The organism is Limnohabitans sp. Rim11 (assembly GCF_001269365.1).
GTDB lineage: Bacteria > Pseudomonadota > Gammaproteobacteria > Burkholderiales > Burkholderiaceae_C > Limnohabitans_A.
In genome coordinates this window covers 53,477-107,076 of the sequence record NZ_CXOM01000005.1, presented here as the reverse complement: position 1 = coordinate 107,076, position 53,600 = coordinate 53,477, and the positions used below count along the sequence as shown (strand labels likewise).

General features: G+C 53.9%; 65 protein-coding genes and 1 tRNA gene (2 of these 66 running past the window's edge). 16 read left to right on the top strand and 50 right to left on the bottom strand.

Annotated features, from left to right (window positions below; genetic code table 11):
* The 7 genes from trpC to rpe all read right to left on the bottom strand — a co-directional run.
* A protein-coding gene (gene trpC / locus AMM03_RS13155; protein WP_090132317.1) for an indole-3-glycerol phosphate synthase TrpC crosses the window boundary here: on the bottom strand, positions 1-704 show its 5' portion. The gene continues 85 nt to the left of window position 1, outside the view; only the first 704 of its 789 coding nucleotides appear in the window; the start codon lies at positions 702-704; its stop codon lies beyond the left edge, outside the window.
* Positions 701-1,738 carry an anthranilate phosphoribosyltransferase gene (gene trpD / locus AMM03_RS13150; RefSeq protein ID WP_090132345.1) on the bottom strand — a complete coding sequence of 346 codons (1,038 nt, stop codon included), beginning with the start codon at positions 1,736-1,738 and terminating at the stop codon, positions 701-703. The genes trpC and trpD overlap by 4 nt, the downstream gene beginning before the upstream one ends.
* Before the next feature lie 73 nt (positions 1,739-1,811).
* The gene (gene ltaE, locus AMM03_RS13145; RefSeq protein ID WP_090132315.1) at positions 1,812-2,873 is read right to left on the bottom strand and encodes a low-specificity L-threonine aldolase; all 1,062 of its coding nucleotides are present in this window, start codon (positions 2,871-2,873) and stop codon (positions 1,812-1,814) included.
* A 1-nt stretch (position 2,874) separates the two neighbouring features.
* Positions 2,875-3,453: an anthranilate synthase component II gene (locus tag AMM03_RS13140; protein WP_090132313.1), complete on the bottom strand. Its 579-nt coding sequence runs from the start codon at positions 3,451-3,453 to the stop codon at positions 2,875-2,877.
* A gap of 5 nt (positions 3,454-3,458) precedes the next feature.
* The gene (gene trpE, locus AMM03_RS13135; protein ID WP_090132311.1) at positions 3,459-4,958 is read right to left on the bottom strand and encodes an anthranilate synthase component I; all 1,500 of its coding nucleotides are present in this window, start codon (positions 4,956-4,958) and stop codon (positions 3,459-3,461) included.
* Positions 4,959-5,173: 215 nt separating this feature from the next.
* Positions 5,174-5,845, bottom strand: a complete 672-nt coding sequence (locus AMM03_RS13130; protein ID WP_090132343.1) for a phosphoglycolate phosphatase — start codon at positions 5,843-5,845, stop codon at positions 5,174-5,176.
* Between the two features lie 10 nt (positions 5,846-5,855).
* Positions 5,856-6,539 (bottom strand): ribulose-phosphate 3-epimerase, encoded by a 684-nt coding sequence (gene rpe / locus AMM03_RS13125; RefSeq protein ID WP_090132309.1) that lies wholly within the window; start codon positions 6,537-6,539, stop codon positions 5,856-5,858.
* Positions 6,540-6,618: 79 nt separating this feature from the next.
* Between rpe and thiL the strand changes: the two genes are divergently transcribed.
* The 3 genes from thiL to AMM03_RS13110 are packed head-to-tail and all read left to right on the top strand — an operon-like array spanning position 6,619 to position 8,594.
* Entirely contained in the window at positions 6,619-7,584 is a 966-nt protein-coding gene (thiL, locus tag AMM03_RS13120) for a thiamine-phosphate kinase (RefSeq protein WP_090132307.1), read from the top strand.
* Positions 7,585-7,593: 9 nt separating this feature from the next.
* Positions 7,594-8,085 carry a phosphatidylglycerophosphatase A family protein gene (locus AMM03_RS13115; RefSeq protein ID WP_228764702.1) on the top strand — a complete coding sequence of 164 codons (492 nt, stop codon included), beginning with the start codon at positions 7,594-7,596 and terminating at the stop codon, positions 8,083-8,085.
* The gene (locus AMM03_RS13110; protein WP_090132340.1) at positions 8,085-8,594 is read left to right on the top strand and encodes a CinA family protein; all 510 of its coding nucleotides are present in this window, start codon (positions 8,085-8,087) and stop codon (positions 8,592-8,594) included. The genes AMM03_RS13115 and AMM03_RS13110 overlap by 1 nt, the downstream gene beginning before the upstream one ends.
* Before the next feature lie 116 nt (positions 8,595-8,710).
* Here the strand turns inward: AMM03_RS13110 and AMM03_RS13105 are convergent.
* From AMM03_RS13105 to glpK, 19 genes are all read right to left on the bottom strand, one after another.
* Positions 8,711-8,787: transfer RNA gene (locus AMM03_RS13105), tRNA-Met, on the bottom strand.
* An 87-nt stretch (positions 8,788-8,874) separates the two neighbouring features.
* The gene (rplQ, locus tag AMM03_RS13100) at positions 8,875-9,261 is read right to left on the bottom strand and encodes a 50S ribosomal protein L17 (RefSeq protein WP_090132306.1); all 387 of its coding nucleotides are present in this window, start codon (positions 9,259-9,261) and stop codon (positions 8,875-8,877) included.
* Positions 9,262-9,417: 156 nt separating this feature from the next.
* The gene (rpoA, locus tag AMM03_RS13095; RefSeq protein WP_090132304.1) at positions 9,418-10,410 is read right to left on the bottom strand and encodes a DNA-directed RNA polymerase subunit alpha; all 993 of its coding nucleotides are present in this window, start codon (positions 10,408-10,410) and stop codon (positions 9,418-9,420) included.
* A gap of 103 nt (positions 10,411-10,513) precedes the next feature.
* Complete coding sequence (rpsD, locus tag AMM03_RS13090; RefSeq protein WP_090132338.1) at positions 10,514-11,137, bottom strand: 30S ribosomal protein S4; 624 nt, start codon at positions 11,135-11,137, stop codon at positions 10,514-10,516.
* Positions 11,138-11,218: 81 nt separating this feature from the next.
* Positions 11,219-11,623, bottom strand: coding sequence for a 30S ribosomal protein S11 (gene rpsK, locus AMM03_RS13085; protein WP_055359588.1), 405 nt, complete (start codon positions 11,621-11,623; stop codon positions 11,219-11,221).
* 19 nt (positions 11,624-11,642) lie between these two features.
* A complete protein-coding gene (gene rpsM, locus AMM03_RS13080; RefSeq protein WP_028820149.1) occupies positions 11,643-12,008 on the bottom strand; it encodes a 30S ribosomal protein S13 in 366 nt (121 codons plus the stop codon).
* 25 nt (positions 12,009-12,033) lie between these two features.
* A complete protein-coding gene (rpmJ, locus tag AMM03_RS13075) occupies positions 12,034-12,147 on the bottom strand; it encodes a 50S ribosomal protein L36 (RefSeq protein WP_028820150.1) in 114 nt (37 codons plus the stop codon).
* A gap of 37 nt (positions 12,148-12,184) precedes the next feature.
* Positions 12,185-13,507 (bottom strand): preprotein translocase subunit SecY, encoded by a 1,323-nt coding sequence (gene secY / locus AMM03_RS13070; RefSeq protein ID WP_090132302.1) that lies wholly within the window; start codon positions 13,505-13,507, stop codon positions 12,185-12,187.
* Positions 13,508-13,543: 36 nt separating this feature from the next.
* Positions 13,544-13,975, bottom strand: a complete 432-nt coding sequence (gene rplO, locus AMM03_RS13065; RefSeq protein ID WP_055359586.1) for a 50S ribosomal protein L15 — start codon at positions 13,973-13,975, stop codon at positions 13,544-13,546.
* A gap of 10 nt (positions 13,976-13,985) precedes the next feature.
* Positions 13,986-14,168 (bottom strand): 50S ribosomal protein L30, encoded by a 183-nt coding sequence (gene rpmD / locus AMM03_RS13060; RefSeq protein WP_090132300.1) that lies wholly within the window; start codon positions 14,166-14,168, stop codon positions 13,986-13,988.
* Between the two features lie 17 nt (positions 14,169-14,185).
* Positions 14,186-14,704 carry a 30S ribosomal protein S5 gene (gene rpsE, locus AMM03_RS13055; protein ID WP_090132299.1) on the bottom strand — a complete coding sequence of 173 codons (519 nt, stop codon included), beginning with the start codon at positions 14,702-14,704 and terminating at the stop codon, positions 14,186-14,188.
* Between the two features lie 18 nt (positions 14,705-14,722).
* Complete coding sequence (gene rplR, locus AMM03_RS13050) at positions 14,723-15,088, bottom strand: 50S ribosomal protein L18 (protein WP_090132297.1); 366 nt, start codon at positions 15,086-15,088, stop codon at positions 14,723-14,725.
* Between the two features lie 11 nt (positions 15,089-15,099).
* Positions 15,100-15,633, bottom strand: a complete 534-nt coding sequence (gene rplF, locus AMM03_RS13045) for a 50S ribosomal protein L6 (protein WP_090132296.1) — start codon at positions 15,631-15,633, stop codon at positions 15,100-15,102.
* A gap of 19 nt (positions 15,634-15,652) precedes the next feature.
* Positions 15,653-16,048: a 30S ribosomal protein S8 gene (rpsH, locus tag AMM03_RS13040; RefSeq protein ID WP_090132294.1), complete on the bottom strand. Its 396-nt coding sequence runs from the start codon at positions 16,046-16,048 to the stop codon at positions 15,653-15,655.
* A gap of 19 nt (positions 16,049-16,067) precedes the next feature.
* On the bottom strand, positions 16,068-16,373 hold the full coding sequence (gene rpsN, locus AMM03_RS13035; protein ID WP_090132292.1) for a 30S ribosomal protein S14: 306 nt from the start codon (positions 16,371-16,373) through the stop codon (positions 16,068-16,070).
* An 8-nt stretch (positions 16,374-16,381) separates the two neighbouring features.
* Positions 16,382-16,921, bottom strand: coding sequence for a 50S ribosomal protein L5 (rplE, locus tag AMM03_RS13030; RefSeq protein WP_055359579.1), 540 nt, complete (start codon positions 16,919-16,921; stop codon positions 16,382-16,384).
* Between the two features lie 2 nt (positions 16,922-16,923).
* Positions 16,924-17,244 carry a 50S ribosomal protein L24 gene (gene rplX / locus AMM03_RS13025; RefSeq protein ID WP_090132290.1) on the bottom strand — a complete coding sequence of 107 codons (321 nt, stop codon included), beginning with the start codon at positions 17,242-17,244 and terminating at the stop codon, positions 16,924-16,926.
* A gap of 9 nt (positions 17,245-17,253) precedes the next feature.
* Complete coding sequence (gene rplN / locus AMM03_RS13020; RefSeq protein ID WP_053172537.1) at positions 17,254-17,622, bottom strand: 50S ribosomal protein L14; 369 nt, start codon at positions 17,620-17,622, stop codon at positions 17,254-17,256.
* Between the two features lie 475 nt (positions 17,623-18,097).
* Complete coding sequence (gene glpK, locus AMM03_RS13015) at positions 18,098-19,582, bottom strand: glycerol kinase GlpK (protein WP_090132288.1); 1,485 nt, start codon at positions 19,580-19,582, stop codon at positions 18,098-18,100.
* A 117-nt stretch (positions 19,583-19,699) separates the two neighbouring features.
* Between glpK and proC the strand changes: the two genes are divergently transcribed.
* Positions 19,700-20,551 (top strand): pyrroline-5-carboxylate reductase, encoded by an 852-nt coding sequence (gene proC, locus AMM03_RS13010; protein ID WP_090132285.1) that lies wholly within the window; start codon positions 19,700-19,702, stop codon positions 20,549-20,551.
* 8 nt (positions 20,552-20,559) lie between these two features.
* On the opposite strand, the gene ubiA is transcribed toward proC, so the two are convergent.
* From ubiA to AMM03_RS12990, 4 genes are all read right to left on the bottom strand, one after another.
* A complete protein-coding gene (ubiA, locus tag AMM03_RS13005; RefSeq protein WP_090132283.1) occupies positions 20,560-21,420 on the bottom strand; it encodes a 4-hydroxybenzoate octaprenyltransferase in 861 nt (286 codons plus the stop codon).
* Between the two features lie 37 nt (positions 21,421-21,457).
* Positions 21,458-22,423 (bottom strand): hydrogen peroxide-inducible genes activator, encoded by a 966-nt coding sequence (locus AMM03_RS13000; protein ID WP_090132281.1) that lies wholly within the window; start codon positions 22,421-22,423, stop codon positions 21,458-21,460.
* Positions 22,424-22,432: 9 nt separating this feature from the next.
* Positions 22,433-24,511 (bottom strand): ATP-dependent DNA helicase RecG, encoded by a 2,079-nt coding sequence (gene recG / locus AMM03_RS12995; RefSeq protein ID WP_090132278.1) that lies wholly within the window; start codon positions 24,509-24,511, stop codon positions 22,433-22,435.
* A 75-nt stretch (positions 24,512-24,586) separates the two neighbouring features.
* Positions 24,587-25,000 carry a hypothetical protein gene (locus AMM03_RS12990; protein ID WP_090132276.1) on the bottom strand — a complete coding sequence of 138 codons (414 nt, stop codon included), beginning with the start codon at positions 24,998-25,000 and terminating at the stop codon, positions 24,587-24,589.
* Positions 25,001-25,184: 184 nt separating this feature from the next.
* Between AMM03_RS12990 and queA the strand changes: the two genes are divergently transcribed.
* Positions 25,185-26,330 (top strand): tRNA preQ1(34) S-adenosylmethionine ribosyltransferase-isomerase QueA, encoded by a 1,146-nt coding sequence (gene queA / locus AMM03_RS12985; RefSeq protein WP_090132274.1) that lies wholly within the window; start codon positions 25,185-25,187, stop codon positions 26,328-26,330.
* Positions 26,317-27,489, top strand: coding sequence for a tRNA guanosine(34) transglycosylase Tgt (gene tgt / locus AMM03_RS12980; protein WP_090132272.1), 1,173 nt, complete (start codon positions 26,317-26,319; stop codon positions 27,487-27,489). The genes queA and tgt overlap by 14 nt, the downstream gene beginning before the upstream one ends.
* Positions 27,490-27,536: 47 nt before the next feature.
* Here the strand turns inward: tgt and AMM03_RS12975 are convergent, their stop codons facing one another.
* Complete coding sequence (locus AMM03_RS12975) at positions 27,537-28,787, bottom strand: FIST signal transduction protein (RefSeq protein ID WP_090132270.1); 1,251 nt, start codon at positions 28,785-28,787, stop codon at positions 27,537-27,539.
* A gap of 5 nt (positions 28,788-28,792) precedes the next feature.
* Positions 28,793-29,455 (bottom strand): PhaM family polyhydroxyalkanoate granule multifunctional regulatory protein, encoded by a 663-nt coding sequence (locus tag AMM03_RS12970; RefSeq protein ID WP_090132268.1) that lies wholly within the window; start codon positions 29,453-29,455, stop codon positions 28,793-28,795.
* A gap of 120 nt (positions 29,456-29,575) precedes the next feature.
* Between AMM03_RS12970 and AMM03_RS12965 the strand changes: the two genes are divergently transcribed.
* Positions 29,576-30,226, top strand: a complete 651-nt coding sequence (locus AMM03_RS12965; protein WP_090132267.1) for a glutathione S-transferase family protein — start codon at positions 29,576-29,578, stop codon at positions 30,224-30,226.
* A gap of 22 nt (positions 30,227-30,248) precedes the next feature.
* Here AMM03_RS12965 and AMM03_RS12960 read toward each other — a convergent pair whose 3' ends face one another.
* Together AMM03_RS12960 and AMM03_RS12955 are read right to left on the bottom strand one after the other, a co-directional pair.
* On the bottom strand, positions 30,249-31,067 hold the full coding sequence (locus AMM03_RS12960) for an enoyl-CoA hydratase/isomerase family protein (protein WP_194942895.1): 819 nt from the start codon (positions 31,065-31,067) through the stop codon (positions 30,249-30,251).
* Positions 31,068-31,078: 11 nt separating this feature from the next.
* A complete protein-coding gene (locus AMM03_RS12955) occupies positions 31,079-32,104 on the bottom strand; it encodes a fumarylacetoacetate hydrolase family protein (RefSeq protein WP_090132265.1) in 1,026 nt (341 codons plus the stop codon).
* Between the two features lie 373 nt (positions 32,105-32,477).
* On the opposite strand from AMM03_RS12955, the gene AMM03_RS12950 reads away from it, so the two are divergent.
* Positions 32,478-33,293, top strand: coding sequence for a DUF3108 domain-containing protein (locus AMM03_RS12950; protein WP_194942894.1), 816 nt, complete (start codon positions 32,478-32,480; stop codon positions 33,291-33,293).
* A gap of 85 nt (positions 33,294-33,378) precedes the next feature.
* Positions 33,379-33,660 carry a BTH_I0359 family protein gene (locus tag AMM03_RS12945; RefSeq protein ID WP_090132262.1) on the top strand — a complete coding sequence of 94 codons (282 nt, stop codon included), beginning with the start codon at positions 33,379-33,381 and terminating at the stop codon, positions 33,658-33,660.
* On the opposite strand, the gene AMM03_RS12940 is transcribed toward AMM03_RS12945, so the two are convergent.
* On the bottom strand, positions 33,654-34,703 hold the full coding sequence (locus tag AMM03_RS12940) for an AbrB family transcriptional regulator (protein ID WP_369793714.1): 1,050 nt from the start codon (positions 34,701-34,703) through the stop codon (positions 33,654-33,656). The two genes, AMM03_RS12945 and AMM03_RS12940, sit on opposite strands and share 7 nt — an antisense overlap.
* 157 nt (positions 34,704-34,860) lie before the next feature.
* On the opposite strand from AMM03_RS12940, the gene purU reads away from it, so the two are divergent.
* Together purU and AMM03_RS12930 are read left to right on the top strand one after the other, a co-directional pair.
* Positions 34,861-35,709, top strand: a complete 849-nt coding sequence (gene purU / locus AMM03_RS12935) for a formyltetrahydrofolate deformylase (RefSeq protein ID WP_090132259.1) — start codon at positions 34,861-34,863, stop codon at positions 35,707-35,709.
* A gap of 44 nt (positions 35,710-35,753) precedes the next feature.
* Entirely contained in the window at positions 35,754-37,247 is a 1,494-nt protein-coding gene (locus AMM03_RS12930; RefSeq protein ID WP_090132258.1) for an FAD-linked oxidase C-terminal domain-containing protein, read from the top strand.
* 42 nt (positions 37,248-37,289) lie between these two features.
* On the opposite strand, the gene AMM03_RS12925 is transcribed toward AMM03_RS12930, so the two are convergent.
* On the bottom strand, positions 37,290-37,976 hold the full coding sequence (locus AMM03_RS12925) for a YggS family pyridoxal phosphate-dependent enzyme (RefSeq protein WP_090132256.1): 687 nt from the start codon (positions 37,974-37,976) through the stop codon (positions 37,290-37,292).
* Between the two features lie 40 nt (positions 37,977-38,016).
* On the opposite strand from AMM03_RS12925, the gene AMM03_RS12920 reads away from it, so the two are divergent.
* Positions 38,017-39,099: a type IV pilus twitching motility protein PilT gene (locus AMM03_RS12920; RefSeq protein WP_090132254.1), complete on the top strand. Its 1,083-nt coding sequence runs from the start codon at positions 38,017-38,019 to the stop codon at positions 39,097-39,099.
* 27 nt (positions 39,100-39,126) lie between these two features.
* On the top strand, positions 39,127-40,041 hold the full coding sequence (locus AMM03_RS12915; protein WP_194942893.1) for an NAD(P)-dependent oxidoreductase: 915 nt from the start codon (positions 39,127-39,129) through the stop codon (positions 40,039-40,041).
* A gap of 81 nt (positions 40,042-40,122) precedes the next feature.
* Here AMM03_RS12915 and AMM03_RS12910 read toward each other — a convergent pair whose 3' ends face one another.
* The 3 genes from AMM03_RS12910 to AMM03_RS12900 all read right to left on the bottom strand — a co-directional run bounded on the left by AMM03_RS12910 (position 40,123) and on the right by AMM03_RS12900 (position 41,881).
* Entirely contained in the window at positions 40,123-40,773 is a 651-nt protein-coding gene (locus tag AMM03_RS12910; RefSeq protein ID WP_090132250.1) for a BON domain-containing protein, read from the bottom strand.
* A gap of 72 nt (positions 40,774-40,845) precedes the next feature.
* Entirely contained in the window at positions 40,846-41,427 is a 582-nt protein-coding gene (locus tag AMM03_RS12905) for an SIS domain-containing protein (protein ID WP_090132248.1), read from the bottom strand.
* Between the two features lie 43 nt (positions 41,428-41,470).
* A complete protein-coding gene (locus AMM03_RS12900; RefSeq protein ID WP_090132246.1) occupies positions 41,471-41,881 on the bottom strand; it encodes a YraN family protein in 411 nt (136 codons plus the stop codon).
* Between the two features lie 107 nt (positions 41,882-41,988).
* Between AMM03_RS12900 and rsmI the strand changes: the two genes are divergently transcribed.
* Positions 41,989-42,930: a 16S rRNA (cytidine(1402)-2'-O)-methyltransferase gene (gene rsmI, locus AMM03_RS12895; RefSeq protein ID WP_090132334.1), complete on the top strand. Its 942-nt coding sequence runs from the start codon at positions 41,989-41,991 to the stop codon at positions 42,928-42,930.
* 53 nt (positions 42,931-42,983) lie between these two features.
* Here the strand turns inward: rsmI and AMM03_RS12890 are convergent, their stop codons facing one another.
* Genes AMM03_RS12890 through hpaR form a run of 11 tightly spaced genes read right to left on the bottom strand, consistent with a single transcriptional unit; the run spans position 42,984 to position 52,222 of the window.
* On the bottom strand, positions 42,984-43,889 hold the full coding sequence (locus AMM03_RS12890; RefSeq protein ID WP_090132245.1) for a DMT family transporter: 906 nt from the start codon (positions 43,887-43,889) through the stop codon (positions 42,984-42,986).
* Positions 43,890-43,893: 4 nt separating this feature from the next.
* Complete coding sequence (locus tag AMM03_RS12885; RefSeq protein WP_090132243.1) at positions 43,894-44,895, bottom strand: 2-dehydropantoate 2-reductase; 1,002 nt, start codon at positions 44,893-44,895, stop codon at positions 43,894-43,896.
* Positions 44,892-45,701, bottom strand: a complete 810-nt coding sequence (locus AMM03_RS12880; protein WP_090132242.1) for a class II aldolase/adducin family protein — start codon at positions 45,699-45,701, stop codon at positions 44,892-44,894. The genes AMM03_RS12885 and AMM03_RS12880 overlap by 4 nt, the downstream gene beginning before the upstream one ends.
* A 2-nt stretch (positions 45,702-45,703) precedes the next feature.
* Positions 45,704-46,519, bottom strand: coding sequence for an aldolase/citrate lyase family protein (locus tag AMM03_RS12875; RefSeq protein WP_090132240.1), 816 nt, complete (start codon positions 46,517-46,519; stop codon positions 45,704-45,706).
* A 10-nt stretch (positions 46,520-46,529) separates the two neighbouring features.
* On the bottom strand, positions 46,530-47,345 hold the full coding sequence (gene hpaH, locus AMM03_RS12870) for a 2-oxo-hept-4-ene-1,7-dioate hydratase (RefSeq protein ID WP_090132239.1): 816 nt from the start codon (positions 47,343-47,345) through the stop codon (positions 46,530-46,532).
* Between the two features lie 9 nt (positions 47,346-47,354).
* Positions 47,355-47,810, bottom strand: a complete 456-nt coding sequence (locus AMM03_RS12865; protein WP_090132237.1) for a 5-carboxymethyl-2-hydroxymuconate Delta-isomerase — start codon at positions 47,808-47,810, stop codon at positions 47,355-47,357.
* Between the two features lie 21 nt (positions 47,811-47,831).
* On the bottom strand, positions 47,832-48,779 hold the full coding sequence (hpaD, locus tag AMM03_RS12860; RefSeq protein ID WP_090132236.1) for a 3,4-dihydroxyphenylacetate 2,3-dioxygenase: 948 nt from the start codon (positions 48,777-48,779) through the stop codon (positions 47,832-47,834).
* Between the two features lie 2 nt (positions 48,780-48,781).
* The gene (gene hpaE, locus AMM03_RS12855; protein ID WP_090132234.1) at positions 48,782-50,251 is read right to left on the bottom strand and encodes a 5-carboxymethyl-2-hydroxymuconate semialdehyde dehydrogenase; all 1,470 of its coding nucleotides are present in this window, start codon (positions 50,249-50,251) and stop codon (positions 48,782-48,784) included.
* 53 nt (positions 50,252-50,304) lie between these two features.
* Positions 50,305-51,078: a fumarylacetoacetate hydrolase family protein gene (locus AMM03_RS12850; RefSeq protein WP_090132233.1), complete on the bottom strand. Its 774-nt coding sequence runs from the start codon at positions 51,076-51,078 to the stop codon at positions 50,305-50,307.
* Positions 51,075-51,740, bottom strand: coding sequence for a fumarylacetoacetate hydrolase family protein (locus tag AMM03_RS12845; RefSeq protein WP_369793713.1), 666 nt, complete (start codon positions 51,738-51,740; stop codon positions 51,075-51,077). Before AMM03_RS12845 ends, AMM03_RS12850 begins: the two co-directional genes overlap by 4 nt.
* Positions 51,737-52,222 carry a homoprotocatechuate degradation operon regulator HpaR gene (gene hpaR, locus AMM03_RS12840; protein ID WP_090132231.1) on the bottom strand — a complete coding sequence of 162 codons (486 nt, stop codon included), beginning with the start codon at positions 52,220-52,222 and terminating at the stop codon, positions 51,737-51,739. The genes AMM03_RS12845 and hpaR overlap by 4 nt, the downstream gene beginning before the upstream one ends.
* A gap of 128 nt (positions 52,223-52,350) precedes the next feature.
* Here hpaR and AMM03_RS12835 point away from each other — a divergent pair, with 128 nt between their 5' ends.
* Both AMM03_RS12835 and radA read left to right on the top strand, forming a co-directional pair.
* Complete coding sequence (locus tag AMM03_RS12835; RefSeq protein WP_090132229.1) at positions 52,351-53,424, top strand: NAD(P)H-dependent flavin oxidoreductase; 1,074 nt, start codon at positions 52,351-52,353, stop codon at positions 53,422-53,424.
* A gap of 47 nt (positions 53,425-53,471) precedes the next feature.
* Positions 53,472-53,600: the 5' end (the start) of a DNA repair protein RadA gene (radA, locus tag AMM03_RS12830; RefSeq protein WP_090132227.1), read on the top strand. Its footprint extends 1,257 nt past the window's final position; only the first 129 of its 1,386 coding nucleotides appear in the window; the start codon lies at positions 53,472-53,474; the stop codon falls past the right edge of the window.

The window sequence follows — 53,600 nt, the reverse complement described above, 5'->3', positions numbered from 1 at the left end:
TCGCGCATTTTTTGAACATCGGCAGGTGCCAAGATGCCACTTTCTGTGACCAAGATGCGATCTGCGGGCACATCCTTCAACATGCCAAGGGTGGTGTCCAAAGAAACTTCGAAGGTGCGAAGGTTGCGATTGTTGATGCCCACCAAAGGCGTCTTGAGTTTGAGTGCTCGGTTTAATTCTTCAGCATCGTGAACTTCTACCAAGACCGCCATGTCCAAACCGCGCGCAATGGCTTCGAGGTCTTTCATTTGCGCGTCGTCCAAGCAAGCCGCAATGAGCAAGATGCAGTCGGCGCCCATGGCCCGCGCTTCATACACCTGGTAGGCATCCACCATAAAGTCTTTGCGCAACACGGGCAAATCGCAACTGGCCCTGGCCTGCTTTAGGTAGTCGACACTGCCTTGAAAAAACTGCACATCGGTCAGCACCGACAAACAAGCAGCGCCATGTTCTGCATAACTTTGCGCAATGTCGGCAGGAATGAAATCGGCGCGCAACACACCCTTAGAAGGGCTGGCCTTTTTAATTTCTGCAATCACAGCCGCTTGGCCCTGATTGATCTTCTGTTGAATCGCCCCCACAAAATCACGCGTGAGGACGCGGCTTTCTGCATCGGCACGCACTGCCGCCAAAGATTTCTTTTGTGAAGCCAAAGCAATCTCTTCGTGCTTGACTGCCACAATTTTTTTCAAAATATCGCTCATGCGGCACCCCCTGCTTTTTGGGTAAAGGTCACAAACTGCTCAAGCTTTTGCTTGGCCGCGCCCGACTCGATGGCTTGCCTTGCCAGCGCAATGCCTTCTTTGATGGTGGGGGCCACATTGGCTGCGTACAAAGCGGCGCCCGCATTCAAAATGACAATGTCACGCGCAGCGCCTGCTTGGTTGTCCAGTACGCCCCGCAACACCGCTTGCGACTCTTCGGGTGTTTCAACACGCAAGGCACGGTTGCTGACCATGGCCATGCCATAGTCTTCTGGGTGAATTTCGTATTCAGTGATGTGGCCGTCTTTAAGCTCACCCACCAAGGTGGCAGCGCCCAAGCTCACCTCGTCCATGCCATCGCGGCCATACACCACCAACGCATGTTCGGCACCCAAGCGCTGCAAAGCACGAATTTGAATACCGACCAGGTCGGGATGAAACACGCCCATCAAAATATTGGGCGCGCCAGCGGGGTTGGTCAAAGGGCCCAAGATGTTGAAGATGGTTCTCACGCCCAACTCTTTGCGAACAGGCGCGACATTCTTCATGGCTGGGTGATGGTTGGGGGCAAACATAAATCCAATGCCCACATCTTGCACGCACTTGGCAATGTGTTCAGGTGACAAGTTGATGTTGGCGCCTAGGCTTTCGAGCACATCGGCACTGCCCGATTTGCTGCTGACACTGCGGCCACCATGCTTGGCTGTTTTGGCGCCAGCGGCGGCGGCGACAAACATGGCGCAAGTAGAAATATTGAAGGTGTGCGAACCATCGCCGCCGGTGCCCACAATGTCGACCAAGTGGCGCGTGTCTGGAATGACCACTTTGGTAGAGAACTCGCGCATCACTTGCGCCGCCGCAGTGATTTCACCAATGGTTTCTTTTTTGACGCGCAAACCCGTAATGAAGGCGGCTGTCATGACGGGCGACATTTCGCCGTTCATGATCATGCGCATGATCTTGAGCATCTCATCGTGAAAAATTTCACGGTGTTCAATGGTTCTTTGCAGGGCTTCGTGTGGCGTGATGGGCATGGCGTTCTCTGGTTTTGAATTCATAAAATGATGGAATGCAACTGAGTGCGACTAAATGCGGTAGCTTGCGTTTTCAAGCGTTAAAAAATTGGCGGACCGTCGCAATGGTGCGATCAATAGCTGCACGGTCCACATCCAAGTGCGTGACCAAACGCAAACGGTAAAAGCCCGTGATGTCGATGCCTGCTTGCTTTAAATATTTTTGAAGTGCAGGGCCTTTGTCTTTGGACTCGCCCACCAAATCAATGAACAAAATATTGGTTTCAGGTGATTCAAATTGCAAGCCGGGGATGCCGCTCAATCCTTGGGCCAAGTGTTGCATCAACTGATGATCTTCAGCCATGCGCAACACATGGTGGTCTAAAGCATAGGTCGCTGCTGCGGCCATGAAACCGGCTTGACGCCAACCGCCTCCCGCCATTTTGCGCAGTCGATGTGCCTTGGCAATCAGCTCTTTGGAGCCACACAAGGCTGAGCCCATGGGGGTGCCCAAGCCTTTGCTGAAGCACACTGACACACTGTCAAAACATTGTGCAATGCGCTTGGCTTCATCGTAAGGGGATGTGCCCGAAGCGTTCGCTTGCGCCACTGCTGCATTGAAAAGTCGTGCACCGTCCAAGTGTCGTCCTAAACCTTTTTGCAAAGCAAAAGCGCTGAATTCATCGAGATAACTTTGGGGCAAGACCTTGCCGCCCCATGTATTTTCTAATGCGATGAGTTTGGTTTTGGCAAAGTGCGCGTCGTCGGGTTTGATGGCGGCTTCAATCTCGGCCAAGTCCAAACTGCCATTGGCCTGCTGTGTCAGCGGTTGCGGTTGGACGCTGCCAAACACGGCGGCACCGCCACCTTCCCATCGATAGCAATGTGCCATTTGACCTACGATGTATTCATCGCCGCGCTGACAATGCGCCAGCAAGCCACAGAAATTACTTTGAGTTCCCGTGGTCATGAACAACGCGGCCTCAAAACCCAGCATGTTGGCAAGTTTTTCTTGCAGCGCATTCACGCTGGGGTCTTCGCCAAACACGTCGTCGCCCACCGCGGCTTGCGCCATCGCTTCGCGCATACCGGGTGTTGGACGCGTGACGGTGTCACTGCGCAAATCAATTCGAGGTAATGATGTGAGCGCGCTCATGTCAGGAGATCTCCAAGAAATTTCGAAGCATGGCATGGCCATGCTCTGTCAAGATGGACTCAGGATGAAACTGCACGCCTTCAATGGGCAGGTGCTTGTGACGCACGCCCATGATCTCGCCGTCTTCGGTCCAGGCCGTGACTTCTAAATCGGCTGGGCAACTGCTGCGCTCAATGGCCAAAGAGTGATAGCGATTGACAGTGAATTTTTCTGGCAAGTTTCTGAACACGCCCACTTGCTTGGTTTGAATGACGCTGGTTTTGCCGTGCATCAGTTCTTGTGCACGAATGATCTTGCCGCCAAACGCCGCACCTATGCTTTGGTGCCCCAAACAAACACCCAAGATAGGCAACTTGCCCGCAAAGTGTTGAATGGCAGCCACCGAGATGCCAGCCTCTGCAGGCGAGCATGGTCCGGGTGAAATGACCAAGCGATCGGGGTTTCTTTGCGCAATGTCTTCAATTGTGATTTCGTCATTTCGAAACACTTCAATGTCAGCTCCCAACTCACCAAAGTATTGAACGATGTTGTAGGTGAAAGAGTCGTAGTTGTCGACCATCAACAATTTGATTTTTTTCATGTTGATTACTCCAAGCCTTCTTCCACCAACTCACTGGCACGCAACAAGGCGCGCGCTTTGTGTTCGGTTTCGCGCCATTCCATTTCGGGTACAGAGTCGGCCACCACACCGGCTGCAGCTTGAACGTAGAGAGTTTGGTCTTTGATGATGGCCGTGCGAATGGCAATGGCCACATCCATGTCGCCGGCATAACTCAAATAGCCACAGGCGCCGCCATACAAGCCCCGCTTGGTGGGCTCTAAGCGGTCGATCAATTCCATGGCGTGAACTTTGGGCGCGCCCGTGAGTGTGCCCGCAGGAAAGGTGGCCTTGAGCACATCCATGTTGGTCATGCCTTCATTCAAAATGCCTTCCACGTTGCTCACAATGTGCATCACATGGCTGTAGCGCTCGACCACAAAAGCCTCTGTGACTTTGACCGAACCAATTTTGGCTATGCGACCAATGTCGTTGCGCGCCAGGTCAATGAGCATGACGTGTTCGGCGCGCTCTTTGGGATCGTTGACCAATTCAAGTTCGGCCGCTTTGTCTTTTTCGGGTGTGGCGCCGCGCGGGCGAGTGCCTGCCAAAGGCCGAATGGTGACCTTGACGCCCTCTTCTGTTTTTTCTTGCCGCACCAAAATTTCGGGGCTGGCACCGACCACATGAAAATCTCCAAAGTTGTAGAAGTACATGTAGGGGCTAGGGTTGAGGGAGCGAAGCGCACGGTACAAAGAGAGTGGGCTTTCGGTGTAGCGTTTTTTAATGCGCTGCCCCACTTGCACTTGCATGAAGTCGCCCGCTGCAATCAATTCTTTGGCCTCTTCAACCGCCTTCAAATAATCTTCTTTTTTGAAGTCGCGCTCTGCCGGGTAAGTTTGCGTTGAGCTGACCACAGGTGCACTGACTGAATATTTGAGTTGCTCTTTCAACTCGCGCAGTCGCTTCTTGGCTTTGGCATAGGCCTCTGGCATGCCAGGGTCGGCATACACAATGAGGTACAACTTGCCAGACAAGTTGTCGATCACGGCCAACTCTTCACATTGCAACAACAAAATATCGGGCGTGCCCAGCGAATCGGGCGGGCAAGTTTTCTCAAGTTTTTTCTCGATGTAACGCACGGCGTCATAACCAAAGTAGCCGGCCAAGCCACCGCAAAAACGGGGCAAGCCTGGGCGCAGCGCCACTTTGAATCGCTGTTGATATTGCTCAATGAAATCGAGGGGATTGCCAGCGGCACTTTCAACCACCACACCATCGGTTACCACCTCGGTGCGCGCTTCGTCGCCAAAACCGCGGGCTTGCAACAAGGTGCGTGCTGGCAGGCCAATGAAGCTGTATCGACCAAAACGCTCGCCGCCCACCACAGACTCGAGCAAGAAGCTGTACTTGCCACCATCTTTGTGGTGGGCCAGTTTGAGGTAAAGCGAAAGGGGTGTTTCTAAATCGGCAAACGCTTCCAACATGAGTGGAATGCGGTTGTAGCCTTGTTGCGTCAGGCTTTTGAATTCAAGTTCTGTGATCACGATCTGGGGCTCCGTTGGGTGTGTTGAAAGTCAACACCGTTCATTCATTTGCTCAAGGGGTCCTTGAACACTTCGGTGGCAGGCGCAAGCACTGCCGGTTCTAGGCAAATTAAGCTGGCTGACGCCAAGACCAAGCTCCCCGGCGCAAAGTGGCCGGCAGTTGAGCTGCGAAGAATGAATGAAAAAAGATCATGAGGCTGCCAGTGTAACAAAGCTTAAAGCAGAATTTCAGCCAGCGAATCCAAATGATGGTCGGCCGGCACCTCTCTAATGGGCTGCCCATGGTTGTAGCCGTGGCTTAAGAGGACCAATTTGCAACCCGCCGCGTGGGCCGCTTGGGCATCGTTGCTCGAGTCGCCAATCATCAGCACTTGGCCGGGCTCAAAGCCCAAAAATTCACAGGTTTTGAGCAAAGGCAAAGGGTCGGGCTTTTTCCTCTCGAAGGAATCGCCGCCAAAAACCACTTGGAAGAACTCACTCAAGCCCTTTTGCTGCAGCAGCTTTTGGGCCAAGTCTCGGGGCTTGTTGGTCAGGCATGCCATGGGCAAGCCTAGGGCCGCCAAGCCTTGAAGCCCCGCCATGACCCCTGGATAAACCACGCTGGCTTGGCCATTCACCCGCTGGTAATGGGTTTGGTAAATGTGCCACGCCTGTTTCAGTTCTGCCTCTGAAGGAGGCTCTGCCCTTGGGTCTTTCAATGACTTCTGGCGTTTGAGCACAGATTCAATGAGGTGCTCTGAGCCCTTGCCCACCATGCCTTCTAAATGCAGACGGTCAAGGTCAGGCAGGCCCAAATCATGGAGCATGAGGGCCACCACGGCCGCAAAGTCGCCCATGGTGTCGACCAAAGTGCCATCGAGGTCAATCATGCAGGCCTCAACCTGCATGCCCCTCAAGTTAGCCAAGGCTCAGTTCCTTGCGCATGGCTTGAATGACCGCCGCGTAATCGGGTTTGCCAAAAATAGCGCTGCCCGCCACAAAAGTGTCTGCGCCGGCATCGGCCACTCGGCGAATGTTATCAACCTTGATGCCGCCATCGACCTCCAGGCGAATGTCTTTGCCAGACGCCTCAATCCATTTGCGCGCTTGCTCTACTTTGCGCAGCGCGCTGTCAATGAAGCCTTGACCGCCAAAGCCAGGGTTGACCGACATGATGAGGATCAAGTCGATGTCTTCGATGACCCACTCCAGGACATCGAGTGACTCGGCGGGGTTGAACACTACGCCTGCTTTGCAACCCTTGGACTTGATGGCTTGTACGCTGCGGTGCACATGCGTAGAGGCGTCTGGGTGAAAGCTAATGAGGTCGGCGCCGGCATCGGCAAAGGCTGCCGCCAAAGCATCAACCGGCTGCACCATCAGGTGCACATCGATGGGCACCGCTTTGCCATCGGCGGTTTTGGCATGCGGCTTGAGAGCCTGACAAATCATGGGGCCAAAGGTGAGGTTGGGTACGTAATGGTTGTCCATCACGTCGTAGTGAATCCAGTCTGCGCCGGCGGCAATGACATTGCGAACTTCTTCACCCAAGCGGGCAAAGTCGGCAGACAAAAGTGAGGGGGCGATGCGGTAGGTAGTCATGTCCGAATTGTCGCATTTTGCGTTGCGTTTTGTAGGGCCTGATGCGTTGCATTTTGGACTTGAGGTTATGCTCGGGTTTATGGGCGAATTTGACCTGATCGAAACCTTTTTCAAACGCCCCGCGCGCCATGCAACGCTCGGGGTGGGAGACGATTGCGCGCTCTTACCTGTCAGGGCCGGCCAACAACTGGCCATTTCCAGTGACATGCTGGTGGAAGGCAGACACTTTTTGTCCACCGTCAACCCGCGTTGGTTGGGCTACAAAGCCTTGGCCGTTAACTTGAGCGATTTGGCGGCATGTGGCGCCGAGCCCAAAGCCTTCATGTTGGCTTTGGCTTTGCCAGAGGTCAACGCTGCCTGGTTGTCTGAATTTTCTAAGGGCCTGTGGGACTTGGCCGATGTTCATCAATGTGATTTGATCGGCGGCGACACCACACGCGGCCCTCTGAACATTTGCATCACAGTCTTGGGCGAAGTGCCTGCACATTTGGCGCTGCTGCGAAGCGGTGCCAAGGCGGGTGACGACATTTATGTGAGTGGCACTTTGGGCGATGCGCGTTTGGCGCTTGAAGTTTTTCGGGGCCGTTTGTCAGTGCCGCAAGAAGTGTTTGAACAAGCCCGTTTGCGCATGGAAAGGCCCACGCCGCGTGTGGCTCTGGGGCAGGCTTTAAGAGGCGTCGCAAGCGCTGCAGCCGATATCAGCGATGGCTTGCTAGGCGATTTGCAACACATCCTCAAAGCCAGTGGTGTGGGCGCTGACATTGATACGCCGCGTGTGGCAAGTACATTGGCGGCTCAATCGCACTTCAACTTGCCACTTGCAACGCAACTTCAACTGTCTTTGGCGGGCGGTGATGATTACGAATTGGTTTTTACGGCGCCAGAAAGTAAACGTGCTGACATTGCGGCTTTAAGTGTTTCATTGCAAACCCCACTGACCCGCATTGGACAGATCAATGCGTCGCAACAGTTGCGTTTGCTCGATGCACAAGGCCATGTCGTCGTCAATGATTTTCAATCCTTTGATCACTTCAAAACGGACTAAGCATTGGCCATGAGACCGACCGCCAGCTTCATGTTCTCTCATCCAGCGCATTGGATTGCTTTGGGTTTTGGCGCAGGGCTTTCGCCCAAAGCGCCAGGCACGGTGGGCACCTTGTGGGCCTGGGTCAGTTGGTGGGCTTTTCAGTCTTACTTCAATGCCGCTGAATTGGGCTTGATCATTATGATCAGCAGCTTGATTGGCTGGTGGGCTTGCAAAGTGACGGCGCTCAACATGGGCATTTCCGATCCCGGCAGTATTGTCTGGGACGAAGTGGTGGCTTTTTGGTTGGTTCTTTATTTGCTGATGCCGGCTTCTTTCAGCACACAGTTGATGGCCTTTGTGCTTTTTAGATTTTTTGACGCAGCCAAGCCTGGTCCTGTGGCTTGGGCCGATCAGTTGTTCAAAGGTTTTGGTTGGCGCGGTGCCTTTGGCATTTTGTTCGATGACTTTGTGGCGGCATTTTGTACCCTGCTTTGTTTTGCACTTTGGAAAGTATGGTGATGACCCAGCCACACAATGCAGTCAGCGTTTCAGATATCTGTGCTGATCTTTCTCAAGTTTTGCTTTTGCAAAAGCTCAGCATTTGTACCGCTGAGAGTTGCACGGGCGGCATGATATCGACCGCCTGCACTGACTTGGCTGGCTCTAGCGTTTGGTTTGAACGGGGCTTTGTTACGTATTCCAATGCGGCCAAAACAGACATGCTAGGTGTGCCAGCCTCTTTGATTGAGACCCACGGTGCCGTGAGTGAGGAAGTGGCACGTGCCATGGCGCAAGGGGCGCTTACGCACTCATTGGCCGACTGGAGTGTGGCGGTCACGGGGGTTGCGGGCCCAAGTGGCGGCAGTGCGGCCAAGCCGGTTGGGACTGTCTGGCTAGCTTGGGCTTGCAAATCAACTGGCATGGTTGAATCGCAGCGGCAAGTCTTTGCGGGCGATAGAAGGTCGGTCCGTGAAAGCACTACGGCTTTGGCGTTGTCTCATCTTGCAAAACTATTGCAGCCTACTTAATCCGGCCTACTTAACCAGACACTATTTAGCCCAAAAAAAACCCACTGTGTGCAAAACACACAGTGGGTTTTTTAAACTGAGCAAGCAATATCTGTTGAGATATTTGCGGCTAAATTTGGTTGCGGGGGCCGGATTTGAACCAACGACCTTTGGGTTATGAGCCCAACGAGCTACCAGACTGCTCCACCCCGCGGTAAAAACGAGAGTATACCTTGTTAAACAGCTTTAATACTTAAGGTTTTAAAATTAAAGCTGTTAAAGCGGCAACTCAAACAAAAACTTAAGCTTCAGGTGCTTGCTCGGCCACATCGGGACGATCAACCAACTCTACTAAAGCCATGGGCGCATTGTCACCAACGCGGAAGCCCATTTTCAAGATGCGTGTGTAACCACCTGGACGCGCATTGAAGCGGGGGCCGAGGTCGGTGAACAATTTGGTGACGCTGTCGCGATCGCGCAAACGGTTGAAAGCCAAGCGGCGATTGGCCACTGTGTCAACTTTGGCCAAAGTGATCATGGGCTCGATCACGCGGCGCAACTCTTTGGCCTTAGGTACTGTTGTCTTGATGACTTCGTGCTCAATGATGGAGTTCATCATGTTTTGCAACATTGCCAAGCGGTGTGAGCTTGTGCGATTGAGTTTACGTAATCCGTGTCCGTGACGCATGGTGCTAATCCTTTCTTTATTAATCAAGCAGCCGTATCAGGTACTGCCCGTGCACTGCCCACCCTAGGAACTCAGGAAGGGACTTTTGAAGAGCCTGCTATTTTAGCCGACTCTGTGAGGAGGCCTGAAAGCAAAACCTTCAGGGCCTGTCTCAAATTAACGCTTTTCCAAACCGGCAGGTGGCCAGCTCTCGAGCTTCATGCCCAATGTCAAACCACGTGAGGCCAAAACTTCTTTGATCTCGTTGAGTGACTTGCGACCCAAGTTAGGCGTCTTGAGCAATTCGTTCTCGGTACGCTGAATCAAGTCGCCGATGTAGTAAATGTTTTCTGCTTTGAGGCAGTTGGCAGAGCGAACGGTGAGTTCGAGCTCGTCGACTGGGCGCAGCAAAATGGGATCAAAGCTGCTAGCGCCACCGCGTTGTGCGGGTGCGTCGAATGCAGACAATTCGCTGCCTTCGAGCTGTGCGAACACAGCCAATTGCTCAACCAAAATTTTGGCAGAAGAGCGAACCGCATCTTCAGCGCTGATGGCGCCGTTGGTTTCCATTTCGATGACCAACTTGTCGAGGTCGGTACGCTGTTCAACACGCGCGCTTTCGACTGTGTAGCTAACACGCTTCACAGGTGAGAAAGAAGCATCGAGAACAATGCGGCCAACAGATTTGGTAGGCTCATCGGCAAAACGACGCATCGAACCAGGCACATAGCCACGGCCTTTTTCAACCTTGATTTGCATGTCGAGTTTGCCGCCTTGTGACAGGTTGGCAATGACGTGCTCAGGATTGATCACTTCAACGTCGTGAGGTGTTTGGATGTCAGCAGCAGTGACAGGGCCTTCGCCATCTTTGCGCAGGCTGAGTGTGACTTCGTCGCGGTTGTGCAACTTGAAGACCACGCCTTTGAGGTTCAACAAGATGTTGACGACATCTTCTTGCACGCCGTCAATGGAAGAGTACTCGTGAACAACACCAGCGATGGTGACTTCGGTAGCAGAGTAACCCACCATGGAAGACAACAAAACGCGGCGCAACGCGTTGCCCAGCGTATGGCCATAGCCACGCTCGAAGGGCTCCAAGGTAACCTTGGCGCGGTTGGGGCCGAGTTGTTCGACTTGGATGGCTTTGGGTTTCAACAGATTGGTTTGCATTCAGACTTCCTCTCAATACCCCCGGTCCGTTACACCGGTAAGGCTGATGAAGCACCCAAGCTGCGATGCGACGCAGCAAGGGAACGATTGAAACAAGATGAAATTAGCGTGAATACAATTCAACGATCAATGATTCGTTGATGTCAGACGCAAATTCATCACGGTCAGGAGCCTTCTTGAAGACACCTTCTACTTTTTCGATGTTGACTTCAACCCAAGCTGGCATGCCAACTTGTTGAGCCAATTGCAAAGCTTCCAAAACACGTGTTTGTTTCTTAGACTTTTCGCGCACAGCAACCACGTCGCCAGCTTTAACCAAGTAAGAAGGAATGTTGACGGGCTGACCATTGACGGTGACAGCTTTGTGAGAAACCAACTGACGTGATTCAGCGCGTGTTGAGCCAAAGCCCATGCGGTAAACAACGTTGTCCAAGCGTGACTCGAGCAAGCTCAACAGGTTAGAACCTGTATTGCCTTTACGGCGGTCGGCTTCTGCAAAGTAGCGGCGGAATTGCTTCTCAAGCACGCCGTACATGCGTTTAACTTTTTGTTTTTCGCGCAATTGCAGACCGTAGTCTGATGTGCGTTGACCCGAAGTGCGACCGTGCTGGCCGGGCTTGGTGTCAAATTTAGACTTGTCCGCAATAGAGCGACGGGCGCTCTTCAAGAACAGGTCGGTGCCTTCACGGCGGGATAGTTTGGCCTTAGGGCCTAGGTAACGTGCCACTTGATCTTCCTTTTCTGTCAACTACCGCACAAGACATGCGGGAGCCATTGCCAGCACGGCAATGGCGGTGGGCTTTGTAAATTAGATACGACGACGCTTTTGAGGGCGGCAACCGTTGTGGGGCATGGGTGTGACGTCTGCAATCGAAGTGATGCGGATGCCCAAGGCGCCCAATGCGCGAACTGAAGACTCGCGACCTGGGCCGGGGCCTTTGATCTCGACGTCGAGGTTCTTGATGCCTTGTTCAATGGCAGCACGACCAGCCACTTCGGAAGCAACCTGCGCTGCAAACGGTGTGGATTTACGTGAACCCTTGAAACCTTGACCACCTGAAGAAGCCCATGACAACGCATTGCCTTGGCGATCAGTGATGGTAATGATGGTGTTGTTGAACGAGGCGTGCACGTGTGCAATACCGTCGGCAACGTTCTTGCGAACTTTTTTGCGCACGCGTTGTGCGGCGCTATTGGATGGGGCTTTTGCCATAGTGGTCTCTCAATCCCTGTTATTTCTTCAAGCCTGCGGCGCCTTTACGCGGACCCTTGCGAGTACGTGCATTGGTGCGAGTACGCTGACCACGCATGGGCAAGCCACGGCGGTGGCGGAAACCACGGTAGCAACCAATGTCCATCAAACGCTTGATGTTCATGGTTGTTTCGCGACGCAAGTCACCTTCAATGGTGATCAATGCGATTTGATCGCGAATTTTTTCCAGGTCGCCATCCGTCAGATCTTTGATCTTTTTGGAGTAAGCAATGCCTGAAGCCTCGCAGATTTTGCGAGCGCGGGTGCGACCGATACCAAAGATAGCTGTCAAGCCAATTTCGGTATGCTTGTGCGGCGGAATGTTGATGCCAGCGATACGTGCCATTTTCGTCCTCTAATAACTCTTGCAATCAGCCTTGACGCTGCTTATGACGTGGGTCTGTGCAGATAACACGAACCACGCCCTTACGGCGAATGACTTTGCAGTTGCGGCAAATTTTTTTGACCGAAGCCGAAACTCTCATTTCATTTCTCCTAAAACTCTTTTACCTATCAATTCAATCACAGCGTTGTTTTGAAATTCGCTTTTTTGAGAAGCGACTCATACTGCTGAGACATCATGTAGTTCTGAACTTGTGCCATGAAATCCATGGTCACCACAACAATGATCAGAAGTGAAGTGCCACCAAAATAGAATGGCACGTTGTACTTCAAGATCAAAAATTCGGGCAAGAGACAGACAAAGGTGATGTACACGGCACCGGCCAATGTCAAACGCACCAAGATCTTGTCGATAAATTTGGCAGTGTGATCACCAGGGCGAATGCCGGGGATGAACGCACCACTCTTCTTGAGGTTGTCGGCCGTTTCGCGGCTGTTGAACACCAAGGCTGTGTAGAAAAAGCAGAAGAAAATAATGGCTGCTGCGTAGAACATCACATAGATCGGTTGACCAGGTGTGAGGGCAGACGCCACATCCTTCATGAACAACACCAAGGCGTTGTCTGATTCGCCAGAACTGAACCAATTGATCACAGTGGCTGGCAACAAAATAATGGACGAAGCAAAGATGGGAGGAATCACACCAGCCATGTTGAGCTTCAAGGGCAGGTGTGACGATTGACCGCCGTACACCTTGTTGCCCACCTGACGACGAGCGTAGTTAACCAAAATTTTGCGCTGGCCGCGTTCGACGAACACCACAAAATAAGTGACCAAAATAACCACTGCAATGATGAAGATGGAAACCAGAGGGCCCATGGCGCCTGTGCGAACCAACTCCAACAAACCACCGATAGAGCCAGGCAAACCTGCAGCAATACCAGCAAAAATTAGAATAGAAATACCGTTACCCAAACCGCGCTCAGTGATTTGCTCGCCGAGCCACATGAGGAACATAGTGCCAGCAGTTAAGCTAACTACCGCTGTCATGCGGAAGCCAAAACCGGGGGCAATGACCAAACCAGCAGAAGCTTCCAAAGCCATGGCAATACCCAGAGACTGGAACAAGGCCAAGGCCAAGGCACCAAATCGTGTGTATTGCGTAATTTTGCGACGTCCCGCTTCGCCCTCTTTCTTGAGCTGCTCGAAAGCAGGCAAGACATAAGTGAGCAATTGCATGATGATGGACGCAGAGATGTAAGGCATGATGCCCAACGCGAACACTGTGAAGCGCGACAAAGCGCCACCAGAGAACATGTTGAACAAGCTAAGAATACCGCCCTGCTGACCATTGAAGAGTTGCTGCAGTTGTGCGGGATCAATGCCTGGAACAGGAATGTGCGCACCCACACGGTAAACCACGAGCGCGAGCAACAAGAAGACGAGGCGGCGACTCAAGTCTCCGTACTTGCCTTTGTTTGCTGTTGTTGCGCTAGTGACCACTGCTTATCTCTTTAAACGTTGTAAATATTTGACCGATTAGGCCAAAGATCCGCCAGCAGCTTCGATGGCTGCTTTGGCACCAGCTGTTGCGCCAATGCCTGTCAACTTGACGGCTTTGGTCAACGAACCAGTTTTAACAACTTTGACCACTTTGGCCAGCTCGCCAACCAGGCCAGCTTGCTTGAGTGCCAACACGTCAACTTCGGGCAAGCCGAGGTTTTCGAGGGCTGTCAATGTGACTTCAGCATTGAACTTCAAGAGGTGAGACTTGAAGCCACGCTTGGGCAGACGACGTTGCAAAGGCATTTGACCGCCTTCGAAACCCACTTTGTGGTAGCCGCCTGAACGGGATTTTTGACCTTTGTGTCCACGGCCGGCGGTTTTACCCAGACCCGAACCGATACCACGGCCAACGCGACGCTTGGCGTGTTTAGCGCCAGCTGCAGGTTTGATGCTGTTGAGTTCCATCAGATATCTCTCAGAGAACTTTGACCAGATAGCTGATCTTGTTGATCATGCCGCGAACAGAAGGTGTGTCTTCTAATTCGCTGACGCTGTTGAGCTTGCGTAAGCCCAGACCACGAACGGTGTCGCGGTGGTCTTGTTTGCAACCGATAGGGCTGCGAACCAATTGGACCTTGACGGTTTGTTGTGTTGTCATCGTATTACCTTTCGGGTTCAAGCGAAGATGTCTTCAACGCTCTTGCCACGCTTGGCAGCAATTTCATATGCTGTTGTGCAATGTGACAGGGCGTCCAAAGTGGCGCGAACCATGTTGTAAGGGTTTGACGAACCATGGCTTTTGGCCACGATGTCAGTGATGCCCATCACTTCGAAAACAGCGCGCATTGGGCCGCCAGCAATAATGCCGGTACCCTTGGGAGCGGGCGCCATGAAGACGCGAGCTGCACCGTGCTGACCATAAGCGGTGTGGTGGATGGTGCCGTTTTTAAGAGACACTTTTTGCAAGTTGCGACGCGCTTCTTCCATGGCTTTTTGAACAGCAGCTGGCACTTCTTTTGATTTGCCTTTGCCCATGCCCACTTTGCCATCGCCATCGCCGACCACGGTTAAAGCTGCGAACGCCAAAATACGGCCGCCCTTCACCACTTTGGTCACGCGATTGACCGCGATCATTTTTTCGCGGAGACCGTCTTCTGGACCGTCACCTTGTGCTTTTGCCTGAAACTTAGCCATTTGTAATTTCCGATCCGTTTAGAACTGCAAGCCAGCTTCGCGAGCGGCTTCAGCCAAAGCTTTGACACGACCGTGGAATGCAAAACCTGCGCGGTCAAAAGCCACTTTTTCAACGCCAGCAGCTTTTGCTTTTTCAGCGATGCGCTTGCCGATCAGTTGGGCTGCATTGGCATTGCCGCCTTTGCCTGTAGCGCCGAGTTCTTTGCGAACATCAGCTTCTGCAGTAGAAGCGCTGGCCAACACTTTGCTGCCGTCGCCGGAAACGACGCTGGCATAAATGTGAAGATTGGTACGGTTCACGGTCAAACGTGCCACGCCTTGCTGTGCAATGCGGATACGGGTTTGACGTGCACGACGGAGACGCTGCTCTTTTTTGGTCAACATGTTGCAGCTCCTTATTTCTTCTTAGTCTCTTTGATCGTGATCTTCTCATCCGCATAACGGATGCCTTTGCCCTTGTAAGGCTCGGGAGGACGAACAGCACGAATCTCAGCAGCAATCTGACCCACACGTTGGCGGTCAGCACCTTTGATGATGATTTCAGTTGGGGCAGGTGTTTCCACTTTGATGCCAGCAGGCATGTCAATGTTCACAGGGTGCGAATAACCAACTGACAAATTCAACTTGGCGCCTTGGGCTTGAGCTTTGTAGCCCACACCGATCAAGGTCAGCTTCTTTTCGAAGCCTTTGGTCACGCCAGTCACCATGTTGTTCACCAGCTGACGCATGGTGCCGCTCATGGCATTGGCTTCACGGGATTCGTTGACCGGAATGAAGGTCATCTTACCGTTGTCGTTGTTGACTTTGACCAACTGGCTAGAAGCGGTGGCAAGCGTGCCGCCAGCGCCTTTAACACTGATTTGGTCTTCTTTGATAGACACATCCACGCCAGCGGGGATGGTCACAGGCATTTTTCCTACACGGGACATTTTTTAGTCTCTCCTGCGCTTAAGCGACGTAGCAAAGAACTTCGCCGCCGACACCGGCTGCGCGCGCTTTGCGGTCGGTCATCACGCCTTGGGGTGTGGTGACGATGGCCACGCCCAAACCGTTGAGGACTTGTGGAATGGCATCGCGACCTTTGTAAACGCGAAGGCCAGGGCGACTGACGCGCTCGATGCGCTCAATCACAGGGCGACCTGCGTAGTACTTCAGGGCGATTTCAAGTTCTGACTTACCGCCAGTTGTCTTGACTTGGAAGCCGTCGATGTAACCTTCATCTTTCAGCACCTGGGCAATTGCCACCTTCACTTTGGAAGAAGGAATTGAAACGGAGGCCTTGGCCACCATTTGTGCGTTGCGGATGCGAGTCAGCAAATCGGCAATGGGATCACTCATGCTCATGTTGTATCTCTCCTGCCGATTACCAGCTGGCTTTGGTCACGCCAGGAATGTTGCCTTGGAAGGCTAATTCGCGAATTTTGGCGCGGCCGAGGCCGAATTGACGGAACGTACCACGTGGGCGACCAGTGATCGCGCAGCGGTTACGTTGACGTGTTGGGTTCGCATTGCGTGGGAGCTTTTGCAAACCCAAACGGGCTGCTGCGCGCTCTTCGTCGCTGCGTTTTAGATCTTGAGAAATGGCTTTCAATTCCGCGTGTTTAGCCGCGTACTTGGCCACCAATTTGTCTCGCTTGAGCTCGCGCTCGATCAAAGCTACTTTAGCCACGTGTCACCTCAGTTCTTGAACGGGAAGCGGAAGCCGGCGAGCAATGCTTTGCACTCGTCGTCGGTCTTGGCTGTCGTGGTGATGCTGATATTGAGACCACGCAAAGCGTCAACCTTGTCGTACTCAATTTCAGGGAAAATGATTTGCTCTTTCACGCCGACGTTGTAGTTGCCACGGCCGTCAAAAGCACGACCAGAGATACCACGGAAGTCACGCACGCGGGGCAAAGCCACGGTGACGAAGCGATCCAAGAATTCATACATTTGCACGCCACGCAATGTGACCATGCAACCAATGGCTTGGCCTTCGCGGATTTTGAAACCAGCGATTGGCTTTTTGGCCTTGGTAACCACTGGCTTTTGGCCAGCGATTTTTGTCAAATCACCCACTGCGTTGTCCATGACCTTTTTGTCGGCAACGGCTTCGCTCACACCCATGTTGAGTGTGATTTTGGTGATGCGGGGAACTTCCATGACTGACTTGTAACCAAATTTGGTCATCAGTTCAGGAGCGATTTTTTCGCGGTATTGTTGTTGTAGACGTGCCATGTTTATGCCACCTTGATTTCTTCGCCGCTGGACTTGTAAACGCGAACGCGTTTGCCATCGGCCAACAACTTAATACCCACACGGTCAGCCTTGCCAGATGCCGCATTGAAGATGGCAACGTTGGACTGATGAATAGGCATGGTCTTTTCGATGATGCCGCCGTTGGTACCCTTCATAGGGTTTGGCTTGGCATGCTTTTTAACCAAGTTGATGCCTTCAACCACCAGGTGTGAATCATCGGCGCGAAGCGACACGGTGCCGCGCTTGCCTTTGTCACGACCGGCGATGACGATCACTTGATCACCTTTGCGAATCTTGTTCATGGCTTGTCCTTAAAGAACTTCAGGTGCCAATGACACGATCTTCATGAACTTCTCAGTACGCAATTCACGCGTAACTGGGCCGAAGATGCGGGTGCCGATAGGCTCCAACTTGGCATTCAGCAAAACTGCTGCATTGCCGTCGAATTTAACGAGAGAGCCATCACCACGGCGAATGCCCTTGGCTGTACGAACGACCACAGCACTGTAAACCTCGCCTTTTTTGACGCGGCCACGGGGCGCAGCTTCTTTGATGCTCACTTTGATAATGTCGCCAACACTAGCGTAACGACGTTTAGATCCGCCAAGCACCTTAATGCAAAGAACGGACTTAGCGCCGGTGTTGTCGGCAACATCCAACCGAGTTTCTGTCTGAATCATTTCAATATTTCCCAACTTGCACCTTGTGCACCCCCGACATTCAGCACTTACTAGCCAATTCCTTGGCACTTGAAGCTTGAATACCGAAAACACCAAGATCAGTCTTGGACCCGTCATCCACACTGCGAACCACTCGCAATGCTTTAGTTTGGGTAGATAACTCCGCCTTTTTTAGAAGCGAAGCCCGCGATTGTTACAACATTTTTAGACCATGTCAACACTTTTTGGCCCGTAATTTGTAAATTCTTGCAATTTTTATGACTTTGCAGGGCATTGATAGGCCTTGGCCAAGCTTTCAAACGCAGACAGTTGGGCCGAAACCCCCGTTTCTGCCTCCAAAATTTCTGCCACTTCTGGGGCTGCGGCCATAGCCGCTTGGGCATCTGTGCCATAGGAATGAGCCGCTGCAAGGTTGGCTTCTAGTGGCCATTGTGCCTCTTCTTTAAGTCATTGTGCGAAGAGGCCTTGACAGCGTTCAAGCTTTGGCCCAGGACCTGGAGCGCGCAACAGCTTCTCGCCATCGGGCCTGGCCCTCTTCTCGGTGTTGCCCACTCACATGGGGTTCAAACTTTTGATCCTGCGCCCATTGAGAACTGATTTCTTGGGCGTCCGTCCAAAAACCAGTGGCCAAGCCTGCCAAATAAGCAGCCCCCAAGGCCGTGGTTTCTGTGACTTTGGAACGCACCACAGGCACACCCAAGGCATCTGCCTGCATTTGCATCAGCAAATTGTTTTGACTGGCACCGCCGTCCACTCGCAATTCGGTCAGAGGCAAACCACTGTCTTTGGCCATGGCCTGAAACACATCGGCCACCTGCCAAGCAATGGCCTCTAATGCAGCACGCGCAATGTGCGCTCGCGTGGTGCCCCGTGCTTGGCCATCCCAATCGGGGGCGCCAAGTCCCGCAAAAGCTGGCACCAAATAAACATCGCCCGTATGGGGCACGCTGGCGGCCAAGGCTTCCACGTCGCTGGCTTTTTGAATCATTTGCAAACCATCGCGCAACCATTGAACGGTGGCGCCCGCCATGAAGACAGACCCTTCCAGTGCGTAGGCTGTTCGATGGGGATTGTGCGCATTGATGGGCCCTTGCCAGGCCACAGTCGTTAACAATTGGTTGCGGCTTAGAACAGGCTTGTGGCCGGTGTTCATGAGCATGAAGCAACCTGTACCGTAGGTGTTCTTGGCCATGCCCGGTGTAAAACAAGCCTGCCCAAAAGTGGCTGCCTGCTGGTCCCCCGCCAAGCCCGCAATGGGCACGGCACAGCCCAGCAAGTCTGGCTCTGTTTGCGCCAACACACCGCTGCTTGGAAGCACTTGGGGCAACAAGCTGGCTGGAATGTTGAACTGCTTTAATAAGCCTTCATCCCACTCAAGGGTGTGTATGTTGAAGAGCAAGGTTCGGGACGCGTTGCTGGGGTCCGTGGCATGAACGCGGCCGCCCGTGAGCTGCCAAATTAACCACGTGTCGATGGTGCCGAACGCCAAGTGGCCAGCCTCCGCCAAGCTTCTGGCGCCAGGCGTGTTGTCTAGCAACCAAGCAATTTTGGTGGCAGAAAAGTAAGCATCTAAGACCAAGCCGGTTTTCTTTTGAATGGTCTTGGCTACGCCTTGGCGCTTAAGCTCATCGCAAAACGAAGCGGTTCTTCGGTCCTGCCAAACGATGGCAGGGGCAATCGGTTGACTGGTTCTTCTGTCCCAAAGCACCGTGGTCTCACGTTGATTGGTAATGCCGATGCCTTGAATCTGAGTCGCAGAAACCGCCGCTTTTTTCAGCACGGCTTGCATCACTTTTTTCTGCGTCTGCCAAATTTCTAAGGCGTCGTGCTCAACCCAACCCGGCTTGGGAAAGTGTTGTGCAAACTCTTGTTGGGCTGTAGCGACAGGCCGTCCATCGCGATTGAACAGCACCGCCCTTGAGCTGGTGGTGCCTTGATCGAGTGCAAGGATGTACTTCATGTTGACAAGGTTAACCGAAACACATCGTTTGAAAAAGAGACAATACACTGAGCTTGTTAATTTTTGGCGGCCTGATGCCCTTGGGGCACGCCTGCAATTTGAAAGAAAGATTGATTCATGACAACACCCGCAAGCACCGACCTTCAAAAAGCGCATTTGGCTTTCATTGGCGGTGGCAACATGGCCAGCGCCATTTTGGGTGGCTTGATTCGGCAAGGCTTTGCGCCAGCGCAAGTCACGGTCATCGAGCCTTTTACCGAAACCGCAGCCAAGTTAACAGCCGATTGGGGTGTTGAGGTGGCTACCGCCGCAGCGTCGGCTTCCACGGCCTTGTCAAAAGCCGATTTGGTCATTTGGGCCGTCAAACCCCAAGTCTTCAAAGAGGCCGCTTTGCCCGTTGCGGCGTTCACACAAAAGGCCCTGCACCTGTCCGTGGCGGCTGGCATTCGAAGTGACAGCATTGCACGCTGGCTTCAAACCGACCGCGTGGTGCGCAGCATGCCCAACACGCCTGCGCTGGTAGGCCAAGGCATTACGGGTTTGTTTGCGCGCGCGGGCGTTTCTGCCCCAGACCAACATTTGATTGAACAGGTTTTAAAAAGCACCGGTGAGTTCTTGTGGGTGCAACAAGAAGCCGATCTCGATACCGTGACAGCGCTGTCTGGATCTGGCCCCGCCTACGTGTTTTATTTCTTAGAGGCCATGACCGAAGCCGGCGTCAAAATGGGCTTGCCAGAAGCGCAGGCTTACCATTTGGCCAAAGCCACATTTGGCGGCGCCACGCACTTGGCGCGGCAGTCTGTGGAGTCGCCCGAAGTGCTCAGGCAACGCGTCACCTCCAAGGGCGGCACCACCTACGCAGCGCTCACTTCAATGGCCGACGATCATGTGAAAGAAGCCTTTGTCAAAGGCATGTTGGCCGCCCAAAAACGCGCCAGTGAATTGGGCGATGAGTTTGGCAAAGACTAAAGCAAAGGCTAAAAGTAACTGAGCACCACACCCGCAAAGGCCGCAAAGCCCACCCAATGGTTCAGGCGAAAAGCCTTGAAGCAACCCTCACGCGTTCTGTCCTTGATCAGCAAAAAGTGCCAAGCCGCTTGCAATGCTGCAGCAGCCAAGCCCAGCATCAGCAACGGCTTGGCAGACGCATCAAGCACCCATGCCCACACACCGACAAAAGCCGCATAAAAACCCATGATGGCCAGCACATCCCACTGCCCCAAGGTAATGGCCGATGTCTTCATGCCAATCTTTAAATCGTCATCGCGGTCGACCATGGCGTATTCGGTGTCGTAGGCCAAGACCCAAAACAAATTACCCACCAACAGCGCCCACGCTTGCCAGGGCACCTCGCCGGTGACTGCGGCAAATGCCATGGGAATCCCAAAGCTAAATGCCACGCCCAACACGGCTTGCGGCATGGCCACATAACGTTTGGCAAACGGATAAGCAATGGCCACGGCCATGGCGGCAAATGACCACGCAATGGTTTCTGTGCGAGTCTCTGGGTGCAATGTCAGCACCAAGCCGAAAGCCATCAAAGCCAGCACAGCGCCGAGCGTCAAGGCCTCTTTGACACTGATGCGGCCGCTGGTCACGGGCCGCTCAGCTGTGCGCTTGACATGCTTGTCAAAGTCTCTGTCGGCTACGTCGTTCAAACAACAGCCGGCACTTCTCATGAGAATGGTGCCCAGCGTAAACACCCCCACCAAATGCCAGCCTGGAAAACCATCTGCCGCAATCCACAAGGCCGACAAGGTGGGCCACAACAACAGCAACCACCCGGCGGGGCGGTTCCAGCGAATCAGATCCAAATACAAACTGATTTTTTCACGCATGTCGTTCGAGTGTTGAGCAGCAAGGGTTCGTCAAGCGTCAGGACAACCTGGTCACACCCGGCAATTCGCAGGCATAAATGGCATTGCGCAAAGCAGCAATGGCTTCGTAGCGGGTAAAGCTTTTGCGCCAAACCAAGACCACGCGGCGCGTGGGCGGCAAACCGCCGGCCTCGTCCACAATGGGCAAATAGGCAATGTCAGGGTCTTCGTGTTTTTTACGCTTGGCGGTTTCTGCCAAAGCTTCTGCCGGCACCGACAAGCGCGGTACCAAAGTGACGCCCATGCCAGCAGCCACCATGTGTTTGATGGTTTCTAAGGAGGAGCCCTCAAAGCTTTTGCGAATGCCTTCGGCGTTGCTAGAAAACCTGGCAAATTCGGGACACACTTCCAACACATGGTCACGGAAACAATGGCCATTGCCAAGTAGCAACATGGTTTCGTTTTTGAGTTGCTCGGCGGTGATTGTTTTTTTCTTGGCCAACAAATGCTTCACGGGCAAAGCGGCCATGAAAGGCTCGTCGTACAAAGCCGCAGTAGCCAAGCCCGTATCAGGAAATGGCTCCGCCAAGATGGCGCAATCAATTTCGCCGGCGCGCAACATTTCCATCAATTTGACCGTGAAGTTTTCTTGCAGCATCAAGGGCATCTGCGGCGTCTTCTTCATCATCTGGCGCATCAAGTCGGGCAACAAATAAGGTCCGATGGTGTAGATGACGCCCAAACGCAAGGTGCCCGCCAAAGGGTCTTTGCCGCGCTTGGCAATTTCTTTGATTTCGGCGGCCTGCTCTAACACCAGCTGCGCATGTCGAATAATTTCTTCGCCCAGCGATGTCACGTTGACGTCGTTGGCCTTGCGCTCAAACAACTTCACATCGAGTTCTTCTTCGAGCTTTTTGATGGCCACCGACAAAGTGGGTTGCGACACAAAGCACGCCTCGGCGGCTTTGCCAAAGTGCTTTTCGCGGGCCACTGCCACAATGTATTTCAGCTCAGTCAGGGTCATGCCAATTTCTCAAGCTTTCAAAAACTCAGATTTTCCACCCAACCAACGGGCGATGTGTCGCTCGGCCATGTCGGGGTATTTTTCCAACAGCAAAGGTGCCGTTTGCCGAGCCCACTCTAACAAATGTTCGTCGGTGGCCAAGTCTGCAAATCGCAACAGTGCGGCCCCTGATTGTCGCGCACCTAGAAACTCGCCTGGCCCCCTGATTTCTAAATCACGTCTGGCAATCTCGAAACCGTCATTGGTGTCCACCATGGCGCGCAATCGCTCGCGTGCAGTTTCGCTTAAACGACCACCGTCTGGTGTGCCGTAAAGCAAGACACAGGCAGAAGCTGCAGCACCGCGCCCAACCCGCCCCCGCAATTGATGCAACTGGCTTAAACCAAAACGCTCGGCATGCTCAATGACCATCAAGGAGGCGTTGGGCACATCGACGCCCACTTCAATCACGGTGGTGCTGACCAAAACACCCATCGAACCTTGGGTAAATTGCGCCATGACATCGCGCTTTTCTTGAACTGACATGCGCGAGTGCAACAAGCCCACCGTGACACCCGGCAACACGGCCGATAACTCTTCGTGCGTGGCGGTGGCGTTGGTCAGATCGAGCGCTTCGCTTTCTTCAATCAGCGGACAGACCCAATAGACTTGGCGACCTTCCGCCAACTGCGCACCAATGCGCCCAATCACTTGGTCTCTGCGGCTGTCCGAAATCACTTTGGTGACGACGGGTGTTCGGCCTGGCGGCAACTCATCGATGACCGAGACTTCCAAGTCAGCGTAATAACTCATGGCCAATGTTCTGGGAATGGGCGTGGCCGTCATCATGAGCAAATGCGGCTCCATGCCAGCGTCTTGCATTTTGTCTCTGAGCGCCAAACGTTGCGCCACACCAAACCGATGTTGCTCATCGATGATGGCAAAGCCTAGGTTTTTAAATTTGACTTGTTCCTGGATGACGGCGTGCGTGCCCACCACCAAAGCTGCCTCGCCCGTTTCAATGAGCGCCAACATTTCGGTGCGCTCTTTTTTCTTTTGACTACCGGTTAACCAAGCCACGCGAACACCCAAGGGCGCCAACCACCCCACCAGTTTGGCAAAGTGTTGTTGCGCCAAAATTTCGGTGGGCGCCATCAGCGCACATTGCCAACCCCCATCGATGGCCAACATGGCGGCCAATGCGGCCACCACTGTTTTACCGGCGCCCACATCGCCTTGCAGCAATCTGTGCATGGGAACGGGTCTTGCCAAGTCCTGCGCTATTTCGAGGCCCACCCTTTGCTGCGCTGCCGTTAATTGAAAAGGCAACACATCGCGCAATTTGTCGTGCCAGCCACCAACTTTTTGGTGGAGCGCAGGGGCGCGCAAATTATCTCGTTCCATTCGGGCCATGCGCTGAGAGAGTTGCTGCGCCAGCAATTCTTCGGCCTTCAGTCTTTGCCAGGCAGGGTGCGACCGGTCCTCTAAAGCGGCGATAGAAACGTCGGGTGTGGGGTGATGTAAAAAAGTCAGCGCCTGTCTCAAACTGAATGCTTGATTGACCTTGGGCGTTTTGGGCCAGGGCATGTTGCTTGGCAGCGATTCGCTTAAATCTGCCCTAGACAGAGCCCCTGCCACCGCGCGCCGCAAATACGTTTGCGGCAGCCCCGCCGAGGTGGGATACACCGGCGTCAACTCGGATGGCAAATGACCCGTGGCCGCCTTGAACGCAGGATGCATCATGGTCAGGCCCAAAAACCCGCCCCTGACTTCTCCGCGAGCACGAATGACTTGGCCCACCGCCAAAGCCTTTTGTTGAGCCGGATAAAAGTTAAAAAAGCGCAAAACACAGGTGTCTGTGCCGTCGTCCACTGTGACCAACAATTGACGTCTGGGCCGAAGTTGAATTTCTGAAGCAGTGACCGTGGCTTCAATTTGAATGTTGTCACCCTCGCGGGCACTGCTCAGTTTGACAATTTGGGTCTCGTCTTCATAGCGCAGCGGAATGTGCAAGGCCAAATCGATGTCCCGCACCAAGCCCATTTTGCGCATGGCTTTTTGGGGGGCCGACAAGGGTTTGGCGGCGGACGAGGACGAGGGGGTGACCATCCCGACATTGTGCCGTGCTTGGCACGGGCCATTCAATCTGTCGGGGATCTAATGCGGAATCGTTCAGGGCAAAGTTTAGGGCAGGCTCTCTGCAGCTTTGGCACGAACAAATGCAGAGACCACATCGCGAATGGTTTTGCGCTCCTCCAAGGAGAGCGACAAATACCGATCGACCATTTCTCGGTCTGACAAACCCATTTCGACAGGGCCGGCGTTCATTTCAAACACATAGGTTTTGCCAGGGGCGCGGCCGAAACGCAGTTCATCGGGGCTGACTTGCAGCCACTCTGCCAAAACCCTGAGTTTGTCTTGGGTGGGCATGACCTTGCCCAAAAGCCAATTTCGAGCCGTGTGCGGCGTGATGCTGCGGCCGTGGTAACGCAAATTGAAGGCATTGGCCACCAAGGTGGGTGAGGCGCGTACACCGGCACTCTCAAGGGCGCTGCGCAACCTATCAGCGAACTGTTGAGACTCAGATACTTTTGGCATGGCCGTACAGTACTGTCTTGGGTTAGCAGGGACGTAAGTTGTGATAAGTACTTTCTTGAAAAGTACTTACATAATGGGGTTCTTTACACAAATTTGACAGCACTCATTTGTAAAGCCTTGTGCAAGCGCATGGGACAATGCTATTTTTTCAACTTGGAACGGGTCTGGTTCGGCCCTCAAGCACATGACACACTCGTCTTTGATCGACGCACAAGCCGCAGCAACGCCAGCGTTCAGCCTTAGCGACTTCGATTTTCATCTTCCCCCTGAACTCATTGCCCAGCACCCTGCGGCTGAGCGCAGCAGTTCGCGCCTCCTTGATGGCAGTGATACCAGTCCGGTTGACCGCATCTTCAAAGCCCTGCCCAGTTTGATGCAACGGGGCGACTTATTGGTGTTTAACGACACCCAAGTGGTCAAGGCGCGCATTTTTGGCGAGAAATCGACGGGCGGCAAAGTGGAGCTCTTGATTGAACGAGTTCTGCCCAACCACTGTGTGGTGGCGCACATGAAGGTCAGCAAAAAACCACCCGTAGGTGCCGTGCTTCACATGGGCACAGATGCACCACCTGGCGTCAACAACAAGACATCGGGCACCGCCGGATTTGATGCCAAGCTGCTGGGCCGCTGGCCCAACGAGAACGGCGCGCTGTTTTGCTTTGAGCTCAGCGACGAGCCGCACGCGCTGATGGCGCAATATGGCCACGTGCCCTTGCCCCCTTACATTGAGCGCCCATACGATGGCAGCGCTACCGCCGCAGAAATTGCAGAAGACGAAGCGCGCTATCAGACGGTGTTTGCCCGAAGTCCTGGCGCGGTTGCGGCACCAACGGCGGCGCTGCATTTTGACGAAGCCCTCTTGGCCCAATTAAGCGCCATGGGCGTTGCCACCGCCAATGTGACCTTGCATGTTGGCGCTGGCACCTTTCAGCCCGTCAAAACCGAAAACATCGCCGAGCACACCATGCACTCGGAGTGGTACGACATTCCAGTTTCTACGCAACAAGCATTGCACGCTTGCCGAGAACGTGGCGGCAAAGTTTGGGCGGTGGGCACCACATCCGTCAGATCTTTAGAGTCGTGGGCGAAAACCGGTCAAGCGCAAGGCGACACACAAATTTTTATTACGCCAGGCTTTGAATTCAAGTGGGTCGACCGCCTCATCACCAACTTTCATTTGCCCAAGAGCACGCTCATGATGTTGGTCAGTGCTTTTGCTGGCTACGACCACGTGATGGCTTTGTATGCCCATGCCATTGAACACAGGTATCGCTTTTTTAGCTATGGCGACGCCATGCTTTTACACAGGATGAATCATGCTTCAATTTGAACTTCTTAAAACAGACGCGCACAGCCACGCGCGCAGGGGCCAATTGACCCTGAACCACGGTGTGATTCAAACGCCCATCTTCATGCCAGTGGGCACCTACGGCACCGTCAAAGGTGTGATGCCACGCAGCTTGGAAGAGATGGGTGCGCAAATTATTTTGGGCAACACTTTTCACTTGTGGATGCGGCCAGGCCTTGACATTGTGAAAAGTTTTGGCGGCTTGCACGATTTTGAAAAATGGCAAAAACCCATCTTGACTGACTCGGGTGGTTTTCAAGTTTGGTCGCTGGGCGAGATGCGCAAAATTACCGAAGAAGGTGTGCACTTTTCATCACCCGTCAATGGCGATAAGTTGTTCATGTCACCCGAAGTGAGCATGCAGATTCAAACCATTTTGAACTCTGACATCGTGATGCAACTGGACGAATGCACGCCTTACGAAACCAAGGGTCACCTGACCACCGAAGCCGAAGCGCGCAAGTCGATGGAAATGAGTTTGCGCTGGGCCGTGCGCAGTCAAAATGAATTCACACGGCTTGAAAATCCAAACGCTTTGTTTGGCATTGTGCAAGGCGGCATGTTTGAAAACTTGCGACAAGAATCTTTAGAGCAATTGGTGGCCATGGACTTTCCGGGCTACGCCGTGGGCGGCGTCAGTGTGGGCGAACCCAAAGAACAAATGTTGCAAATCATGGCGCACACGCCGCACAGACTGCCAGCGCACAAGCCGCGCTATTTGATGGGCGTGGGCACCCCCGAAGATTTGGTCGAAGGCGTGGCGCAAGGTGTCGACATGTTTGATTGCGTCATGCCCACACGCAACGCCCGCAATGGCACTGTGTTTACCCGCTTTGGCGATTTGAAATTGCGCAACGCACGCCACAAAACAGACCATCAACCTTTGGACACCACTTGCACTTGCCACGCTTGTGCCGGTTCATCGGGTGTGTCTTGGGACGAAGGCGGCCGAGAAGGATTTAGCCGCGCTTATTTGCATCACCTTGACCGATGCGGCGAAATGTTGGGCCCCATGCTCACCACCATTCACAATTTGCACTACTACTTGAACCTCATGAAAGAAGTCCGAGCAGCCTTAGAGGCCGACGACTTCTTAGGCTTCCAAACCAAGTTCAAACAAGACCGCGCTCGAGGCGTTTAAATGATTCTGATGAGGGCGATCATTAAAGGCGATGAAGCCCCAAGACCTTAAGTGGTTTCGACTGGGGTGGTGAAGACCGTCAATACACCGGTATACCCATAGAGGTGGTGGTGCGCAATTTCTCCGCTGGCAAAGAAACCGACCAGCGGCACATCACCTAGCGCATGGCGAATCCATTGCAACTCTGCACTCGGGCCGCCAAAGTGGGGGCCGCCCCTGCCAGAACAACTGACATACACAGCGCCGGCAATGCGTCTTGCCGGATGCGGCGCCGCTTCTGCCTCGCTGGCAGCCAAGGCCGTGGCGATTTCTAAGCTCAAAGTTTCAGGTTCAAGCTCTTCTCTAATTTCTGCACAAATTCTGCGCAAGTCTGATTTGGCCGCTTGCAAATTCATTTGGCAAAACGCCAGTTTTTGACCTGCTTCTACGTGATCGGCAATGGCGACGCCTTTGCGCGCGGGATCGAGGCCAACGATATGCCGCACCCTGACATCCAAGCCCAAACTGCCGGTTCTTCCAACGGCATTCTGTCCGGCAGATGTGAGGCCCACCAAAGTGGCTCGAACCGCTTGCAAGGCCGTTTGCGGCTCATTCAAAGACACATTCAAATCGGCCAACAAAGTGTCGAGGGCGGGTTGGCCATCGAGCGCATAGATGACATGGCCTTCGGCCTCTGTAACTTCCCGCTCCTTGCTGATGGGCGCACACCCCTGCGTCACGCGTGACAAAATTTGCACATCTGAATTGAAAGCCACACCGCTGAGGCCGCCCTTCAAAACCCCTTGCGCAGGGCCGGTGTTTTCGGTCACGGCAAATTGCATCGTTTGATGCCGGCTTGCTGACAGTCCCCCGAACAAATAACCCGATGCGGTTCGTCCCGACATTTCTGCAATGAGCTCGGCCAAATCGGGCGTCATGGGATCGGCGTGAACCAAGGCGGTGTGCGCTTTGAATTCGGCGTGCAAGGGCTGCGCACCTGAAAAAACACGGTATTGATGGGCAGGCAAATCGCACAGCATGAGGGCCATGCCGGGTTCATCGAAATACTCGGCGTTGTTAGCAGCCACCCCCACACCCACTGTGCCCGACCAATCTTGGACCATGGGCAACTCGTCACGCAAGTGCGCCAGGATGTCGGCTGCGCTTTGCGCGTAATGATCGGTGATGTACAAAAGGCCAAGGCAGGGTTGAGACGCATGGCCAGGCAAAGTCATTTGGGCACGGAGCTGCGCAATGACCAGGCCTGCGGCCATCAGCCACTGGGGGTGGGTGGCATGACCAAAGGGGAACAAATTCATACTGATCAGCTGGCTGATTTTGGGACGGCTTGCGATGCCGGCTTGGCTGGTTTTTTGGCGCGCGTGCTGCGGGTCTTCGCCGTGCTTGCCTTGGTTTTTCTGGCTACTTTGGGCTTGTCTTTGAGGGCCTGCGCCGCCACATCCTTGACGGCAGCAGCCGCAATGTTTTGAAACTGCTGCGTGAGCGAACCCCACCACTGCATGGGATCTACAGCGGGGCCATTGTCTTTGGTACTGCTTGACGCAGATTCGGCGTTGGCACTTGAAGCCTGCGCTGCTGGCTCTGCCGTTTCATTGGCTTTCGTCTCTTCAGCCGCTGCGGCAGCTTGACCCAAGTCGGGCATTTTGGCTGTGAAGGCTTTGGCCAAATCTTGCATGTTCACGTTCATGCCCTGCAAAGTAGACAGCGTCATTTTTTGCACCTCCAAAGCTTGGATGGTGGCTTTGAGGGCGTTGGTGTTTTGCTCTAACCAAAATTGAACCGTCTTGAGTTCTTGAATGCGCTTGTCCAACTCCTCCACATTCATGGTGGGGGCGACCCAACTGGCCATGTTGGGCATGCCCTGGGGTGAGCCCTTGGCGCCAGGATTGGCGGCTTGGCCCAGGTTTTGTAAAAAGTCAAAGCCAGGCACAAATTTTCCAAAACCGAATGCAGAGGTGTCGCTCATGGTGGGCTCCTACAAGTGTGTATTTGCCAGAAGCTTAACGCATGGACAAATGGCGTCAACTTGGCGACCTAAGCCCAACAGATCTCAGCTAAGCTTCAGCTCTTCATAAGGAGATCTCTCATGCTGACACTCTGCGGCTTTGGCGCCAGCAACTACTACAACAAAGTGAAACTGGTCTTGTTAGAAAAAGACATCGCTTTCGACGAAGACTTGAAATGGGTGGGCCAAGTTGAACTGGATGCCAGCCCCTTGGGCAAAGTGCCTTACTTGAAAACGGACGAAGGGACTTTGTGCGAGTCAGCCGTCATGGTGGAATATTTAGAGCACAAATACTCCGCACACCCCCTGTTGCCCAAAGACCCCTTTGCAGCGGCCAAGGCCCGCGAACTCCACATCTTTCTAGATTTGCATTTGGAATTGGTGGCGCGTGAACTTTACGCAGAAGCCTTTTTTGGCGGCAAGGTGAGCGATGCAGTGAAAGAAAAAGTGGGCAAGCAACTGCAAAAGAATGTAGCTGCATTTGCCAAAGTGGCGAAGTTTGAACCTTTCATTGGGGGCTCAGAATTGACCTTGGCCGATTGTGCTGCTGCTGTCAATTTGCCGCTTGTGACGGCGGTTAGCAAAACCATTTATGGCAATGATTTTTTAGCCGACTTGCCCGTCAAGAGCTATATGAAGATGTGGTCCGAGCGGCCCAGCATGCAACGTGTGCAAGCTGACCGCAAAGCCAACAACGAGCTTTTCTTAGCCCGGATGCAAAGCAAGCCCTAAGCGCTTTGGCAGCGGTTTAAGTTTAAAACTGTGGTGGTCGGCGATCGCGCAAACTGGCGACGCCTTCTTTCACATCGGGTCCAGCAAATCCCATGAACTCCAAGGCCAGTGACGCATCAAAGCTGGGGCCTGCTTGGCGCAGCCAGTTGTTCAAAGCGTATTTGGTCCAGCGGATGGCTGTTTGGCTGCCATTGGCCAAGCGGTCGGCCACCTCATAGGCTTTGGGCAGCAAATCTTTTTCCTCCACCGCCAAGGACACCAAGCCCATGCGCTCTGCTTCTTCGCCGCTCACGGGCTCGCACAGCAAAAGGTAATACTTGGCCTTGGCCATGCCACACAGCAAGGGCCAAATGATGGCCGCATGATCGCCCGCGGCCACGCCCAAACGCGTGTGACCATCCACAATCTTGGCGGTCTTGCTGGCAATTGAAATATCGGCCAACAAGCCGGCTACCAAACCTGCGCCCACAGCCGGTCCGTGCATGGCACTGACGATGGGTTTGTCGCAATTGATCACGTTGTAAACCAAGTCGCGGGCTTCTTTCCATACGCGCGTGCGAATGTCAAAGTCGCGCGCCATGTCTTCCACCAGAGCCAAGTCGCCGCCGCCCGAAAAACCCAAACCTTCGCCGCGCAAGACGGCCGCACGCACAGTTTCATCGCGAGACACATCGCGCCAAATTTCAGCCAACTCCCAATGACCTTCATGGCCAGCCGTGGGCAGCTTGCCGTTGCCACCCGGGCCACCGGCTTTCATTTGGATGTCCAAAACTGTTTGATTCGCACCTCGGCGCGTGATGTTCAGTGTTTTGTATCGGCTGTAGTCGATGGTGTCCGTCATTTTCTGAGTCCTCAGTCTTTACCCAGTTTGGCATCGGCGGGTGCAATTTGCTGATCGATGGCGCCAAACACGCTTTGACCGTCTTTACCCTTCATTTCAATTCGAATGGTGTCACCGAACTTCATGAAATCGGTGCTGGGCTTGCCATCTAATATGGTTTCAATGGCGCGCTTCTCGGCAATGCAGCTATAGCCTTTGGCCCACTCGGGCTTGCCATTGACTTCAACGCTTTTGTTGCTGACCGTGCCGCTGCCCACAATGGAGCCTGCACGCACGTTGCGCGTCTTGCCGATGTGGGCAATCAGTTGGCCAAAGTGAAAGGTCATTTCGGGGCCCGCTTCACACATGCCCACTTTGCGACCATTCCATGTCGATTGCATCGTTAAATGCACGCGGCCATGGTCCCACGCGTCACCCAATTCATCTGGCGTGACGGCCACAGGGCTAAAAGCAGTGGCAGGTTTGCTTTGGAAGAAGCCAAAACCTTTGGCCAGTTCGTTGGGAATTAAATTTCGCAGGCTGACGTCGTTGGCAATCATGAGCAAACGAATGCCGTCCAAGGCATTCTCGGGCGAAACGCCCATGGGCACGTCGCCCGTGATGACTGCCATCTCAGCTTCAAAATCAATGCCAAACGCTTCATCGGGGCAAATGACTGGATCGCAAGGGCCCAGAAAATCGTCACTGCCACCTTGGTACATCAAGGGGTCTTTGTAGAAACTTTCTGGCACCTCTGATTTGCGTGATGCGCGCACCAGTTCCACATGGTTGATATAAGCTGAGCCATCTGCCCACTGATAAGCCCTGGGCAAAGGCGCCATGCAAAGATTGGGATCAAACGGAAAAGCATGCCGCGCCTTGCCGTTGTTCAGGGTTTGGTACAAGTCCTCCAATTGAGGCGCTATAAAGTTCCAGTCGTCCAAAACTTGTTGCAGGCGTTGAGCGATGCCAGTCGCATAATGAGCGGTACTGAGATCGCGAGACACCACCACCAATTGGCCGTCACGCGATCCGTCTTTGTAGGTTGCTAATTTCATAAAGCCTCTTCGATTCTTTGCAATGGTTTCACTTCACTTGTTCAGTTTAACCAATCTGAATCTGGCGCCCCCAGGTCGGAAAAAATTAGCGGCCTTGGCGCTGTTGGTCTTGACCGTCCATCTTTGGCTGTTGCTCAGCTCTGGCGGCAGCCTTTGGCGGCTACATTCTGAATCTCAAAAGTTAGGGCCCTTGCAAACTAGGGTTGTTGCCCCCTTATTGCCCGCCACACCGGCACCTTCAAAGACAGCGCCTGAGAATCATCAGCCACCGCTGAAAAAACCACTTCCTAAGCCTCTTCCTAAGCCAATACCTGCGCCGATTTCAAACCCCACAGCGGAACCAGCTGGCATCTCTGCCATCGCTTCCGCAGCCTTGCCGGAACCCGTCATCGCACCTGAAACTACCCCTGAACCAGCCCCTGAACTCGCCCCTCAAAAAGCCCCAGAAACAACAGCTGCAACCACCGAGCCGGCAGAGGTGCCTCCCCCTCAAATTGCCCAAGACAAAGCCTTGGTTGCCAAAGCGGAGAATTTCCCAGACAACCTTCAAATTAACTACAAGCTCACTGGGCAAGAGCGTGGTTTGAACTATTACGCCTCGGGCTATTTGAAATGGCAAGCCAACCCAGCAAGCAGTTCGCCTCGCAACTATGAAGCCGAATTGCGCGTCAGGGCTTTTCTCATAGGCAACCGTGTGTGGCGCAGCCAAGGCTTGCTGACCGAAGACGGCTTGGCGCCCAAACGCTACAGCGACAGTTTCCGAGGTGAGCGCGCGGCCCATTTTGATTCGGCCAAGCGCACCATCAGTTTCAGTGGCAACACGCCCAGTACATCGATGCAATCGGGCGCCCAAGATCAGGTGAGTTTGTTCATCCAAATGGCGGCTGCGGTTTCAGCCCAAAATTTCAAGACGGGTTCCGAGCTCAACATTCAAACGGCCACCACACGTGACGCCGTCAATTGGCGCTTGACCTACCAGTCTGACGAGGCCATTGAAGTCAAGGGAGAACGCATAGAAACGCAAAAATGGGTGTGCTTACCCCGAGGCAAGTTTGATAGCCGAATTGAAATGTGGTTGTCCAAAACGCACGGGGGCTTGCCGGTGCGCATCAAAATTACCCAAGTCAGCGGCAACTTCATTGACATGGAAATGAGCGGCACTGAAGTACCGGGACCCTTGGCCGAATGAACCTGCCTTGTCAGTTTTTCACAACCCTTGAAAAAATTTACAAAGGCCCTATCTAAATGGCATTCACTTCAGTCAGAATGACACCATGAACTTGTTGTACGAATCCGAATCTTTTGCCGTCATGCATGTGTTGGCCAACGAAACCGGTGAGGCGCCACCCGTCTCTCAAGCGCCCACCCTAGAGCGCCATGGTTTTGAGATTGTCGACAAGCGCTCCGGCAAAGAGGTCTACCTCGATGGCTCGTGGGCAGAAATGTTCCAAATGCACATCCAAGCTTGGCAACAAAACACACCCACCCAAGAAGAAGTTGAAGACACCCTAGAGAGTTACACCGGCTTGGCACAGCAGCCGGTGGTGGTTCACTGATTCTGTTCTAGGGCCACCCAACGGTAGAGCGGCACCACAATCAGTAAGACCGCAACCAACCGGCACACCTGAAATGCCGTCACGATAGGCGCACCCAAACCCAACACTTTGGCCGTGATGGCCATTTCGGCAATACCGCCTGGCGAGGTGCCCAAAATTAAAGTCGCCGGATGCAAGCCTGTCCCCCAAGCCAAGGCCCAGCCAAATACGGCCGACAACAAAATCATGCCCATGGTGCCGAGGGCCACGGTCAATAACCACTTGGGCGCGGTTTGAATAAATTCTCGGCGAAAGCGCACCCCCAAACTGATGCCAATGAAGAGCTGCGCCAAATTGGACAATTCTGAGGGGATGGCCGTCCACTGAATGCCCATCAGGGTCAATGTCATCGCAACGACCAAGGGACCCATGAACCAAGGGTTGTTGCGCTTGATGAGCGTCATGAACAGCGCGCCAACACTGGTGGCCAAAGCCAGGTAAACAAGGCCGGTCCAATGCCAGACTTTGGGGCCGGGCATCAAATTGCTGTCCACTTGCAAACCCCAATGCGACTGAACCCATTGCATGCCAAAGGGCAAACAAATCACCACCATGACCAAGCGCATGCTGTGCGATGCGGCTACCAGATCCGTGCGCGCACCATAGCGATCGGCCATGAGCGTCATTTCAGAGGCGCCGCCAATGGCGCCCGCAAAATAACTGGTCGCCCGCATTCTGGGGGCAGACAACTCGGGCATGTCCTTGGCATTTTGGCGATGCAACCACAGGCCAAAACCAAAGCCAAGCGCCAAGGCCCAGCCAATGCCCAGCAAAATGGCCCACCACAAGCTGACCACCAAGTGCCCCACATCGGCTGTGAAATACAAACCCAGGGCGCAAGCAATGACCCACTGACCGACGTTGCGCAAATAGATCGAGCTGCGCATCGGTGCACCGCCAATCGACAGGGCAGCCGTGCACAACAAAGGCCCCAACATCCAAGGAATGGGTGTGCGCAGCCACTGGGCCAACAGGGCCGCGGCCGTGGCCAGAATCAGCGTCAAGCTAACTTGGTAAATGGATTGGAAATGTCGCAAAAAAGCTGCCGAAAAGGTGAGATCTCAATGCTTGGCAGTTTAAACCCGTCCTCCGCCATGCCTTGGATAAGGTTTGAGCGCCTCATTTTGGCAAAGGGCCCTTCTCCCTGCGACAATGTCGTCCATGAATCACGCATACATCCTTACCCTTTCCTGCCCCGATAGAACGGGCATCGTGCACGCCGTTTCGGGTTTTTTGCTGGAACGCGGCGGCAACATTGAAGAGGCTGCACAGTACAGCGACCATGCCACCGGTCTGTTTTTCATGCGGGTTCAGTTTGCTTGCGATCAGGTGAGTGAGGCCGATTTGCGCAGCCAGCTGGGTACTTTTGCCACAGCTTTCCAAATGACTTGGAATTTGCACAACACCACCCAGCCGATGCCTACGGTCATTTTGGTCAGCAAAGAAGGCCATTGCCTGAACGATTTGCTGTTCCGCTGGAAAAGCGGTTTGCTGCCAATCGACATTCGCGCCATTGTCAGCAACCATCGCGAGTTCTACCAATTGGCCGCCAGTTACAACGTGCCGTTCCATCACATTCCCGTCACTGCGGCCAACAAAGCCGAGGCTGAAGCCAAACAGTACGAGATCATTCAATCGGAAGGCGCCGAGTTGGTAGTGTTGGCGCGCTACATGCAAATTTTGTCGGACGACCTGTGTCGCAAATTGTCGGGTCGGGCCATCAACATTCACCATTCGTTCTTGCCTAGCTTCAAAGGCGCAAAACCGTACTACCAAGCGCACGACCGCGGCGTTAAATTGATTGGCGCCACAGCGCACTACGTGACAGCCGACTTGGACGAAGGCCCCATCATTGAACAAGATGTGGCGCGAGTGGACCACTCCAAAACCGTTGAAGATTTGACCACGCAAGGCCGTGACACCGAAAGCCAAGTGTTGGCCCGCGCCGTCAAGTGGCACAGCGAACACCGTGTGCTCCTGAACGGCCACAAAACGGTCATCTTCAAATGATGCTGAATTGTCTTTTTTAAATTGACCTTTTTGAAAAGATCGCCATGAACGCCCTCACCAACTTAGAAGCCCTGTCCCGTGCCGATCGACAAGCGCAAGTGGTGCAAGCCTTAAGCAAAGTGCTCCCCGCACATGCTTTGCTGTACACCCTAGAAGACACCGTGCCTTATGAGTGTGACGGCCTGACGGCTTACCGTGAGCGCCCCTTGGTGGTGGCTTTGCCCGAAAACGAAAATCAAGTTCAAGCGGTCTTGAAAGCTTGTCATGCACTGGCCGTGCCTGTGGTGGCACGCGGCGCAGGCACCGGTTTGTCGGGCGGTGCTATGCCGCACAAATTGGGCGTCACCTTGTCCATGGCCAAGTTCAACAACATCATGAAGGTCGACCCCGTGTCTCGCACTGCAGTGGTTCAGTGTGGCGTTCGCAACTTAGCCATTTCAGAAGCCGCAGCGCCCCACGGTTTGTATTACGCCCCCGACCCTTCCAGCCAAATTGCTTGCACCATTGGCGGCAACGTGGCGGAAAACTCTGGCGGTGTGCACTGCTTGAAGTACGGCCTGACTTTGCACAACGTGCTCAAGGTCAAAGGCTTCACCATTGAAGGCGATGCCGTTACGTTTGGCAGCGACGCGCTAGACACCAGTGGTTTTGATTTGCTGTCTGTGTTGGTGGGCAGCGAAGGCATGTTGGCCATCACGACTGAGGTCACCGTCAAGTTGGTGCCCAAACCCCAATTGGCACGTTGCATCATGGCCAGCTTCGATGACATTCGCAAAGCTGGCGATGCCGTAGCGGCCGTCATTGCAGCTGGCATTATTCCTGCCGGCCTTGAGATGATGGACAAGCCCATGACAGCGGCTGTCGAAGATTTTGTGCATGCTGGTTACGACTTGAATGCAGAAGCCATTTTGTTGTGCGAAAGCGATGGCACGCCAGAAGAAGTCGAAGAAGAAATTGGCCGCATGAGCGATGTGCTGCGCGGCTGCGGTGCCACGGCCATTGCGGTCAGCAAAGACGAGGCCGAGCGCTTGCGTTTTTGGAGTGGTCGCAAAAATGCATTCCCGGCTTCAGGCCGCATCAGCCCCGACTACATGTGCATGGACTCCACCATTCCGCGCAAACGTTTGGCCGATATTTTGTTGGCCATTGCCGAGATGGAAAAGAAATATCAATTGCGCTGCGCCAACGTGTTTCATGCGGGCGATGGCAACTTGCATCCGCTCATTTTGTTTGATGCCAATGACCCTGATCAGCTGCACCGCTGTGAGTTGTTTGGCGCCGATATTTTGGAAACCAGTGTGGCCATGGGCGGCACTGTTACGGGCGAGCATGGTGTTGGCATTGAAAAACTCAACAGCATGTGTGTGCAGTTTTCTAGCGAAGAGAACGAGCAAATGTTTGCCTTGAAAAAGGCTTTCGATCCAATGGGTTTGCTCAATCCAGGCAAGGTGATTCCCACCCTGAACCGCTGCGCAGAATACGGCAAGATGTTGGTACGGGGCGGGCAAATTTCTCACCCCGATTTGCCAAGGTTCTAAACCATATTCAAAAAACCAAACCCAGCTTAGCGCTGGGTTTTTTCATTGCCGTGCGCCAAAAATGGCTGTGCCCACACGCACGCAAGTACTGCCCTCGGCAACCGCCGCTTCCAAATCAGCCGTCATGCCCATCGACAGTGTGTCTAGCGTCAGTCCCGCAGTTTTCAAGTGGTCGAACAAGCGCTTTGCTTGTTGATGCACTGCACGCGCTTCTGCTTCTGTTTCAGCAGGCTCAGGAATGGTCATGATGCCGCGCAATTGCAAATGCGGTAACTTGGCAACGTCTTGTGCCAAAGCAAGCAAATCTTCTGGGGCAACACCCGATTTGTTGCTGCCGCCATCGACATTCACTTGCAAACAAACTTGCAAAGGTGTCAGGTGGGCGGGTCTTTGCGCAGACAAACGCTCTGCAATTTTCAAGCGATCGATGCTGTGCACCCACGCAAAATTTTCGGCCACCAGCTTGGTTTTGTTGCTTTGAATCGGACCAATGCAATGCCACTCCAAAGGCAAATCTGCCAATGCAGCGATCTTGTCAACGCCTTCTTGAATGTAGTTTTCGCCAAACGCCAGCTGTCCGGCGGCATAGGCTTCGCGCACGGCTTGGGCGGGCATAGTTTTTGAGACCGCCAACAATTTGACGGTGTCTGACGCGCGCCCCACAGCCTGACATGCAAGCTCAATTCGCTTGCGGACTTGGGCCAGATTGGCTGAAACTGAAGTGCTCATGGAACAAGCTTACCAAATCTGAGTCAGCGAAGGAAATTCAATGGATTGGCAACACATCTTGCGCATTGCGAGAAACAGCGGCGCGTCAGATGTGCATTTCTCAACGGGCCAAACACCTTGGCTTCGAGTCGACGGGCGCATGCTGCGCTTGCAAGACGCAGCTGCGGATGCTTCTGTGCCATTGTTAGAGGCAAAAGATATCGAACGCATCTTGTCCTTGCTGCAAGTGAACTCAGAGTTTCACCATGTTGACTTTGCCGTGACTTTGCCCGAGCTGGGTCGTTTTAGGGTCAATGCCTTTCAACAAGCGCGTGGGCCCTCGATAGTTTTCAGATTGATTGCAAACACCATCCCTACGCTTAAGGATCTAGATGCTCCAGCCTGCCTGCAATCTTGGGCGCATCAAACTTCTGGCCTCATCTTGGTCACGGGGCCTACTGGCTGCGGCAAATCGACGCTGCTGGCCGCCTTGTTGCAACACATCAATGCCCATCGCTCAAGCCATATTTTGACTTTGGAAGATCCCATCGAATGGCTTCATACGCCCGCACAATGTTTGATTCAACAACGCGAACTGGGCCGCGACATTCCAGATTTTGAATCGGGCCTGCGTGCCGCTTTGCGTGAGGACCCGGATGTCATTTTGATTGGCGAGCTGCGCGACACCCTCAGCATCCGTTTGGCATTGACAGCTGCCGAAACAGGCCATTTGGTTCTCGCTACTTTGCACACAGCCAGCGCACCCCAGGCCATCGATCGATTGGTCGATGCATTCCCATCCAGCGAAAAAGAAGGGGTTCGCCATTTGTTTGCCGAATGTTTGGTGGGTGTGCTGGCCCAAACTTTGTGCCCCCATGCCAGCGGCACTGGCCGCGTGGCCGCGCACGAGGTCATGGTGGGTACAACGGCCGTACGCCATCTCATTCGGGAGGGTAAAGTGACTCAGCTTTACTCGCAGCTTCAAACAGGGCAGTCGGTTGGTATGCAAACCCTAGACCAAAGCTTGATGCGCCTTTGCCATCAGAGAAAAATAAGCCCAGCCACACTGCAAGAATTTAGCAAATACCCCCAAAATCTCAATCTGGTGGACAATCCTCAACCTGAACTTCACACACTTTCTTAAAACCGCTTAACTGAGACAACAACCATCATGAGCAGCTTGAACGCAAAAACTTACGAAACAGCCCCTTCTCAAAACGTCGCCTTCTTGGGCCTTGGCGTCATGGGCTATCCCATGGCCGGCCATTTGGCACGTGCAGGCCACGCTGTCACTGTGTACAACAGAAGCGCCGCCAAAGCAGCGGCTTGGTGCCAAGAGTTTGCCGATTCAAAGCAGCCCGCACATGCCGCCACACCCCGTGAAGCCGTTCAAGATGCTGACATTATTTTCTGCTGCGTGGGCAACGACGACGACTTGCGCGCTGTCGTTTTGGGGGCTGATGGCGCCTTTGCAGGCATGAAAAAAGGTGCCATTTTGGTCGACCACACCACAGCCTCCGCCAATGTGGCACGTGAGTTGTATGCCGCGGCCAAAGCGCAAGGCCTGCACTTCATTGACGCGCCCGTTTCTGGCGGTCAGGGTGGCGCGCAAAATGGTTTGCTGACCGTCATGTGCGGTGGCGATGCCAATATTTTTGAAGCCACCAAGCCAGCAGCCATGGCTTTTTCCAGAGCCTACACCCTGATGGGTGAGTCCGGTGCGGGTCAGCTGACCAAGATGGTCAACCAAGTTTGCATTGCGGGCTTGGTGCAGGGCCTGTCAGAAGCCATTGCGTTTGGTCAAAAAGCCGGCCTCGACATGAATTTGGTTTTGGATGTCATTGGCAAAGGTGCTGCACAAAGCTGGCAAATGGACAACCGCGGTAAAACCATGGTGGCCGGTAAGTTCGACTTTGGTTTTGCTGTCGATTGGATGCGCAAAGATTTGGGTTTGGTCATGGACGAAGCCAAGCGCAATGGCGCACGCTTGCCCGTGACGGCTTTGGTGGATCAATTCTATGCAGACGTTCAACAAATGGGTGGCCAGCGTTGGGACACTTCCAGCTTGATCAAGCGCTTAGGCTAAATAGCTAGGCAATCAAACAAAAGGGGCTCTGATTTCTCAGAGCCCCTTTTTTGATGCCGAACTGATTCTTGACTGAACAGCTTAGAGTTTGGGTTGTGATTGTGGTGAAAGTGGCTGTGCACTGATGCGCTTGAGTTCTTCTTCAGTGATGGATTCAAAGACACGCACCACTTTGTTCACGCCACTGACGCTGCCATTGCGAGCGATTTCTGTGGCGCGCTGTGCCTCGCGCGGTGTGACACGACCCATCAAATAAACCACGCCACGTTCAGTGACGACTTTGAAGGCGTTGGACTGCAGGTCTTTGGCATCCAACAACAAGGCCTTGATTTGACCTGTGATGATGATGTCTTTGGAACGCTGAGTTAAGGAACTGGCAGGCTCGATGGCCAAATCATTGACCACAGAATTGACGTTTTCTTGGCTCTTGGCCAAGCGTTCTGCGCGCTCCCTTTCGGCAGCAGAACCCACTTCACCCGTCAACAGCACCATGCGGTTGTAACTGGTGACATTCACATGTGCGCCAGCGCTGAGGTTTTGGCGCAAACCCTGCGCTGTACGCAACTCAATGCCTTCGTCTTCCAATTGAATACCCGTGGTGCGGCGGTCAATGGCCACCAGACCACTCATGACAGCACTTCCCACAACAAAGGGCGCACAAGCCGTCAAACTGCTGAGCACCGACGCGGCGGCCAAGCTTGCTAACAGGAAGCGTTTGGAATTGAAATTCATTTGAGGGGTCCTTTGAAAACTGTTTGTATTTTATATGCGTGCATGGTGGGAGATTTCAATGGGGCGACAGATTCATTCTGAAACCGCATCGGGATCGCCCATAAGCTGGGCATCCACACCATCACAGAGGCAATGCAAGGCCAGTTGCTGCACTTCCCGAATTCTGGCGGCACGGTCATGGGGAATACCAACGTGCACGTCCGTTTCTCGAAGCGCCTTGGCCACCGCACCGCCGCCCTTGCCCGTGAGTGCAATGACGCTCATGTCGCGCTCGTGCGCAGCGTGCAGTGCCCGCATCAGGCCTTCCTCTTCACCATTGACGGTGAGGAGCAACAAGACGTCACCTGCTTGTCCCAGTGCGCGCACCTGCTTGGCCAAACTGGCATAAGCCGGATCACCCAAGCCTTCGTGACGCAATGCAATAGCGGCCAGCTCGGGGCGTTCGCGCTCAAAACCACCCACAAACAAACTCGCAAAATAGTGCGCCAAGGCGGCCGAGCTGCCCTCGCCGCACACCAAGACTTTGGCGCCACTGGTGACACAGGCCATGAGGGCTTGAACGCCCGCATCCAATGGCTTGGCCAAAGTTTCGGCAGCCTGGTACTGCAGGTCGGCACTGTCGATGAAATGTTGCTGAATGCGCAGGTCTAACATGGTCTGAATGATACCCGCAGCACATGGCTTTGGGACAAGCCAATTACCAAGCGTCGGCATCAAAAGCGGCCTTCTGCCAAAAGAGGCCACTGGCCTCCCAAGCCACTACGTCAAACCGAGCGGGCGGCAACTGCCGCCAACGCCACAAAAAATAGCGGGCCGCAAAAATAATGCGCCGCTGTTTGGTGCGACTGACACTGCCCAGGGCCCCTCCAAACCGAGGCTGCGCCCGCTTTCGAACCTCGACAAACACCACCGTACCGTCAGATTCTTGCAAAATGAGGTCAATTTCGCCACCACCCCTGCCAGGCGTTCGATAATTGCGCATGAGCAAACGCAAACCCTGTTGTTGCAAAAATTCAAGCGCCGCATCTTCAGCCGCATCGCCTGTTTGCTTGGTGGTTGGTTTGGTGGTTTGCATGCCGCTTTGATCTGTTGGACCGAGGAACCCCATTGACGTCAACTTCTGAAAATTCTGCAACGCCTGAAACGGCAAGCTCAGTGCCGCCTAGCACTGGCGGGGCTTTGTCATCGGTGACGCCGGTGTCATCTATTTCATCGGTGTCATCTGTCTCATCTGTCTCATCTGTTTATGGCAAAGCCTTCCAAGCCGCTCGCGAAGCAGTGGGTCCTCAAAACCACCCCGCCAGCACACTGTATGTGGTGGCCACCCCGATTGGCAATCTGTCAGACATCACCTTGCGTGCTTTGTATGTCATTGAAAGGGCCGACACGCTGGCCTGCGAAGACACTCGACACACCCAACAACTGTTGCGTGCTTATGGTTTAGATCGCAACAGCGCTCAATTGCTGGCTGTGCATCAACACAACGAAGCCGAGGCCGCCGCACACGTCATTGCGCGTTTGGCACAAGGTCAGCGTGTGGCTTATGTGAGCGATGCCGGCACACCCGCCATCAGCGATCCAGGTGCGCGCCTGGTTGCGGCGGTAGCGGCGGCCGGCTATCGTGTCATGCCCTTGCCAGGCGCCAGCAGTGTCACTACGCTGTTAAGTGCAGCGGGCATGACGGGAGAAGGTGGCTTTGTATTCACAGGTTTCTTATCGTCCAAGGCCACTGAGCGTCAACGCGCCGTTGAAACTTTGCAAGGTGAATCGCGGGCTGTTGTATTGTTAGAAGCACCGCATCGCATTGAAGCCTTGGCGCAGGCCTTGTCTAGTTTGGGTTCTCGCTTGATCACGGTAGGTCGTGAGTTGACCAAACAATTTGAAACCGTGCACACGGTCGAAGCACAAAAACTACCGGCTTGGTTTGCCCAAAAAGCCGACCACGTGCGCGGTGAATTTGCGCTAGTGATTCATGCCTTGGACAAACCCAAACAAGACAACAGCGACGCCTTAGATGCAGACAGTTTGCGCACGCTTAAATTGCTGCTGACAGAGTTGCCTTTGAAAACCGCCGTCAAACTCACCAGCGACATCACTGGCGCCTCCAAGAACGTGGTCTACGACACCGCGCTCAGTTTGAAAAAAGGCTTGGACTGAACGCGAGGCACTGAACGCGAGGCACTGAACGCGACGCACTTAACGCAACGTACTTATCGCTTGCGCAGTCCCAGCCACATCACCGTGCCCACCACCAAGGCTGCGCCCACCAACTGAATGGGGGCAATGGCTTGGTCAAGCAGTGCCCATGCCAGGGTCAAGGCAAACACGGGTTCGACGTTCATGATGGCCGAGTTGCCCACCACACCCAAACGGGGCAACACAGTAAACAAAATGGTAAAGGCTGTACCGTACAAAAAGCTCAACATGCCCAGACCCCACCAGCCTGCAGGGGCAGTGGGCAAATGAAAACCACCTTGACTGAGAGCCGCTGCCACGGCCAACACACCCACCAAAGACATCGAAGAAAAGGTGCGAACACGGCCGTCTAAGCCAACCGTTTCGTGCTGGGTATAGACCAGCGCCAAGCCAAAGGTGGCAGAAGCCGCCAATGCAAAAGCCACACCACTGCCAATTTGGGCCCAATGTTCTGACGCACCCAAACCAGAAGCGGCACCCATCACATCCAGTGCCAAAGCCAAACCCACCAAGATAAAGGGCATGCTCCAGAGCACCGCTTTTTCGGGTTGGTGCTTGTAAAGCACACGCGCCCAAAATGCGGTGGACAAGGGGTAGGTATTGAAAGCCAACAAGGCCAAGGCGACAGGCAAGCGGGCGACCGATGAATACAAACACACGCTCTGAACGGCAATGATCAGGCCGATGAGGGGCAAGTATTTTTTGTGATGAGCTTCAAGTTTGATTTGAACTTTCTGTTGCCACAAAATCAAACCAACCACCAAGGCCGTCAAGGCACTTCGAAAACTCACAGCGGTCATCACGTCCACGCCATTGTTGAACGCAAAGCGCGCCGCCACATGGTTGGCGCCCATCATGAAGGCCACCAACAACAGGGTGGCAAATGCCGTCACAGACAGGGCTTTGGTTTTTTCAGTCATGCGCTCATTGTGCGGGATAGAGGCCGTGGACGCTGGCATGCAGGCGACTGAGGCCCAGAAGCGCGTCGGTATAAGGTGTACTGACACCGGATAATTGTCCCAACTCGCGGACGCTGCTGACCAATGCATCCAGTTCCACAGTTTTGCCAGCCTCAACGTCTTGCAACATAGATGTTTTGAATGCCCCCAACTTCAGGGTGACCGCGTGTCGGTCGTCAGGCGTTTGGGCAATCGGAATGCCGATTTTTTCACCGATGGCTTTGGCCTCCAGCATGACTTTGGACACAAATTCGCGCACCAAATCATCTTTCAAAATGAGGTCGGTGGTGGCACCCGTGATGGCGCTGATGGGGTTGACGGTCATGTTGCCCCAAAGTTTGTACCAAACATCTTTTTGAATTTGGGCAGAGGCGCTAGCAGTAAAACCTGCTGCTTGCAAATGCGCCACCAACTGTTGCACACGTTCGCTCACTTGGCCGTTTTGTTCGGCGGGCTCACCCAATATCAATCCCTGCCCAAAATGATGGCGCACCACACCTGGCGCTTCCATTGAACAACTGGCATGCACCACACAGCCCACCACATGATGCGCTGGAATGGCTTTGGCGATGCGGCCTTCGGGGTCGATGGTGCTCAGTGTGGCGCCTTGCAATGTGCCCCCAAAGCCTTGGAAGAACCACCAAGGCACGCCATTCATGGCCGTCATCACCATGGTGTTGGGTCCTAGCAAGGGTGCAATGCCTTGCGCCACATCCGCCATGGCAGGCGCTTTTACCGCAACGATGACCAGATCTTGCGGCCCTAAATCTACAGGCTGCGCAGAGACTTTGACTTGGGCTTTGAGAGTGGCATCGGCCGCTTGCGTTTGGACACATTGCAGTCCATTTTTTTGCAAGGCTTCTAAATTGGCACCCCGCGCCACCACACTCACTTCGTGGCCTGTTTGCGCCAAGTGTGCGCCGATCCAGCCGCCAATGGCGCCTGCGCCGTAGATGCAAACTTTCATAAACGATAGCTTTCTTCAGGGCGCACGATGCTGCGGTCGACTTGCCGAATCAGGGCATCGAGCACGTCGTTGCCGGCGCCGTGGTTGGGACTGAACTGCAATGCGTCGCGCGTGCATTTGGCGGCTACGTCTTCGCTCACAGGAATGACGGCTTGTGGGCCACCCATGCTGAATGTGGCCAATTGAATTTCACAGGCACGTTGCAAGGTCCACAAAATGGCAAAGGTTTGCGGCAGTGTGGTACCCCATGACAACAGACCATGGTTGCGCAAAATGACGGCTTGCTTGCTTCCGATGCTGCTTAACAAACGGGGCGCTTCATCGGCATGAATGGTGATGCCTTCGAAGTCGTGGTATGCAATCATGTCGTGCAATTGGGCGGTGTAGAAATTGGTTTGCTGCAAACCCTCTTTCAAACACGCCACTGACACACCAGCTGTGGTGTGCGTGTGCATGACGCAATGGGCACCCGGCAAGCTGTCGTGAATGGCAGCATGGACGGTGAAGCCCGCAGGATTAACGGGGTATGGTGAGCCATCCAAGACCTTGCCCTTGATGTCAATTTTGACCAAGTTGCTGGCCGTGACTTCGCTGTAATGCAAGCCAAAAGGATTGATCAGGAAATGCTTTTCTGCGCCACTCACTTCCTCAGGCAATCGCAAGGTGATGTGGTTGTAAATCATCTCGGTCCAGCCCAAGAATGCAAACACGCGATAGCAAGCCGCCAGTTGCACACGCGCTTCCCACTCTTTGGGATGAACTTCATGCTGCAAAGAACGAACCGTAGGCAGTTGATGAGACAACATGATCAATACACCTGGCCTGTGGTGGGCAGCTCAATACCGGCATTGGGTTTGAATTTTTTGACCAACGCGGATGTTTGGCGCACCAAAATTTGGGTATCCAAACCGACCGCTACAAACAAAGCGCCCAAAGACAAATAGTGTTTGGCTTGCGCTTCATCTGGCGTCAAAATGCCGGGTGCCTTGCCAGCCTTCAGAATGCGCGCAATGGCGTCTTCGATGGCGGCCTGAACCTCGGGGTGGCTTGGGTTGCCCACATAACCCAAGGAAGCCGACAAGTCTGCCGGCCCAATGAATACCCCATCCACACCGGGTGTGTTGGCAATCGCATCCAAGTTCTTTAGAGCCTCGCGCGACTCGGCTTGTACCAGCAAGCAAACTTGCGCATTGGCCTCTTTGGCGTAATTGGGAAATATGCCCCAGCGTGAAGCCCGCGCGCCAGCCATACCGCGAACACCGCCTTGGCCGTCGTCTTGCGGATAGCGCATCGCTTGCACACACTGCGCCGCTTGCTCTGGCGTGTCCACCATAGGAACAAGCAAGGTTTCAACGCCCAAATCCAAATATTGCTTGATCAACGCGGTGTCGCCCACAGGAACGCGGGCAATTGCGTTGTTGGCTGGATACGCGGCGATAGCCTGAAGTTGTTGCTGAATCGTTTGCAAATTGTTGGGTGCATGTTCGCCATCCACCAACAACCAATCGAAGCCAGCCATGGCGCACATTTCTGCGCTGTAACTGTTGGCCATGCCCAGCCACAAACCAATTTGCGCTTGCTTTTCAGAAATGGCTTTTTTGAAACGATTGACAGGAGTTTTCATGTGGCTTCTTTCAGTTAAATTTAAATTGCAAACGACCTAAGGGGCCGTAGTCTGCGTCGAACACATCACCCACTTTGGCAGGGACCGGTTTGGTGAAGGATCCCGCCAAAACAATTTGACCCGCCTTCAAGTGTTCACCCCAAGGCGCCAACTTGTTGGCCAACCATGCAATGCCCACCGCAGGGTGTCCTTGTACACCTGCTGCCAAACCCGTTTCTTCCACCACGCCATTCAGTTTAAGGATAGCGCCGCACCAAGGCAAATTGGTGGTCAGTGGATTGACTTTTTCTGCGCCCACCAAAATGCCGGCATTGGCCGCGTTGTCGCTGATGGTGTCAAACACTTTGCGCATCACTTTGGTGTGACGGTCAAATTGCTCGATGCGTGAATCGATGATTTCGATGGCGGGTGTCACGTACTCAGTGGCGGCCAACACTTGCTCTACTGTGACATGGGGTCCTTGAAGGTCTTGCTTCAAAACAAACGCCAATTCCACTTCAACACGCGGCACCACAAAGTCTGTGTAGGCAATGTCTAGCACTTTGCCGGGCGTGCAGGTGTACAACATGCTGTCGAGCAAGGTGCCGTAATCGGGTTCGTCAATTTGACTGGCCTGTTGCATGGCACGCGAGGTGAGCCCAATTTTGTGGCCAATCACTTGTCGGCCTTGGGCCAATTGCAAAGCCACCCAAGCACGGCTGACGCGGTAACCATCTTCGATGGTCATTTCTGGAAAGCGTTTAGAAAAATGCTCTACCTGCTTGCGTGTGGTTTGTGCTTGCTGCAATTCAGCAGCCAATTCTGCAATGCGTTCAGAATCAAACATGTCTGTCTTTCAAAGGGCCGCAAACAAGGGATGGATGTTGCTGTGTTTGTGATCAAACACTTCAGGCCCCACATCAATTTGCAAAGTGATGCCGATGTGCCGCTTGGCAAAGAGTTGGGCAAAATGTTTTTTGGTCACCTCGACCAATAACTCGCCAGCATGCTGTTGCGTGGCTTCGCTGCGGCCTTTGCCCATGCGCACATTCAAATAAACAAAGGCGTAATCTTCAGAGCCGCCATGTGGGTTGTTGTCAAACTGCGCAGCCTTGCGCCCCGCGGTGCCACCATCGGCCACCGCATAGTGAGGCGCTGGATAAGCCAACACGCGCGTACCGCCTGTCGGAAATACTTGCTTGCCAGCTTCATCGACCACCGTCAGCATGGCGTCGGCCAACTCACGGCACAACACTTTCATATTGGTTTCGGTCTCGAGCTGACCGGTGTACAGAATGACCAAATGGGGCATGGGAAGGCTTTCTAAATGAATTTACAAACGGCTTGCGCCTGCTGCATAAACCGCAGAAGGATCTTTCAAGCTTTTGAGGTTGAGGCTGGTCACCGCTTGTCCATTTGCGTCCAAGACTTCAGTCACTGGAAACACCGCATTGATTTGTCCTGTGCCTGAACTGGGAAAGTATGGCGTGACCACTTCAGCTTTGCCTTGATATTGATCCCAACCCAGCAAGCCCAACAACATGGCGGTGTCGTGCATAAAGCCTTCGCCATGACCTTTGGCGGCGTATTCGGGCAGCATGGCGCAGAAAGTTTGCCAATCGCCGCGCTGCCACATCTCTACCACGCTGTGGTCTAACTGCTCTAAGAACGGGCTCCACATTTTGTTGGCGTACTCGGGGGCTAAACCATTTTGTGCAAAGCGGTGCGACAAAGAGCCGCTGGCAAAGAAGGCCACCTTGCCGTCGTAGTGTTGCTCTACGGCGCGGCGCATGGCCCAGCCCAGTTGGGCGCTTTCGGCCAAGGAATGCACCATGCACAGCGCCGACACCGAAACGACCTTGTAGTGCCGGTCGCTATTCATGTAGCGCATAGGTACCAACGTGCCATATTCCAAAGCCAAGCTGGTGTGCTCGTGTGCCAAAGTGGTCACGCCGGCTTCATTGCAAGCCTTGGCCAAGATGTGGCCCAGCGCGGGATTGCCATCGTACTCGTACGGCATGTTGCTGATGAAGTGCGGCAACTCATTGCTGGTGTAGTTGCCTTTGAAATGCGCGGCATTGTTCAGGTGGTACGCCGAGTTCACCAACCAGTGCGTGTCAAACACCACGATGGTGTCTACACCCAAAGCGCGGCAGCGTCTGTCAATTTCGTGATGGCCATCGATTGCGGCTTGGCGTGTGCCTTTTTGCGGACCGTCCAGCTCGCTCAAATACATGGACGGCACGTGCGTGATTTTGGCCGCGAGTGACACTTGTCCCATGCTCAAACTCCCCAATGAGGTATGTGGTGCGAGCCCATCGACACCGCCACGTTTTTAGGTTCGCAAAAAACTTCGTAGCTCCAAGTGCCGCCTTCGCGGCCAGTGCCGCTGGCCTTGGTGCCGCCAAAGGGTTGACGCAAATCGCGCACGTTTTGGCTGTTGACAAAACACATGCCAGCTTCTACCGAAGCGGCCACGCGGTGCGCGCGGCCGATGTTTTCGGTCCACACATAACTGGACAAACCGTATTGAATGTCGTTGGCCAATTCAATGGCATGGGCTTCGTCGCGGAACGGAATGATGCAGGCCACAGGGCCAAAGATTTCTTCTTGCGCAATCTTCATGCGGTTGTCGACATCGGCAAACACTGTTGGCCACACAAAGTTTCCGTTCTTCACGCGATCGGGCAAGTCGGCTGCATAAGCGGGTTTATCTAACCCACCGCACAACATCGTGGCGCCTTCTTTGGGACCCAACTCAATATAGCTTTTGACTTTGGCCAAATGCGCTTGGCTAATCATGGGGCCAACAATGGTGTTTTCGTCCAAGGGGTCGCCCACTGTAATGCGCTTGGCGCGCTCTGTGAACTTTTGCACAAAGTCGGCGTAGATGCTTTGCTGCACCAAGATGCGACTGCCCGCCGTGCAACGCTCACCGTTGTTGCTGAAGATCATGAAGACTGCGGCATCCAATGCGCGCGGCAAATCGGCATCTTCAAAAATCACAAACGGCGATTTACCACCCAACTCCATGCTGAATTTTTTAAGGCCTGCACTTTGCACAATCCGATTGCCTGTGGCAGTGGAACCTGTGAAAGAAATAGCACGCACGTCTGGGTGCGACACCAAAGGCTCGCCTGCATCGCGGCCATAGCCGTGCACCAAATTCAACACGCCCGGTGGCACGCCCGCTTCCAAAGCCAACTCACCCAAACGCGCAGCAGACATGGGCGACAACTCGCTCATTTTCAACACAGCGGTGTTTCCAAAAGCCAAGCAGGGCGCCACTTTCCAAGTGGCCGTCATGAAGGGCACATTCCACGGACTGATCAACGCACAAACACCGACCGGGTGAAACAGCGTGTAGTTCAAATGTGTGGGTGTGGGATAGGTGTGACCATCCACGCGGGTGCACATCTCTGCAAAGTAAGAAAAATTGTCAGCCGCGCGAGGCACCAATTGCTTGCCCGTTTGCGAAATGGTTTGACCGCAATCGCGCGTTTCTGTTTCTGCAATTTGGGGTACATGCTTGGTAATGAGTTCGCCCAACTTGCGCATGATCTTGGCGCGCTCGGTAGCCGGCGTTGCAGCCCATTTAGGAAAGGCTGCCTTAGCAGACGCTACGGCTTGGTTGACTTCATCGGTGCCGCCTGAGGACACTTCTGCCAACACTTCTTGTGTGGCCGGGTCGCGAGTTTCAAAAGTTTGGGCGCTGGCAACGGATTTGCCGTCAATCAAATGGTCGATGCGCATGTCTTTGTTCCTTTATTCTGTGCTTTGCTTTTCTTGTATGTGAATGATTCGAATCATTCACCCAAGGTGTTGATCAACTCGCCTACACCTTCAATGCTGGTCACGATCACATCGCCCACATTGCAGTTCACTACGCCATCAGGCGTCCCAGTCAAAATCAAATCACCGGGTTGAAGCGTCATGAATGCACTGAAATATTCAATCAAAGTGGGCACATCAAAAATCATGTCTCGGGTGTGGCCGCTTTGCGTCACTTGACCATTCACCGTGGTCTGCAAACTCAAGTTCATTGGGCTGCCGTACTTGTCATGGATGTCTTGTGCATCCACCAACCACGGCCCAATGGGCGTGCAGGTATCGCGGTTCTTCACGCGAAAATTGGGGCGGAACCAGTTTTCTAAATAGTCACGAATGGCGTAATCGTTGGCCACGGTGTAGCCGCCCACATAGTCGTAGGCATTTTCTTTTTTCACGCGCTTTGCAGTGCGGCCAATGACCACGGCCAGTTCGCACTCGTAGTGCATGTAGGTCACTTCTTGCGGCCTGCACGTGAGGGCCTTGTGGCCAATCAAAGACGCTTCGCCTTTGACAAACACCAGTGGCTCTTCGGGCGCTTTGAATGCCAGCTCTTTGGCGTGATCGGCGTAATTCAAACCCAAAGCCAAAATAGTTCTGGCCTGCGGCACAGGCGCCAAAGGTGGTAACCACACCACCTCGTCAAACTTCAATCGCTTACCAGCCCAAGGGCTGCGCGTGAGCAACAACTCGCCTTCAGATTCAACGGCTTCGTGAATGGCGCCAGCCCATGCAATGCGTGCGTGCTTCATGCGGCACCTCCCACAAATGTGTTCGCCAAGGTGTCAAAGCCCTCGGCAGAAATTTCCACCACATCGCCCACCTTAGCGCGAGGGCGTTTGCCATCGGGCAAGCAGTCGCTACCCAGCAACAACACATCGCCTTCTTGAAAGGTCATGAATTCGGAAATATCGGTGAGCAAGATTTGTGATTTGCGAACAGTGTCTGCGTAATCAACGCGTTGCACTTCTTGGCCGTTCACCTTCACGGTGATCACCACCGAATCGGTTTGCACTTGATCGATAGGTCGCGCTTTGGCACCCACACCCATGAAGCCATCGACACATTTAAATTTCACAGGGGGTCTGTAATAGCTTTCGTGCGGAATCGACACATCGTTGACCAACACACAAGCGATGGGTTTGGCATCAGCGCCAAACACCCATGCCAAATTGGCGCCAATATCTACTTCTGCCGCCGACGCAGGGATCTCAATGCTGCGCCCAGAAGCCGTCCAGGTATTGGCCGTTTTGATGAACAGCACAGGCGCTTTGGGCGCGCCTTTGTGGGGCGCCTCTGGCATCTGCGGCTCTCTTAAATGCCACTCTTGTTGGAAGTTAAGCAGTGCGCCGTAGACAGTCCCTTGCGGCCAATAGGGTGTGTGGACCTTCAAGCTTGGATTCATCTTGTTCATTCCATTTCCTCTACCGCTTCGTCCATTGAAGACGTCTCCAACTGAATCACGGCATCTAGCAACTGATACAGCTGCGCTAATTTTTGTTTGCCCAATTCACTTTCCATCCAGGCGTAGTGCGCCTCAATGGCTTCAGACAACTTGGCGACTTTGGCCAAGCCCAGTTTGGTGGCCCTCACCACGGTTCTGCGGGCGTCTTGCGAACAGCGACTGCGCTCAATCAGGCCATCGCGCTCCATGCGCGTCAGCACGCCCGTCAAACTAGGACCAAGTAAAAAGGCTTCGCGGGCCACGCGCCCTGTTTCTACGCCCTCTGTGTCTTCTGCGCTGTTGGCATGCTCGCCCAACACGCGCAACACGCGCCACTGCTGATCGGATAAACCATGCTCTCGCAAACTAGGACGGGTATGCGTCATCACAGCCTCGCGCGCTTGCAGCAGCAAGCGAGGCAAATTGCGATGGACGAAAGCTTGTTTTTTCATGGCGTTTGAATTTATTTAACATGTTAAATGAATTTTCAAAGATTGCAAAATCGGGTTAACCCGCTCTGAGGCCAAGGTTTGCAAGGCAGGCTTGCCCGATGAGCCTCCAGTGAGGGAATAATTGCGTCATGCACACCTCTTTTTTTGAAACTCAGCAGATCCGATTGGTCCAAGCGCCCATGGCCGGATCGCAAAACAACGTGTTGGCAGCTGCCGTGTTCAAAGCTGGCGGTCTGGGCAGCATTCCGGCAGCCATGTTGAGTGCTGAGCAACTGCACGCCGAATTGACGGCCTTTCAAATGGCCATAGCGGCAGACGCCAACATCAAGAACTGGGGTAGCTTCCTACCAGTCAACGTCAATTTCTTCTGCCATACACCGCCTGCGTCTCAGCCAGACAAAGAATCTGCGTGGCGGGTCAAGCTCACATCGGCTTATCAGTCACACGGCATTGATCCCTTGACTGTGGGATCGGGCCCAGGCCGCGCGCCCTTCAGCCAAGAAAGCCTGACGCTGATGGGCCAGTTCAAACCGGCCGTTGTGAGCTTTCACTTTGGGCTGCCCAAAGCCGAATGGGTGCAGCAACTCAAAGCGTGGGGCATTCAAATTTGGTCGTCAGCCACCACGGTGCAAGAAGCCCAATGGCTTGAACAACACGGCGCAGATGCCATCATTGCGCAAGGCCTTGAAGCGGGTGGTCATCGGGGCATGTTTCTCACAGAAGACCTGAGTACCCAGGTGGGCACTTTGTCTTTGTTGCCTCAAATTGTGAAAGCCGTCAGGCTGCCCGTGATTGCGGCTGGTGGTATTTCCAGTAGCGCCGCTGTCAGCGCGGCCAAGGCCTTGGGCGCCAGCGCTGTGCAAGTGGGCACCGCGTTTTTAACCAGCCACGAGGCCACCACCAGCAAGTTGCACCGACAAGCCTTGATGACAGACGCGGCCAGGCACACTTCATTGACCAACCTGTTTAGCGGTAGGCCCGCGCGGGGCATCGTCAACAAGTTCATGCAAGACTTTGGCCCCCTCAACCCCGACGCACCCGACTTCCCCTTGGCCACAGCCGCTCTGGCCCCTTTGCGCGCTGCCGCAGAAGCCAAAGGCGTCGCAGACTATTCGCCTTTGTGGTCAGGCCAAAACGCGTCCGACTGCCAAGCCTTGCCGGCAGCCGACATTGCGCACAAACTCTTGCAAGGGTGGTCATGAGACTGATCGCTTCTTATTTGCTGGCGCTTGAGTGTTAGGCTTGCGTCATGGCCAAAGACAAAACCATTTTCACGTGCACCGATTGCGGTGGCACCACCCCACGCTGGTTGGGCAAATGCCCCGCTTGTGGCGCTTGGAACACCCTCATTGAAAGCACGATCGACGCTGGCGGCAAC

Bases quoted from the DNA above. Each gene is read 5' to 3' on its own strand.
- trpD (WP_090132345.1), bottom strand. From the start codon at position 1,738: ATGCCCATCACGCCACACGAAGCCCTGCAAAGAACCATTGAACACCGT.
- ltaE (WP_090132315.1), bottom strand. From the start codon at position 2,873: ATGAGCGCGCTCACATCATTACCTCGAATTGATTTGCGCAGTGACACC.
- AMM03_RS13140 (WP_090132313.1), bottom strand. From the start codon at position 3,453: ATGAAAAAAATCAAATTGTTGATGGTCGACAACTACGACTCTTTCACC.
- AMM03_RS13130 (WP_090132343.1), bottom strand. From the start codon at position 5,845: ATGCAGGTTGAGGCCTGCATGATTGACCTCGATGGCACTTTGGTCGAC.
- rpe (WP_090132309.1), bottom strand. From the start codon at position 6,539: ATGACTACCTACCGCATCGCCCCCTCACTTTTGTCTGCCGACTTTGCC.
- thiL (WP_090132307.1), top strand. From the start codon at position 6,619: ATGGGCGAATTTGACCTGATCGAAACCTTTTTCAAACGCCCCGCGCGC.
- AMM03_RS13115 (WP_228764702.1), top strand. From the start codon at position 7,594: ATGAGACCGACCGCCAGCTTCATGTTCTCTCATCCAGCGCATTGGATT.
- AMM03_RS13110 (WP_090132340.1), top strand. From the start codon at position 8,085: ATGACCCAGCCACACAATGCAGTCAGCGTTTCAGATATCTGTGCTGAT.
- rplQ (WP_090132306.1), bottom strand. From the start codon at position 9,261: ATGCGTCACGGACACGGATTACGTAAACTCAATCGCACAAGCTCACAC.
- rpoA (WP_090132304.1), bottom strand. From the start codon at position 10,410: ATGCAAACCAATCTGTTGAAACCCAAAGCCATCCAAGTCGAACAACTC.
- rpsK (WP_055359588.1), bottom strand. From the start codon at position 11,623: ATGGCAAAAGCCCCATCCAATAGCGCCGCACAACGCGTGCGCAAAAAA.
- rpsM (WP_028820149.1), bottom strand. From the start codon at position 12,008: ATGGCACGTATCGCTGGCATCAACATTCCGCCGCACAAGCATACCGAA.
- rpmJ (WP_028820150.1), bottom strand. From the start codon at position 12,147: ATGAGAGTTTCGGCTTCGGTCAAAAAAATTTGCCGCAACTGCAAAGTC.
- rplO (WP_055359586.1), bottom strand. From the start codon at position 13,975: ATGGAACTCAACAGCATCAAACCTGCAGCTGGCGCTAAACACGCCAAG.
- rpmD (WP_090132300.1), bottom strand. From the start codon at position 14,168: ATGACAACACAACAAACCGTCAAGGTCCAATTGGTTCGCAGCCCTATC.
- rpsE (WP_090132299.1), bottom strand. From the start codon at position 14,704: ATGGCTAAGTTTCAGGCAAAAGCACAAGGTGACGGTCCAGAAGACGGT.
- rplR (WP_090132297.1), bottom strand. From the start codon at position 15,088: ATGTTGACCAAAAAAGAGCAGCGTCTCCGTCGTGCACGTCAAACCCGT.
- rplF (WP_090132296.1), bottom strand. From the start codon at position 15,633: ATGTCCCGTGTAGGAAAAATGCCTGTGACCATCCCCGCTGGCGTGGAT.
- rpsH (WP_090132294.1), bottom strand. From the start codon at position 16,048: ATGAGCATGAGTGATCCCATTGCCGATTTGCTGACTCGCATCCGCAAC.
- rplE (WP_055359579.1), bottom strand. From the start codon at position 16,921: ATGGCACGTCTACAACAACAATACCGCGAAAAAATCGCTCCTGAACTG.
- rplX (WP_090132290.1), bottom strand. From the start codon at position 17,244: ATGAACAAGATTCGCAAAGGTGATCAAGTGATCGTCATCGCCGGTCGT.
- rplN (WP_053172537.1), bottom strand. From the start codon at position 17,622: ATGATTCAGACAGAAACTCGGTTGGATGTTGCCGACAACACCGGCGCT.
- glpK (WP_090132288.1), bottom strand. From the start codon at position 19,582: ATGAAGTACATCCTTGCACTCGATCAAGGCACCACCAGCTCAAGGGCG.
- proC (WP_090132285.1), top strand. From the start codon at position 19,700: ATGACAACACCCGCAAGCACCGACCTTCAAAAAGCGCATTTGGCTTTC.
- ubiA (WP_090132283.1), bottom strand. From the start codon at position 21,420: ATGCGTGAAAAAATCAGTTTGTATTTGGATCTGATTCGCTGGAACCGC.
- AMM03_RS13000 (WP_090132281.1), bottom strand. From the start codon at position 22,423: ATGACCCTGACTGAGCTGAAATACATTGTGGCAGTGGCCCGCGAAAAG.
- recG (WP_090132278.1), bottom strand. From the start codon at position 24,511: ATGGTCACCCCCTCGTCCTCGTCCGCCGCCAAACCCTTGTCGGCCCCC.
- AMM03_RS12990 (WP_090132276.1), bottom strand. From the start codon at position 25,000: ATGCCAAAAGTATCTGAGTCTCAACAGTTCGCTGATAGGTTGCGCAGC.
- queA (WP_090132274.1), top strand. From the start codon at position 25,185: ATGACACACTCGTCTTTGATCGACGCACAAGCCGCAGCAACGCCAGCG.
- tgt (WP_090132272.1), top strand. From the start codon at position 26,317: ATGCTTCAATTTGAACTTCTTAAAACAGACGCGCACAGCCACGCGCGC.
- AMM03_RS12975 (WP_090132270.1), bottom strand. From the start codon at position 28,787: ATGAATTTGTTCCCCTTTGGTCATGCCACCCACCCCCAGTGGCTGATG.
- AMM03_RS12970 (WP_090132268.1), bottom strand. From the start codon at position 29,455: ATGAGCGACACCTCTGCATTCGGTTTTGGAAAATTTGTGCCTGGCTTT.
- AMM03_RS12965 (WP_090132267.1), top strand. From the start codon at position 29,576: ATGCTGACACTCTGCGGCTTTGGCGCCAGCAACTACTACAACAAAGTG.
- AMM03_RS12960 (WP_194942895.1), bottom strand. From the start codon at position 31,067: ATGACGGACACCATCGACTACAGCCGATACAAAACACTGAACATCACG.
- AMM03_RS12955 (WP_090132265.1), bottom strand. From the start codon at position 32,104: ATGAAATTAGCAACCTACAAAGACGGATCGCGTGACGGCCAATTGGTG.
- AMM03_RS12945 (WP_090132262.1), top strand. From the start codon at position 33,379: ATGAACTTGTTGTACGAATCCGAATCTTTTGCCGTCATGCATGTGTTG.
- purU (WP_090132259.1), top strand. From the start codon at position 34,861: ATGAATCACGCATACATCCTTACCCTTTCCTGCCCCGATAGAACGGGC.
- AMM03_RS12930 (WP_090132258.1), top strand. From the start codon at position 35,754: ATGAACGCCCTCACCAACTTAGAAGCCCTGTCCCGTGCCGATCGACAA.
- AMM03_RS12925 (WP_090132256.1), bottom strand. From the start codon at position 37,976: ATGAGCACTTCAGTTTCAGCCAATCTGGCCCAAGTCCGCAAGCGAATT.
- AMM03_RS12920 (WP_090132254.1), top strand. From the start codon at position 38,017: ATGGATTGGCAACACATCTTGCGCATTGCGAGAAACAGCGGCGCGTCA.
- AMM03_RS12915 (WP_194942893.1), top strand. From the start codon at position 39,127: ATGAGCAGCTTGAACGCAAAAACTTACGAAACAGCCCCTTCTCAAAAC.
- AMM03_RS12910 (WP_090132250.1), bottom strand. From the start codon at position 40,773: ATGAATTTCAATTCCAAACGCTTCCTGTTAGCAAGCTTGGCCGCCGCG.
- AMM03_RS12905 (WP_090132248.1), bottom strand. From the start codon at position 41,427: ATGTTAGACCTGCGCATTCAGCAACATTTCATCGACAGTGCCGACCTG.
- AMM03_RS12900 (WP_090132246.1), bottom strand. From the start codon at position 41,881: ATGGGGTTCCTCGGTCCAACAGATCAAAGCGGCATGCAAACCACCAAA.
- AMM03_RS12890 (WP_090132245.1), bottom strand. From the start codon at position 43,889: ATGACTGAAAAAACCAAAGCCCTGTCTGTGACGGCATTTGCCACCCTG.
- AMM03_RS12885 (WP_090132243.1), bottom strand. From the start codon at position 44,895: ATGAAAGTTTGCATCTACGGCGCAGGCGCCATTGGCGGCTGGATCGGC.
- AMM03_RS12880 (WP_090132242.1), bottom strand. From the start codon at position 45,701: ATGTTGTCTCATCAACTGCCTACGGTTCGTTCTTTGCAGCATGAAGTT.
- AMM03_RS12875 (WP_090132240.1), bottom strand. From the start codon at position 46,519: ATGAAAACTCCTGTCAATCGTTTCAAAAAAGCCATTTCTGAAAAGCAA.
- hpaH (WP_090132239.1), bottom strand. From the start codon at position 47,345: ATGTTTGATTCTGAACGCATTGCAGAATTGGCTGCTGAATTGCAGCAA.
- AMM03_RS12865 (WP_090132237.1), bottom strand. From the start codon at position 47,810: ATGCCCCATTTGGTCATTCTGTACACCGGTCAGCTCGAGACCGAAACC.
- hpaD (WP_090132236.1), bottom strand. From the start codon at position 48,779: ATGGGACAAGTGTCACTCGCGGCCAAAATCACGCACGTGCCGTCCATG.
- hpaE (WP_090132234.1), bottom strand. From the start codon at position 50,251: ATGCGCATCGACCATTTGATTGACGGCAAATCCGTTGCCAGCGCCCAA.
- AMM03_RS12850 (WP_090132233.1), bottom strand. From the start codon at position 51,078: ATGAAGCACGCACGCATTGCATGGGCTGGCGCCATTCACGAAGCCGTT.
- AMM03_RS12845 (WP_369793713.1), bottom strand. From the start codon at position 51,740: ATGAACAAGATGAATCCAAGCTTGAAGGTCCACACACCCTATTGGCCG.
- hpaR (WP_090132231.1), bottom strand. From the start codon at position 52,222: ATGAAAAAACAAGCTTTCGTCCATCGCAATTTGCCTCGCTTGCTGCTG.
- AMM03_RS12835 (WP_090132229.1), top strand. From the start codon at position 52,351: ATGCACACCTCTTTTTTTGAAACTCAGCAGATCCGATTGGTCCAAGCG.